Raw genomic sequence first — 57,332 nt, forward strand, 5'->3', positions numbered from 1 at the left:
GCGGGGCGAAATGGTCCTGGGCGATGGCGTGGGCGGTGTCGATGGCCGCCGCCACGGTTTCGCGGGAATGATCGACGAAGCGGGACCGCTCGAACAGCCCATCGAGGTCGAGCAGCTCGAACAGCAGGAAGTCGAGGTCCCGGCGGTTGATCAGGCGGCTGTCCATGATGGTCGGGTCCTTGACGGAAGGCGATGGCGGACGGCGATTCCCTCTCCCCGTTCGGGAAGAGGGAACACAGCGGGTTCGACGCGAGGACGCGGGGGCTTACGCCGCCTCGACCGTCTCGGGCAGAGCGATGAAGCGGTCGAGATGGTGATCGCCGTCACCCAGCCAATGGTCGATCATCACCAGCCGCTTGGCGTAGTGGGACACCGCGGCCTCGTCGGTCATGCCCATGCCGCCGTGAAGCTGGATCGCCTGTTCGGAAATCAGGCGTCCGGCGCGGCCGATCAGCGACTTGGCGGCGGCGACGCGGCGTTCCCGCTCAGGTGCCGGCTGGTCCAGGCTGCACGCGGCGAAGATCGCCATCGAGCGCGCCTGTTCGAGCGCGATCCGCATGTCCACCATACGGTGCTGAAGCACCTGGAAGCGCCCGATCGGCGCGCCGAACTGCTGGCGCGTCTTCAGATAATCCAGGGTCAGATCGCAGGCGACTTCCATGGCGCCGACCGCTTCGGCGCAGAGCGCGACGCTGCCGGTGGCGAGCACCGCTTCCAGCGCGTCCGCCGCCCCGCCCTCGGCGCCCAGACGCTCGCCGACTGCCCCGTTCAGGGTGATGTCGCTGGCGCGCAGGCCGTCGATGGTCGGGTAGTCGCGGCGCTTGACGCCGGGCTGGGCCGGATCGACCAGGAACACCGACAGACCGTCGCGCTCGCCCGCCGCGCCGGAGGTCCGGGCGGTCACCAGCAGCCGGTCGGCGCTGTCGCCGTTCAGCACCACCGCCTTCCGGCCGGTCAGGCGATAGCCGCCGCCGTCCTTCTCCGCCCGCGTCTCGACCCGGAAGGCGTCGTAGCGAGCGTCGGGTTCGGCGTAGGCGAGCGCTAGCGTCCGTTCGCCCGAGATCACCGCCGGTAGGATGGTTTCGCGCTGGGCCGCATCGCCCAGCCGGGCGACCAGCCCGCCGCCCAACACCACCGTCGCCAGATACGGCTCCAGCGTCAGGCCGCGACCGAAGGTTTGATGCAGCAGCATCAATTCCGTCCCGCCGCCGCCGATGCCGCCATCCTCTTCCGGGAAGGGGACCGACAGCAGGCCAAGTTCGGCCATCAGCGCCCAGGTTTCGGCGCTGTAGCCCTTCGGCTCCTTGGCGTTGCGCTGGCGCCGTTCAAAGCCGTAGCGCTCGCGGACCAGCCGCGTGGCGGTGTCTTCGAGCATCCGTTGCTCGTCGTTCAGGGTGAAGTCCATGGCTTGCGGCCCTCCTCACAGGCCAAGGATCATCTTGGCGATGATGTTCTTCTGGATTTCGTTGGAACCGCCATAGATCGACAGCTTGCGGCGGTTGAAGTAATGCGGCGCCGCCGAGGCGGCCTCGACCGATCCTGCCGGTTCGCCGTCCCAACCGGCGTCCATCGCGTCCGGCAGGAAGGGCAGGGCGTAGGGACCGACGGCGCGGCGCATCAGGTCAGTGATGGCCTGCCGGATTTCGCTACCGCGAATCTTCAGGATGGAGCTTTCGGCACCGGGAACCCCGCCGCCCTGAACCGAGGCGACGACGCGCAGGTTGGTCATTTCCAACGCGATCAGGTCGATCTCGACCTCGGCGATCTGGCGGGCGAAGACGCGATCCTCGGTCAGCGGACGGCCGTTGGACATCTGGCGCGACGCCACGTTCTTCAGATGGCGCAGGGCCGCCTTGGCCATGCCGACGCCGGCGATGCCGGTGCGCTCGTAGGTCAGCAGATACTTGGCGCAGGTCCAGCCCTTGTTCTCGACGCCGACGAGGTTCGCGACCGGCACGCGCACGTCGTCGAAGAAGACCTCGTTGACCTCATGCTCGCCGTCCAGCGTGATGATCGGGCGGACGGTGACGCCGGGGGTCTTCATGTCGATCAGCAGGAAGGAGATACCCTCCTGCGGCCTGGCCGCCGGGTCGGTGCGGACCAGACAGAAGATCCAGTCGGCGTGCTGGCCCAGCGTGGTCCAGGTCTTCTGGCCGTTGACCACGTAATGGTCGCCGTCGCGAACCGCGCGGGTCTTGACCGAGGCCAGATCGGAACCGGCTCCCGGCTCCGAATAGCCCTGGCACCACCAGTCGGTGACGTCGAGGATGCGCGGCAGGTAGTGGCGCTTCTGCTCCTCGGTGCCGAACTTGATGATGACGGGTGCCACCATGCTGACGCCGAAGGGGATGATCTGCGGCGCGCCGGCGGCGGCGCATTCGTCCTCGAAGATGTGGCGCTGGATGGCGTCCCAGCCGGTGCCGCCATGCTGGGTCGGCCAATGAATGGCGAGCCAGCCGCGCTCGGACAAAGCGCGCTGCCAGCGGACGTGATCCTCGCGGCTCAGGCGCTTGCCTTCCAGCCCCTTGGCCGCGATGTCGGCGGGAAGCGTATCGGCGAGGAATTGGCGAACCTCGTCGCGGAACGTCCGTTCCTTGGCGGTGTAGGTGATGTCCATGAACCGGCCCCCCTCAGGCGACTTCGAACAGGCCGGCGGCGCCCATGCCGCCGCCGATGCACATGGTGACGACGACGTGTCTGGCCTTGCGGCGCTTGCCCTCGATCAGCGCGTGGCCGGTCAGGCGCGAGCCGGTGACGCCGTAGGGATGGCCGATGGAGATCGACCCGCCATTGACGTTCAGCCGCTCCATCGGGATGCCCAGCGTGTCGCGGCAGTGGAGAACCTGCGAGGCGAAGGCCTCGTTCAGCTCCCACAGATCGATGTCGTCGATGGTCAGGCCGTGGCGCTCCAGCAGGCGCGGTATGGCGAAGACCGGGCCGATGCCCATCTCATCCGGCTCGCAGCCGGCGACCGCCAGTCCACGGAAGATGCCGAGCGGCTGAAGCCCGCGCTTTTCGGCCAGCTTGGCGTCCATCACCACGCAGACCGACGCGCCGTCCGACAATTGGCTGGCGTTTCCGGCGGTGATGAACTGGTCGGGGCCGCGCACCGGCTCCAGCTTGGCGAGGCCGGCAAGTGTGGTGTCGGGGCGGTTGCACTCGTCCCGTGTCAGGGTGACAGCTTCCTCGCGGGTTTCGCCGGTGGCCTTGTCCTGCACCAGCTTGACGGTGGCGAGCGGCACGATCTCGGCGTCGAGCAGTCCCTCGGCCTGGGCGTTGGCGGTCCTCTGTTGGCTGATGAGCGCGTATTCGTCCTGCGCGTCGCGGCTGATGCCGTAGCGCTTGGCGACGATGTCGGCAGTCTCGATCATCGACAGATAGACCTCGGGCTTGTGCTCCTTCAGCCAGGGGTTGATGCCCAGATGTTTGTTGAAATCGTTCTGGATCAGGCTGATCGATTCCAGCCCGCCCGCGACCATCACCGGTACCTTGTCGACGATGATGCGCTGGGCCGCCATGGCGATCGCCTGGAGGCCGGAGCTGCAAAAGCGGTTGATGCTGGTGCCGGACGTGGTGACGGGCAGCCCGCCGCGCAGGGCGCAGAGCCGCGCCATGTTCTTGCCCTGCGGCCCTTCGTGGAAGGTTGCGCCGAGGATGACGTCCTCGACCTCCGCCGGATCGATCCCGGCGCGCTGGATGGCGTGGCGGATGACATGGCCGCCCAGATCGACGCTGTGCGTGTTGTTGAAGGCGCCGCGAAAGGACTTGGCGAGCGGCGTGCGCGCGGTGGAGACGATGACAGCTTCGGTCATGGAATTGTATGCTCCGGGGAGGAAATCTGATGCGGAGTTCGGCTGAGCCTCAGAGGTCGGCGAACCGCTTGCCTTCGGCGACGAGGCGTTCGAGCAGCGGCGATGGTTCCCACTGCGCCCCGCCCAGCGTGGCGTGGAAGCGCTTGACCCCGTCCAGCACGGTGGCCAGCCCGATCTGGTCGGCCCAGAACATCGGACCGCCCCGGAAAGCCGGGAAGCCGTAGCCATGGATCCAGATGATGTCGATGTCGAGCGACCGCACGGCGATTCCTTCCTCCAGGATCTTGGCGCCCTCGTTGACCATGACGTAGAGGCAGCGCTCCAGAATCTCCTGGTCGGAGATGTCGCGGGGCGTGACGCCCTGTTCGGCGCGCTGGGCGGCGATCAGCGCTTCGACCTCGGGGTCGGGCAGGGGCGTGCGGTTGCCCGGCTCGTAACGGTAGATGCCGGCGCCGGTCTTCTGACCGAAGCGGCCCTGCTCGGCCAGACGGTCCACCCAGTTGCGCGCCGGAGCGTCGGGATCGCCGGCCTTGCGGCGTTCCTCGCGGATGCGCCAGCCCACGTCGATTCCGGCGAGATCGCCCATGGCGAACTGGCCCATCGGGAAGCCGAAATCGGTGATGACCGTGTCGACCTGCTGCGGTGAGGCGCCGTCATCGACGAGCGCGATGGCCTCGCGGCCACGCTGGTGCAGCATGCGATTGCCGACGAAGCCGTAGCAGACGCCGACCAGCACCGCGACCTTGCCGATGCGGCGGCCGATGTCCTGGACGGTGGCGAGCACGTCGTCGGCGGTCTTTTCGCCGCGCACATTCTCCAGCAGGCGCATCACGTTGGCTGGGCTGAAGAAATGCATGCCGACCACGTCCTGCGGACGCTTGGTGGCGGTGGCGATCTCGTCGATGTCCAGTGTCGAGGTGTTGGTGGCGAGGATCGCGCCCGGCTTGCACACCTCGTCCAGCGTCGCGAAGATTTCCTTCTTGATCGCCATGTTCTCGAACACCGCCTCGATCACCAGATCGACGTCGCCGAGATCAGCGTAAGCCAGCGTCGGACGGATCAGGCCCATCCGGGTTTCCACCTGCTCGGCGGTCAGCTTGCCCTTCTTGGCGGTGGCCTCGTAGTTGCGGCGGATGGCGGCGACGCCGTTGGTCAGCGCGTCCTCCTTGGCTTCCAGCAGACGGACCGGGATGCCGGCGTTGGCGAAGCACATGGCGATGCCGCCGCCCATGGTGCCGGCACCGATGATGGCGACGCTGGCTATGTTGCGAATCGGCGTGCCGGCGGGAAGGCCGGGGACCTTGGCGACGTCGCGCTCAGAGAAGAAGGCGTGGATCAGCCCACGGCGCTGTGGCGAGTCCATGCAGGACAGGAACAGCTCGCGCTCGCGCTTCATGCCGTCGGCGAAGGGCAGGGTGACGGCGGCCTCCACCGCATCGACGCAGCGGTGCGGCGCGAACAGGTGGCGGGCGCGCTTGGACAGACCAGCGCGGTAGGCGGCGAACAGCGCCGGGTCGGTGCCGACGATGCGGTCGTCGCGCCCGCTCACCGGGCGGATCGGCAGGGACTCGTCGCGAACGCGCTGGGCGAAGCGCAGACCGGCGTCCAGCGCCGAAACGCCGTCATCCACCGCGTCGAGGATCCCCAGCTCCAGACCGGCCGCCGCCGACACCGGCTCGCCGCCGGTGATGAGGTCCAGCGCCTTTTCGGCGCCGATCAGGCGGGGCAGGCGCTGGGTGCCGCCGGAGCCGGGCAGCAGGCCGAGCTTCACCTCGGGCAGACCAAGCTTCGCGCCGCGCAGGGCCACGCGGAAATGGCAGGCCAGAGCGACCTCCAGCCCGCCGCCCAGCGCCGTGCCATGGATGGCGGCGATCAGCGGCTTGGTGCTCGATTCCAGGCAGGCGATCACGTCGGGCAGGACCGGCGGCTGGGACGGCTTGCCGAACTCGCGGATGTCGGCGCCGGCCATGAAGGTGCGACCGGCGGCGGTCACCACCAGGACATCGACCTCGTCATCCGCCAGACCGGCGTCAAGCGCCGCGACCAAACCCTTGCGGACCTCGTGGCCCAGCGCGTTGACGGGGGGATAGTCCACGGTGATGACGCCGGTGCGTCCCGTCCGCGCGTACTGAACGACGTTGCTCATTCTTGTTCTCCGATGATGGTCCGCGCCGCACCGGTGGGATGGAGGGGAAGACGGTCACGCCATCCTTGCCCCTGGGATCCCGCCCCGGCGTCTCCCGTTCTGTCGCGGTCGCGTCGAGCGATGGAGCACTGTAGCAGAAGCTTTTGCGGAATCAAGTTCTGCGGAATTGTATCTCGTCAAGCGGAATTATCAATGGAAACTTTATTTAACTTATTGATATAAAATGAAATTTTCTACGAACCCCGCGATCCATCGGGTGGTTTCGACAAGGGTCTTTCCTTGCGGCGGAAATTTATTTCTCAGATTGTATAGAATGCGGATGTTTGCTCTTGACCGCTCCGCCGCCCTCACCCTAATTTCGCGGAAATAAATTCCACAAAAAGCGGCCATGCCTTTCGGCAGGGGCGTCGGGGGAGGACAACGGCATCGGCCGCCCGTGCGGCCGCTGCCTGAAAACCACGGCGGGGCTGGTTCCGGCGATGCCGGAGCCGATGGCTGTTCGTCGTCTTCTCCAATCCCTTCTCGATCACGATCGTCCCGCCGCCATCGGCGGGACGGGCTGCGCTTGCATGCGACCGTTTGGCTGGCGAGGATTTCCAAGGAGGTTTGTGGTGAGGATCAACAAACGCTTTTCCGCTGCCAAGCGGTCCGGTGGAGGCTGGTCCGTGGTCGGTCTTCTGTGCGGATCGGCGCTGGGTGTGCTGGGGACGCTGGCCGCTCCCGGCACCGCGCGCGCCGAATCCTTCGAGATCGGCGACGGCTGGGAGGTGAAGACCTTGCTCGACCTGTCGGTCGGCGCCGCGATGCGCACGCGCAACCCCGATTCGTCGCTGATTTCGCGCGGCAACGGCGGTGTCGGTGACGGCACCACCACCGATGACGGCAACAAGAACTACAAGGCGGGGGATCTCTACTCCGGCATCGGCAAGGCGCTGGGCGAAGTCGAGCTTTCCAAGAATGGCATCGGCGTCTTCGCGCGCGGCAAGGCGTGGTACGACGCGGTGACCGAGCGCAAGGGCGTGCCGTTCGGCAGCTCGGCCAACGGCTATGTCGCCGGTGCCCGGCTGAACGACGACGACTTCTACTCGCTGTCGAAGTTCAAGGGCGTGGAACTGCTCGACGCCTACGCCTTCGGCGGATTCGACCTCGGCACCGACACCAACGTCGCGGTCAAGGCCGGCAACCACGTGGTGAACTGGGGCGAGAGCCTGTTCGTCTCCGGCATCAACCAGTACAACATCATCGACGCCAGCGCCGCGCGGCGTCCGGGCGCGCAGATCAAGGAAATCCTGCTGCCGCTTCCGCAGGTGTCGGCGAACATCGGCTTCGGCGGCGGTTTCAGCGCCGAGGCGTTCTACCAGTTCGCCTGGAAGTCCTCGGTCTTCGAAGGCTGCGGCACCTATTGGGGGCCGAGCGACACCCTGAACTGCTCCGACCTCGGCGCCAACCTGACCTCGGCGCCCTACGGCGACCGTGCGGGATACTACGGCATTCCGCAATTGGGCGGCCTGAACAACCGGATGTCCAACGCCGGCAAGGACGAGGCGCGCAACAGCGGGCAGTTCGGCGCGGCGCTGCGCTATTTCAGCTCCGATCTCGGCACGGATTTCGGCGCCTATTACGCCCAGTACCATCAGCGCAACCCGATCTTCAGCCTGGTCAAGAGTCCGACCACGATCGCCCGCTCGCTCTACGGCGTGCCCGGCCGCTACTCGCAGTATTTCGAGGATTTCTCGGCCGAGGACATCAAGGTGGTCGGCCTCAGCGCCTCCACAGCGATCGCCGGCTGGAGCGTGGGCGGTGAAATCAGCCGCGCCTTCGGCGTTCCGGCGCAGATCAACACCAGCGATCTGGTCAGCGGCCTGGTCAGCGGCGTCGGCCCGATGGCTCATCTCGCCCGCCTGCCGAACGGCAGCGTCATTCGCGGCTACGACCGCAAGGACAAGACGCAGATCCAGCTTTCCACGATCAAGTCCTTCCCCAACGTCGCCGGCGCCGATTCGCTGAGCTTCCTGGGTGAAGTGGCCTTCCAGCACTGGAGCGGCATCGGCGATCCCAACAGCTCGACCCGCTACGGCCGTTCGCCGCTGTACAGCCGCGCGGCAACCAACACCTCGCCCTGCGGCACCTCGGTCGCCGATTACTGCGCGGCGGAGGGGTACGCCACCAGCAACTCGTGGGGCCTGCGCACCCAGTTCGCCCTGAACTACACCGACGTGTTCGCCGGGGTGAATCTGGTCCCGCGCCTGTCCATCGCCTGGGATGTCAGCGGCTATTCGCCGGACGGCACCTTCATCCAGGACCGGGTGAATGTCGGCTTCGGTGTCCGCGCCAACCTGCTCCAGCAATACTACGCCGATATCAACTACAGCGTGTACAATCATAAGGCGAAGTATGACGCGCAGCGCGACCGCGACTTCGTTTCCCTGGTCGTCGGCATGACGTTCTGATGAGGAAAGCTTCCATGCGACCCAACGCACGCCTCATGGCGCTCGGCGCCGTTTCCGCCATCGCCCTTCTGGCCGGTCCGGCTCAGGCCGAGCTGTCCGCTCAGGATGCCGCCCGGCTCGGCAAGGATCTGACCCCGGTCGGGGCCGAAGCCGCCGGCAACAAGGACGGGTCGATCCCCGCCTGGACCGGTGGCCTGCCCCCCACTCCGGCCGGTCAGGATCCCGGCAACCCCTACGCCGGGGACAAGCCGCTCTACACCGTCACCGCCGCCAACTTTGCCCAATACAAGGACAAGCTGGCCCCCGGCCAGATCGCGATGTTGCAGCGCTACCCGACCTACAGGATGAACGTCTACCCGACGCGCCGGTCGGCGGGGCTGCCTGCCTCGGAATACGAGATCGTCAAGCGCGAGGGCATGGTCGCCCAGCTCGCCGACGGCGGCAACGGCGTCCTGAACGTCGATCTCGGCAGCGTGCCGTTCCCGGTTCCCAAGACCGGCGTCGAGCCGATCTGGAACCACATGATGCGCTATCGCGGCGGCACCTTCATCCGCTACGGCACCGAGTTCCCGGTTCACACCAACGGCAGCTTCACCCCGGTCCGCCGCACGGAATGGTACGCGCGGTCCAGCGCGCTCGGCAGCCCCGAGCCGAACCGCATGTCCTACTACAAGAACATCGTCACCGCGCCGTCGAGCATTGCCGGCGAGGCCATCCTGACCCATGATCCGCTGGATCAGGTGAAGGAGGCCCGTCTCGCCTGGACCTACAACCCCGGCCAGCGCCGCGTGCTGCGTGCGCCGTCGGTGTCCTACGACAGCCCCGGCACCGGCACCGACGGCCTGCGGACGATGGACGATTACGACGGCTTCAACGGCGCGCCCGACCGCTTCGACTGGAAGCTGGTCGGCAAGAAGGAAATGATCATCCCCTACAACAACTTCCGCCTCGGGGACCGGGCGCTGAAGTACAAGGACATCATCAAGGAAGGCCACATCGACCAGGAACTGGTCCGTTACGAACTGCACCGCGTCTGGGTGGTGCAGGCCACGGTCAAGTCCGGCGTCCGCCATCTCTACTCCAAACGCGACTTCTACATCGACGAGGACAGCTGGTCGATCGCCCACAAGGACCAGTATGACGGGCGCGGCGAGCTGTGGCGGATCCACGAGCTGTTCCTCCGGCCCGAACCGGCGGAGCAGATCATGCACTACGCCGGCAACGCCATGTACGACCTCCAGGCCCGCCGCTACATCGTTCACAGCATGAACAATGAGGAAAAGCCGGCCAAATACGGCCTGAAGTACGAGTTGAGCCAGTTCTCGCCGGACTCGCTCCGCCGCATCGGCAACTGACGCGGGACGGAGAACGCTCATGACCGCGCGATGGACGCTGCCGCCGGCACGCCTGCCGCTTGGCCGGCGTGCCGTTCTGGCGGGGCTTGCCGCCTTGCCGGGGCTGGCGCTGGCCGGCCCGGCAACGGCCCGCGACCTGCTCGACATTCCCGCCTTCCGCACGCCCAAGGCGGTGTCGGCCTTGCTGCTCGGCGTCGCCGTCGCCGGGCCGCGGCTGGTCGCCGTGGGGGACCGCGGCGTCGTCATCCATTCCGACGACGAGGGCGGGACATGGCGGCAGGCCGCCGTCCCGGTGTCGGTCACGCTGACCGCCGTGCATTTTCCCATGCCCAGCCATGGCTGGGCGGTGGGGCATGACGGGGTGATCCTGCGCAGCGCCGACGGCGGGACCAGTTGGGTCCGGCAATTCGACGGCAACATGGCGAACGCCTTGGTCGCCGCCGACGTGGCCGGCGCCTCGGAAGCGGCGGTCGAAGATGCGGCGGCGGCAGCCGAGTTCGGGCCGTCGCGCCCGCTGCTCGATGTCTGGTTCCGCAACGCGGAGGAGGGAATCGTGGTCGGATCGTACGGCCAGATCTTCCGTACCCGCGACGGCGGGTCGAGCTGGGCGTCGCTCGGCCCCCGGATGGACAACCCGGACGGGCTGCATTTCAACGCCATCGCCGCCACGCCGTCCGGCGCGCTGCTGATCGCCGGGGAGGGTGGGCGGCTCCACCGCTCCGTCGATGGCGGCGACCGCTGGGAGGCGCTGGAGATCGGCGCGGCGACCAACCTCTACGGCGCGCGCGCCCTGGCGAACGATACGGTGCTGGTCGCCCATGGCTTCGGCGGAAAGATCTTCCGGCGCGAGGCCGATGGTCCCTGGCAGCCGGTCGATTCGCCAACGGTCCGCACGCTGATCGGCTCGGCGCTGCGCGAGGACGAACTGGTTCTGGTGGACGCGGCGGGCGGCTGCATCGTCAGCGCCGACGGGGGCCGCAGCTTCCGCAGCCTGCGTCCGGGCGGTGCCGCGCCGGTGACCGACGTCGCGCTGACCGGCAGCGGCCGGTTGGTCCAGGTCGGTCTCGGCGGCGCCCGCGTCACGCCCCTGGCCGTCTAACCGGGATCGGAATTCCATGAAAAAGCAACAGCGGACTCCCGGCCAAGCCTCTCCCCGTCCGGCCAGGGACGTCGATCTCGATCATCACGAAAAGGTGCGGTCGGTCGAAGCCGTCGCCGAGCGCTGGCTGTTCGGCCACCGCATCCCCGTGCTGATCGCCTTCCTGCTGGTGTCGGTCTTCCTGGCCTTCCACGCCGCGCAACTGCGCCCGATGGCCAGCTTCGAAAAGATGATCCCGGCGCGGCACCCCTACATCGCCAATTACCTCGCCTACGAATCGCAACTGCGCCCGCTGAACAATCTGGTGCGCATCGCGGTGGAGAACACCAAGGGCGACATCTACGACCCGGCCTTTCTGGAAACCTTGAAGGCGGTAACCGACGAGGTCTTCTACATTTCCGGCGTCGATCGCGGAAACCTTCAGTCGCTGTGGACCTCCAACGTGCGCTGGACCGAGGTGACGGAAGACGGCATGCGCAGCGGGTCCATCATCCCACAGGGCTTCGACGGATCGGCGGAATCGCTGGTCGAGGTCCGGCGCAACGTCGTCCGCTCGAATCGCATCGGCAGCCTCGTCGCGTCGGATCACAAATCGGCCGCCGTGCTCGCCCCGCTGCTGGAGGTCGATCCCCAGACCGGCGAGACGCTCGATTACGCGCAGCTCGCGCGGCGCTTGGAAACGCTGGTCCGCGACCGCCACCAAAGCGACGGCATCCACATCCACATCACCGGCTTCGCCAAGATCGTCGGCGACCTGATCGACGGCATCGTCGCCATCGCCGCCTTCTTCGCGCTGACCGTCGCGCTGACAGCGGCGCTGCTCTATTGGTATTCACGCTGCTGGCGCGGCACGCTGTCGACGCTGTTCTGCTGCGGTCTGGCGGTGGTCTGGCAGCTCGGCATCCTCGACCTGCTGGGATTGGGGCTGGATCCCTATTCGGTGCTGGTGCCGTTCCTGACCTTCGCCATTGGCGTCAGCCACGCGGTGCAGAACATCAACACCATGGCGGCCGAGCGCGTCGCCGGTCGGTCGGTGTTCGACGCCGCGCGCGCCACCTTCCGGCTGCTGTTCGTTCCCGGCACCATCGCGCTGGTCTGCGACGCGGTGGGCTTTTCGACCCTGATGGTCATCGACATCGGCGTCATCCGCGAGCTGGCGATGAACGCCAGCATCGGCGTGGCGGTGATCGTCGTGACCAAGATGTTCCTGCTGCCGGTCATCATGTCCTACGCCGGGACCAGCCCGAACGCGCTGGCGCATCACCGGCGCCGCATGCTGCCCGAGAATCAGACGCTGAGCCGAGTCCTCGCCCGCTTCGCCGAGCCGCGCTGGGCGGCGGGCGCGGTGGCCTGCGCGCTGGCGCTGCTGGGCGCGGCTTATGTGGGAAGCCGCGACCTGAAGATTGGCGATCTCGATCCGGGAGCGCCGGAACTGCGGGCGGATTCCCGCTACAACCGCGACGTCCAGTTCTTCCTGTCCCATTACGCGACCAGTCCGGACGTCTTCGCGGTGATCGTCCGTACGCCGCCCGGCGAATGCGGCTCCTACCCGGTCGCCGCCAAGGTGGACCAGTTGCAATGGCGGTTGGAGGCGGTCGAGGGGGTGGAATCCTCCAGTTCGCTGTTCGGGCCGATGAAGCGGATCATCGCCGGAACCAACGGCGGCGACCTGCGCTGGGCGACGATCACCCGCAACCGCTACATCTCCAACGCCGCGCACAAATACGTGCCGCCGGAATTCTCCAACGGCGATTGCTCGATGCTGCCGGTTCTGCTGTTCCTGGCCGACCACAAGGCGGAAACCCTGGCCCGCGTCGTCGCGGCGGTCGAAGCCTTCGCGGCGGAAAACAACAGCGACGGCGTGGATTTCCTGCTCGCCGCCGGCAACGCCGGGATTGAGGCCGCGACCAACACCGTGATCAGCCAAGCGGAAAAGCTGATGCTGGCGCTGGTCTACGGCATCGTGGCGCTGCTGGTCCTGTGGGAGTTCAAGTCCTGGCGGGTGACGCTGGCGATCATGCTGCCGCTCTTCATCACCTCGATGCTGTGCGAGGCGATCATGGCCCAGCTCGGCATCGGCGTGAAGGTGGCGACCCTGCCGGTGGTGGCGCTGGGCGTCGGCATCGGCGTCGATTACGGCATCTACATCTACAACCGGCTCGAACAGTATCTCGAACAAGGGTTGAGCCTGCGCGACGCCTATCAGGAAACGCTGAAGACCACCGGTTCCGCCGTGGCGCTGACCGGCGTCACGCTGGCGCTGGGGGTCGCGACCTGGACCGTCTCCACCATCAAGTTCCAGGCGGACATGGGGCTGCTGCTGACCTTCATGTTCCTATGGAACATGATCGGCGCCATCGTGATGATCCCGGCGCTGATCTCGCTGCTGATGCCCCATCTGCGGCAACCCTCTGCCGCGGCCGCTTCGCCCGGCCCCCGCATTCCCCAGATCGGATAAGCACTATGACCGACATTTTCGACGTGGTCGTCGTCGGCGCCGGCCCGGCCGGTTGCGCCCTGGCGTCTCGGTTGGCGGACGCCCGCCCCGACCTTGCCGTCGCCCTGCTGGAAACCGGTCCCGGAAGCCATCCGGCGGTCGTCCATGCTCCCTTCGGCATCGCCGCGACCGTTCCGCGCGGGTCGGAGCGCAACTTCGCCTTCAAGACGGTTCCACAGGCCGAACTGAACGGGCGTAAGGGCTACCAGCCGCGCGGGCGCGGGGTGGGCGGCAGCAGCCTGATCAACGCCATGGTCTACATCCGCGGCCAGCCCGAGGATTACGACGGCTGGGCGGCGGCCGGCTGCGACGGCTGGGGCTGGGCGGATGTGCTGCCTTACTTCAAGCGGTCCGAGAACAACGAACGCGGCGGCGACGCCCTGCATGGGGCGGACGGTCCGCTGCACGTCGCCGATCCGCGCGACCCCAGCCCGTTTTCCCGGCTGTTCCTCCAGGCGGCGGAAGAAGCCGGTTTCCCGCTCAACCCCGACTTCAACGGGCCGGTGCAGGAGGGCGTCGGGCTGTATCAGGTCTTTCAGAAGAACGGCGAGCGCTGGAACGCCTCACGGGCCTATCTGGAGGGCCGGACGCGCCCCAACCTGACGGTGCTGGCCGAGTGTCCGGCGTTGCGCGTGGTCGTCGAGGCGGGGCGGGCGACCGGGGTCGTCGTGACCGGCCCGTCCGGCGACCGGCTGATCGGCGCCCGGAAGGAGGTGGTGCTGTCGGCGGGCGCCTTCGGTTCGCCGCAACTGCTGATGTGCTCGGGCATCGGCCCGGCGGAGCATCTGCGCGGTCAGGGGATCGAGGTGATCCACGACGCGCCGGAGGTCGGCGGCAATCTTCAGGACCATCTCGACTACACGGTGGCCCGGCTGTCCCCCTCACGCGACCTGATCGGCGTGACGCCCGGCTTCGCCCTCCAGTTCTTCGGCGCCATCCAGCGCTACAAGAAGGAACGGCGCGGGCTGATGACCAGCAACATCTCCGAGGCGGGCGGATTCCTGAAGAGCCGCCCGGATCTCGACCGGCCGGACCTGCAACTGCATTTTTGCATCAGCCTGGTGGATGATCACGGACGCAAGCGCCATTACAATCGGGGCTTCTCGGTGCATGTCTGCGGGCTGCGGCCGGAAAGCCGGGGGACGCTGCGGCTGGCCTCGGCGGACGCGCGGCAGGCTCCGCTGATCGATCCGTGCTTCCTCAGCGCGCCAGCCGACATGGACACGCTGCTGCGCGGCGTGCGGCTGGTCCACCGCATCCTCGCCGCGCCGACGCTCGGCAAGTTGTCGGCCAAGTCGCTCTACGACACCGGCGCGGCGGACGACGAGGCCTTACGGGCGCTGATCCGGTCGCGCGCCGACACGATCTATCACCCGGTCGGTACCTGCCGTATGGGTTCCGATGTCCAGTCGGTGGTGGACACGCGGCTGCGCGTGCGTGGCGTGGAGGGGTTGCGGGTGGCCGATGCGTCGATCATGCCGTCCCTCGTCAGCGGCAACACCCAGGCGCCCTCGGCGATGATCGGCGAAAGGGCCGCCGATATGATCGCCGCCGTGGGTTGACCTTCGGTTGCGGCGCCCTTCTTTTGCAGGGAAGGGCGCTGCATCACGAAAACCTCGTCAGGAATATTGCCCGCCAAAGGCGGCGACCTTGTTGGCCAGATCGACCAGACGCGGCCCCAGATCGTTCTCCAGCCGCTCCGGCGTCAGCACATAGGACGGGCCGCCGCAGTTGAAGGCGAGCGCCGGCAGATCGCCCTGCGGGGAACGGAACGGGACGGCGACCGAATTCACCTGCGGGTACCAGTCGCCGACGTTCATGCAGAAACCACGCGTACGGATCTCGTCGATGGCGCGGCGGATGCCGGCCTCGATCTGTGGCCAGCGCTCCTCGCCGGCGCGGGCGCGCAGCTTGGGCATCAGCGCCTCGCGCTCGTCGTCGCCGATGGCGGCCAGATAGGCGCGGCCCATGCCCGAGCGGGCCAGAGAGATCCGCGACCCGACGTTCAACTGCAACGACAGCATGCCGGCGCTACGGGCACAGCTGACGTAGATCATGCTGAGGTCGTCGCGCCCGCCGAGCGCTGCCAGCACCCCGTCCCCGGCGTGATCGGCCAACTCCTGGAGATAGGGCTGCGCCGTCTCGCGGATCTTCAGGCCGCCGAGGCAAGCGTAGCCGAGCCCCAACACCGGAACGCCCATGCGGTAGCGGCCGCTGTCCTCCATATAGACGAGATAGCCGAGCTTGCTGAGCGTGTAGGTCAGGCGCGACACGGTCGCCTTGGGCAGGCCGCTGCGCTGGGCCAGTTCCTGGTTGCCCAGCGCGTTGTCCCAGGGCTGAAAACAGCGCAGGATCTCCAGCCCACGAAAGAGCGCCACGACGAATTGGCGGTCGCCGGGAAAGGGATCGTCCCCGTCCAGCGTTTCGACGTCGCCCGCCGTGTAGTTCATTCTTTTCTTCAACGTCGAACTCCCAACGGATCCGCAAGGCATACGCGTGCTTTAGAACAACAGATCAGCCTGATCCACCGGAAAACACAGGGCCAGGGCGGCGAAAAAACAGAGACGGCCCTTTATCGTCAACCCAGTTCGAGCTTGGCGATGCTCTCCAGATGGACCTCGTCCGGACCGTCGGCCAGCCGCAGGGTGCGGACCTTGGCGTAGGCGGCGGCGAGAAAGCTGTCCTGTGACAAGCCGGCCGCGCCATGCGCCTGGATGGCGCGATCGATCACGTTGCAACCCATGGTCGGGGCCACAACCTTGATCATGGCGATCTCGCGGCGGGCAACCTTGTTGCCGACGGTGTCCATCATATGGGCAGCCTTCAGCGTCAGCAGGCGGGCCTGTTCGATCTCGATGCGCGACCGGGCGATGTCCTGGCGGATGGTTCCCATGTCGGCCAGCCGCTTGCCGAAGGCGACGCGGCTGCCGGCGCGGGCGACCATGGCTTCCAGCGCCCGCTCGGCCAGCCCGATGGTGCGCATGCAGTGGTGAATGCGCCCCGGCCCCAGGCGCCCTTGGGCGATCTCGAAGCCGCGCCCCTCGCCCAGCAGGATGCTGGCGGCGGGGACGCGGACGTTCTCGTAGGTGATCTCGGCGTGGCCATGCGGTGCGTGCTCGTAGCCGAAGACGCTGAGCGGGCGGACCACGGTGACGCCCGGCGCGTCCATTGGCACCAGGATCATGGATTGCTGGCGATGGCGCTTTTCGTCCGGGTTGGTCTTGCCCATGACGATGGCGAGCTTGCAGGCCGGGTTCATCGCCCCCGACGACCACCATTTGCGGCCATTGACGATGTAGCCGTCGCCGTCGCGTCGGATCGAGCACTCGATGTTGGTGGCGTCGGAGGAAGCCACGTCCGGCTCGGTCATCGAGAAGCAGGAGCGGATCTCGCCGGCCAGCAGCGGCTTCAGCCAGCGGTCCTTCTGTTCCTCGCTGGCGTAGCGGGCGAGAATCTCCATGTTGCCGGTGTCGGGGGCAGAGCAGTTGAAGATCTCCGCCGCCGCCGGGGATCGGCCCATGATCTCGCAGAGATGCGCGTAGTCGAGGTTGCTCAGCCCTGCCCCGAGATCGCTGTCCGGCAGGAACAGGTTCCACAGTCCGGCGGCTTTCGCCTTGGCCTTCAGGTCTTCCAGCAGGGGTGGGGTGCGCCAGCGATCGGCCCCCGACTCATGATCGTGAAAGTTCCGCTCGTTGGGGTAGACATGCTCGTTCATGAAACGGAGCAGGGATTGCCGCAGCTCTTCGGCGCGGGGCGAACACTCGTACATGCTTCCTCCTGGAACATCCGGGAGTGGGCAGGCTTTCTGCCGCCCCTCGGCCGGTCGGGATGTCGGTTTGACCGGAAGTGTGCCACGCGGCTGGCCTTCCGGTCAAACAATGCGGAAATATATTCTGCCTTGTAGAACAATGAGCGGTCAGCCGCCCACCGTCAGCACGATCTTTCCGGTGACTTGCCGATCACGCAGGGCGGTCAAGGCTTCCGCCGCCTGATCGAGCGGCAGTTGCCGGTCCAGACGGGGCCGCAGGGCGCCCGAGGCGTGCCATGCGAAGAGATCGTCGAAGTTGCGGCGCTCTTCCTCCGGCTCGTGGCGGCGGAAGGCGCCCCAGAAGACACCGACAATGTCCGCCCCCTTCAGAAGCGGCAGGTTGGCCGGAGCCTGCGGGATGCGCCCGCTGGCGAAGCCGATCACGAGCAGCCGGCCCTTCCAGGCGAGCGAACGCAGCGCCTCGTCGAACAGGTCGCCGCCGACCGGATCATAGACGACATCGACGCCGCGGCCTTCGGTCAACTCCTTCAGGCGGTTGCGGAGCTTTTCCTTGCTGAGATCGATCAGCGAATCGGCGCCGGCGGCCCGCGCGGCCTCCAGCTTTTCGGGACTGCTGGCGGCCGCGATGACCTTGGCGCCCATCACGCGGCCAAGCTCCACCGCCGCCAGCCCGACGCCGCCGCCGGCACCCAGCACCAACAGGGTTTCGCCCGCCGCCAACCGTCCACGCTGGCGCAACGCGTGCAGCGAGGTGCCGTAGGCCATGGCGAAACCAGCGGCGGTCGCGAAATCCAGGCTGTCGGGGATCGCCACGACACAGGCGGCCTCGGCCTCGACCCATTCTGCGAAGCCGCCATAGCCGAGCACGGCCAACACCCGGTCGCCCACCGCGAAGCCGCTCACGCCCTCGCCCACGGCATCGATGACGCCCGCGACTTCGGAGCCGGGGGAAAAGGGAGGGACAGGGCGAAGCTGGTATTTGCCTTCCACGATCAGCGTGTCGGGAAAGTTCACCCCGGCGGCGTGAACACGGATCCGCAGGTTGCCGGGGCCACAGCCGGGCATGGGGACCTCACGCATGGCCAGCATCTCGGGCGGGCCGAATTGTTCACACATCACAGCTTTCATGATCGGATCTTCTCGTTCTTGCCACTCGGTCAAATTATGCGGAACATAATTCCGCAAATCTCGGCGGACGATATGTGAGGCGGACCATGCGCGTCCATCGTCATCGGCAGGACCTGCGAATTTCCATTTGAAATGCCATGAAGGGCGAATTATGGTGCCCTCAATAAATGTGGAATTAAATTCCGCAACAAGGAGCAGGAAGGAGCGTCCATGCTTGACGCCTACCTCTATGCCGGACTCCGCACGCCGTTCGGCAGACACGCCGGGGGCTTGTCGCGCGTGCGGCCGGACGATCTGCTGGCTCAGGTCATCGCGGCTTTGGTGGAAACCACCGGCATCGATCCGGCGCGGATCGAAGATGTCGTCTGCGGCTGCACCAACCAGGCCGGCGAGGACGCGCGCAACGTCGCCCGCCACGCGGCGTTGCGGGCCGGGCTGCCGGTCGAGGTTGCGGGATTGACGGTGAACCGCCTGTGTGGCAGCGGTCTGGCGGCGCTGTTGGACACGGCCCGCGCCGCGCATTGCGGCCAGGGTGGGTTGTTCCTCGCCGCTGGCGTCGAGAGCATGAGCCGCGCGCCCTTCGTCCTGGCGAAGAGCGAAACCGCTTTCGGCCGCGACATGGCGATCTTCGATTCGACCATCGGCGCGCGCTTTCCCAACCCGTGGGTCGAGCGGCAATTCGGCGGTGACACCATGCCCCGGACCGCCGACACCGTGGGCCGCGAGTTGGGCATCGGCCGGGCCGAGAGCGACGCCTTCGCCGCCGCGTCCCAGGCGAAATACGCCGCGGCGAAAGCTGCGGGCTTCTTCGATGGCGAAATCCGCGTGGTCGAAACCTCCGTCAAGGGCAAGACCATCCTCGTCGCCGAGGATGAGCATCCGCGCCCGGCCAGCACGGCGGAGACGCTGGCGGCCCTGCGCCCGCTGGCGGAAGGTGGGGTGGTCACGGCGGGCAATGCCTCGGGCGTGAATGATGGGGCGGGGGCGTTGCTGGTCGGCACGCGGGTGGCAGGTGAAACCCTTGGGCTGGCGCCGCGCGGGCGCATCCGGTCGGGTGCCGTTGCCGGCGTCGAGCCACGCGTCATGGGGCTGGGGCCGGTCCCGGCCAGCCGCAAGGCACTGGAGCGGGCGGGATTGGGCCTCAAGGACATGGACGTCATCGAAATCAACGAGGCTTTCGCTACCCAAGCGCTCGGCTGCTGCAAGCTGCTGGACATCCCGTTCGACGATTCCCGCGTAAATCCCAACGGCGGTGCCATCGCCGTCGGCCATCCGCTGGGCGCCAGCGGCGTCCGCCTTGCCCTGACGGCGCTGCGCCAGTTGGAACGCACGAGCGGGCGCTTCGCCCTGGTCAGCATGTGCATCGGAGTCGGCCAAGGCATCGCGGCGGTCATCGAGCGCGTCGACGCCTGAAACTTCCCACCGTCTCAAAACGAGAGAGTTCCATCATGAAGATCCTCGTCCCCGTGAAGCGGGTGGTCGATTACAACGTCAAGATCCGCGTGAAGGCGGACGGCAGCGGCATCGAGACAGCCAACGTGAAGATGAGCATGAACCCTTTCGACGAGATCGCCGTCGAGGAGGCCGTCCGCCTCAAGGAAGCCGGCAAGGCGACCGAGATCGTCGCCGTGTCGGTTGGCCCGGTCCAGGCCCAGGAAACCCTGCGCACCGCGCTGGCCATGGGCGCCGACCGCGCCATCCTGGTGCAGACCGACGCCGAGATCGAGCCGCTGGCCGTGGCTAAGGTGCTCAAGGCCCTGGTCGGGAAGGAGGCCCCCGGCCTCGTCATTCTCGGCAAGCAGGCCATCGACGACGATTGCAACCAGACCGGCCAGATGCTCGCCGCCTTGCTGGGCTGGGGCCAAGGCACCTTCGCCTCGAAGGTGGTTCCCGGCGAGGGTTCGGTCGCGGTTACCCGTGAGATCGACGGCGGACTGGAGACGGTGGAACTGAAGCTCCCGGCGGTGGTCACCGCCGACCTGCGCCTGAACGAGCCGCGCTACGCCAGCCTGCCGAACATAATGAAAGCGAAGAAGAAGCCGCTGGAGACTGTCACCCCGGACAGCCTGGGCGTCGATGTCGCTCCGCGCCTGACGACGCTGAAAGTGGTGGAACCGGCCAAGCGCAAGGCCGGCGTCAAGCTGGCCGATGTGGCGGCCCTGGTGGACAAGCTGAAGAACGAAGCGCGGGTCATCTGATTCCTTGGCACCATCATGTCCGGGAGGACGCTCATGGAAGATCCTGCCGCGTGGTCCGGCGCTCCTAATCTTGATCCCAAGGTGGTGGCCGCCATTTCGTCCATTCCGTTAGAACTCACCGATGTCGCGTTGGACCTGCTCAATGCCGTGATCGCGATCTGTGGTCCCCGGAGTCCGGTGATCGGTGAAGCGGCCTTCGTCCTGACCAGCCCGAACTTCCGTCCGGTTCTCGAAGCCGAGGCGCGACTGAAGGGGCTTTTCCCCACAACGTCATCTCTCCAGGCAAGGCAATCATCATGCCCATCCTCATCCTCGCCGAACACGACACCATCGCGCTGAAGCCGGCCACGTTGAACGCCGTAGCCGCCGCCGCCCAGATCGCCAAGGGGTGCGGGGGGGATATCCATATCCTGGTCGCCGGTCACGCCGTACGGGTGGTGGCCGATGCGGCCGCCAAGGTCGCGGGCGCCGCCAAGGTGCTGCTGGCCGATGATGTCATCTATGAGCATGCGCTGGCCGAGCCGCTGGCGGCGTTGCTGGCCGAGATCGGTCGCGGCTACAGCCACATCATCGCCCCGGCGACCTCGCTGGGAAAGAACGTGGCTCCGCGTGTGGCCGCTCTGCTCGACGTGGCGATGATCTCGGAGATCACCGGCGTGGTGTCGGCGGATGTCTTCGAACGTCCGATCTACGCCGGCAACGCGGTCGCCACGGTGCGATCCGCCGACCCGATCAAGGTCGTCACCGTTCGTGGCACAGCCTTCGAAGCGGCCGGACAGGGCGGTTCGGCATCGGTCGAGGCGCTGGCCACCGCCGGAAATCCTGGCGTGTCACGTTTCGTTTCGGCGGACTTGACCAAGTCGGAGCGCCCGGAGCTGACCGCCGCCCGTATCGTGATTTCGGGTGGGCGCGGCATGCAGTCGGGCGAGAATTTCCCGCTGCTGGAGGCCATCGCCGACAAGCTGGGGGCCGCCGTCGGCGCCAGCCGCGCCGCCGTGGATGCCGGCTTCGTGCCCAACGATTATCAGGTCGGTCAGACCGGCAAGATCGTGGCGCCTGACCTCTACATCGCGGTGGGCATCTCCGGCGCGATCCAGCATCTGGCCGGCATGAAGGACAGCAAGGTCATCGTCGCGATCAACAAGGATGAGGATGCGCCGATCTTCCAGGTCGCCGATTACGGCCTCGTCGCCGACCTGTTCAAGGCGGTGCCGGAATTCAATGACTTGATCTGACGCCGTTCGGGGGCGCTGCGCTCCCCGTCGAGAACCGATCGCGCCACCGAGACCGGAGGATTTGGGCCATGAAAGAATGCCTGGAGTTCTACATCGACGGCGCTTGGCGCCAACCGTTTTCCGTCACGTCGCTGCACGAAGCCATCGATCCGGCGACGGAGCGTGTGTCCGGCACCGTGGCGCTTGGTGGCGAGGAGGATGCGCGCCGGGCGGTCGAGGCGGCGCACCGGGCGTTCGACGCGTACGCCCGGACGCCGCTCGGCCAACGTCTGGAGCTTCTGGAGTCGATTTGCGCGCAGTATGAAAAGCGCCTGGGCGAGATGGCCGACGCCATCACCGAGGAGATGGGCGCGCCGCTGCACCGGCTCTCCCGTCCGGCACAGGCCCCCATGGGGCTGGGGCATTTCAAGACCGCGCTCGCGGTCGCCAGGAATTTCCCGTTTGAGCGGGTGCGCGGCACCACGCGCATCCTGCGCGAGCCGGTGGGCGTCTGCGCGCTGATCACGCCATGGAACTGGCCGATGAACCAGATCGCCTGCAAGGTCGCGCCGGCGTTGGTGACCGGTTGCACCATGGTGCTGAAACCCAGCGAGTTCGCTCCCTATTCCGCCTGCCTTTTTGCCGAAATCCTGCACGAGGCGGGGGTGCCGACGGGTGTCTTCAACATGCTGTATGGCGACGGGGGTGTCATCGGCCCGGTGCTGTCCAGCCACCCGCTGGTCGACATGGTGTCGCTGACCGGCTCGACCCGCGCCGGGGCGTCGGTGTCGCACGCGGCGGCGGACGGCATCAAGCGCGTGTCGCTGGAATTGGGCGGAAAATCAGCAAACATCGTGTGCGAAAGCGCCGACTTCGCGCAGGCGGTCGGGCATGGGGTCGCGACAATGATGGCCAACACCGGCCAGAGCTGCAACGCGCCGTCGCGGCTGTACGTGCCCGCGTCGCGTCTGGAACAGGCCGAGCGGATCGCGGCGGCGGTCTGCGCCCGAATGGTGGTCGGCGATCCGCGCGCGCCGGACACCGCCATCGGTCCTATCGCCAACCGGCGGCAGTATGAGCGGGTTGTCGGCATGATCCGCACCGGCATCAAGGAAGGAGCCAAGCTTCTGTGCGGCGGTCCCGACCGGCCTGCCGGGACGCCGGCCGGCTTCTTCGTGCAGCCCACGGTCTTCAGCGGCGTCAAGGACAGCATGACCATCGCGCGGGAGGAGATCTTCGGGCCAGTGCTGTCGATCCTGCCCTACGAGGATCTGGAGGGTGTCATCCGCAGCGCCAACGACTCGCCGTATGGCCTGTCCGGCTATGTCCACGCGGGTTCTCTGGAGGAGGCCGGCGCGGTCGCCCGCCGCCTGCGGACCGGCATGGTGCATCTGAACGGCGCGTCCGTCGATCTTACCGCGCCGTTCGGCGGTTATAAGCAGTCGGGCATCGGCCGCGAATGGGGGGAGGCGGGGTTTGAGGAGTTTCTGGAAACCAAGGCACTGATGGGAGCGGAGCCGGCCCCGGCCGGCTGAGCGCGTCGGAAAGCCGCGTGGGTCTTGTCGGGTGGAGTCCGGGCGTTGCGGACATGCCACCTGATTGGGAAGGGGCGGCTCTTCCTGAAGTTGGATGGGATCAACGTCACCGGCTCCATCAGATCAAGCCGCCGATGGTCATGATCAACGATCTGAAGCGCCGCAACCCGCTCGACCCCGGTCGCTCCACCGTTGTCGAATTCTCGGCGGGCAACCTCGCCATCGTGCTGGTGCAGGTCCGTGCCATGCGTGGCTAAGCCTTCACCCGCCGGAATTCCTCCGAGACAAGCGCTTGGGCGACATGGCACCGGGACACAGGTGGTTGGGAGCAAGGACGGCCACGATTTCCATCTCGTCACCGCGTGGTGGTCCCTAGGGCATCCAGGTTCGGCCGATCAAGGCGGCCATTGGCATTCACCCACGTCCACGTTCCCGGCGTTCGGTGGGGAACCGGGCGTGGACGGTGATGCGCAGGGAAGGCCTGCCGCTGATCCATGCACCTCCGGCACAGGCAAGATCCGGGATGAGTCGCGCCTTGCGGAATTTTAATCCGCAATATTGACGGCATCGATGAACGATGTAATCGTATGTCTAGCAAACAAATCGGGGAGGGCCATCCATGGCGCGAACTTTCGTCGGAGCCTCGTGACGTCGGCATCAAACTCCTATGCCCGAGACGTTTGCTCGTGCCGATTCGTTCGGCATGAACGCTTTCTCTTGCTTCGAAGAAGCGACCTATGCTCCGCAAAAACACCTTCGGGAAAAACGATCCGCCCAACGCTGTTCCGCTGAACCGTCTTGTGGCGAACAGCCGAATTTCGACGAGAATATTTGTTGGCTTCCTGTCTGTGCTGGTTCTCCTCGGCGCGGTAGGAACAGCCGGTGTGGTCGGATTCGAGAGGACACGGGGCCATTTCGGCGTCTACCGCGATGTGGCCGGCGTCGCCATTGCCGCCGTCGAGATGCAGACCGACATAGGCATCCTGATCCGCACGGCACAGGAATACGCGGTTTCCAGCCGTGACATCGAGCAGGAAACCACCGAGACCATCAGCCAACGGTTGGACGCCAACATCGCCGGGATGCGGGAACGCACCGAACTGGCAGCCCTCACCATCGCGCTGGAGGAGCTGAGCGGCGCCCGCCGGGAGTTCGACGGGAAATTCGTAAAGCTGGTCGTTGTTAAGAAGCGCCGCCACCACCTGTTGACGGAGGAACTGGTTCCCTCTCTCACCGAGGGCGAGGAACTGATTGCGCGGCTTGCCGAGGCGGCGCGCGGTAGCGCGCAAGCGGGCGCCACCGCCATCGTCGATGTGGTGCGGGGACGCCTCGCACGCGTTCCCCCACGGCTTGACCGCTACGAGTCCGGCCCCTTGGAGGAGGACATGGCGGACATCCGCAAGAATCTGACCGACATGGGATCCATCGTGAAGGGCCTGTCCGCCAACCCGGCGACCGCAGCGGCGGCGGCGGAACTCGTTCGATGGCTGGACACGGTGCGGGGACGCTTCGATGCCGTGGTCGCGACCAGCGACGAGGCTGACGGAATCATCGACGGCCTGCTGCGGGTGACAGGACGCAAGTTGGGCGCGGGCGGACAGGCCGTGCGCGAGGTGGCGACCAGCAATCTGACCCAGCTCGAAGGCGAGAATCAGAAGGCCATGATCCACTTGGAAGCGATCCTGATCATCTTGGCGACAGCGGGCGAATTGGTGGGACTGCTGCTTGCCTGGGGGATCGCCCGCAGCATCATCCGTCCCTTGCGCGGCATCACGCGCACCATGGAGACGCTGGCCGCCGGTGACAAGGGCGTGGCGATCCCGGCGCTTACCGCCCGTGACGAGATCGGCGCCATGGCGCGGGCGGTTCAGGTGTTCAAGGACAACGCCGTCGCCATGGACCGCATCCAAGCCGAGCGGGAACGGGCGGAACAGGCCGCCGAACGTGCCAAGGAGCAGGCGATGGCGGAACTCGCCGACGGCTTTGAAAGCAGCGTGCAGCGGGTGGTGGATGCCGTGTCTGCTTCGGCGGATGAACTCCACGCCGCCGCCAGCGGCATGGCCTGTACGTCGGAGGCCGCGACGCAACGGCTGGATTCCTTCTCTTCCATCTCGTGCCACATGGTGGACAACGTTCAACGGGTCGCGGTGGCGGCAGAGCAGTTGTCGGCTTCGGTCGATGAGATCGGTCGGCAGGTCGCGCAGTCCACCACGATGGCCGGGCGGGCCGTGGACGAGGCAAACCGCACCAACGACCGGGTGATTGCCTTGTCCATTTCGGCGCAAACCATTGGCAAGGTGGTGGATCTGATCAACCGCATCGCGCATCAGACCAATCTCTTGGCTTTGAACGCGACCATCGAGGCGGCGCGGGCGGGCGAGGCGGGCAAGGGCTTCGCCGTGGTGGCGTCGGAGGTGAAAGCCCTCGCCGGCCAGACAGCCCACGCCACCGGCGAGATCGCCCAGCAGATCGCCGCGATTCAACAGGCCACGACCGGCACGGTGGACGCCATCATTGCTATCGCCGCCATGGTGTCCGATATCGACCGGGTTGCGGGGGCGATTGCCATCTCGGTCGAGCAGCAGGGCGCCGCCACGCGGGACATCGCGCGCAACATCCAGGAAGCGGCGTCGGGCGCTGGCAGCCTGTCGTCGCACAGCGCGATCCTGACTGACGCGGTGAGCGAAACTGGCAGCGCCGCCGGCCGCGTTCTGCATGCCGCCGACGAACTGTCGGCGCAATCGAATCATCTGCGCCGAGAGGTCGTCCGCTTTCTCGACGAGATCCGCTCGGACAAGCTCATTGCATGAAACAGCGTGATGGGATGGACGCGCCCCGCATCTGGTGATGCTCAATTCCGCCAAGGCCGTGATTCCCATGTAAAGAACAATAAACATAGGCTTGTCCGGATAAGATGAGGGGGTTCTATCCAATTATTACGGTGGTTTATGCCACGAGCTTGGGAATTTTAGCCTCGACTAATCGCAAGAATCGTTGGTTGCGTGCCCCCGCAACCATCTTATCCTTGTATTCGGATGCAACCGGAAGTTTAAGATCACTTCTGGTCCCCTCCACCATCTTAACCTGCCAAGTTTGGGCAAGGTCTTGAAAGCCGCTCCTTGTGAGCGGTTTTTCCTTATTTGCGGCAGATTTCTTATTCGCGAACGCAAGAATACCGGCAAGATCGCCCAGCAGATCGACGGTCAATGCTGTCCGCATGCCGTTGGGGGTCAGAACGATCTTGTCTATCAGGCTGCGCATCAGTTCCGCCGCTTCGATCCGCTGATCCCCGCCATTCAGACACTCAATCAGATTTTGGATCTCATCCCTGTAGTGCTGCGCCATGCTCGGATGCAGCAGGGTAGGGGCTTCATTGGTGCTCTCGACCATGACCGCCAGTTCAGCCCGCCGGGCTTCCAGAACGTGCATGCGGTCTTTGACACGGCTGGCCGGTACGCCCGCCACGATGGCGTCGATCAGCTTATCAAGCTCGCGCGTCGCGCTTTCCAGCTCCCGCTTATAGCTGCCCAAAGCGGCGTTGTGTTCCATCCGCAGACGGTTGACATGACGGGTGTATTCCTCGCAGAAGATGGCGCAGAGATTGGGGTCCATCAGATGATCCCGGAGAGCGCCGAGAACGGCTTCCTCCAGCTTTACCCGCCCGATGGTCAGACGGTTGCCGCAGGTGCCCTTGTTTCGGGCCGATGAGCAGCCGAGGTGGGTATGCGAAACCATCGAGAAGCCGCCGCCGCACTCGCCGCATTTCAGCAGGTAGGAAAGCAGGTTCTTAGGACGGGCTTTCTGATGGAACGGCACCTTGACGGCTTCGTTGAGGTCGCCTTGCCGGGCCTTCACCTGTTCCCAAAGCTCTTGATCGATGATCCGCTGTTCGGGAACCTCGGTGATGATCCATTCCGATTCGGGGTTCAGCCGCGACACCCGCTTGCCGGTATCCGGGTCTTTCATATAGCGGAGACGGTTCCAGACCAGCTTGCCGATATACAGCTCGTTGTTCAGGATGCCGGTGCCGCGACGGCGATTGCCGTAGATCGTGGACGGTCCCCAGCCTTCACCGGCTGGCCCGGCGATCTTCTCGCGATTGAGCGTGGCGGCGATGGCCTTGGGCGAGACGCCTCGCGCGAACTCCCGGAAGATGCGTTCGACAATCCGCGCCTGATCGGTGTTGATGGTGCGGTCGCCCCGGATCGGTTCGCCGCGGGCGTCGAATTTCTGCACCACGTCATAGCCGTAGGAATTGCCGCCGCCGGACTTTCCGGCCTCGACGCGCCCCCTCTGGCCCCGGTGGGTCTTCTGGGCCAAATCCTTCAGGAAGCGAGCGGACATCGTGCCTTTCAGGCCGATATGGAGATCGGAGATATTGCCGTCGGCAAGGGTGACGATCCGGGCATCCGCGAACTGGATACGTTTGTAGATACCTGCGATGTCCTCCTGGTCGCGTGAGATGCGGTCGAGGTCTTCCGCCAGCAGGATATCGAACTTCCCTACGGCGGCATCCTGCATGAGCTGCTGGATACCCGACCGCATCATGGACGCGCCGGAAATGGCGTAGTCGGTATAGACGTTGGTGATGGTCCAGCCTTGCCGCGTCGCGTAGTCGCGGCAGACGCGGATTTGATCTTCAATCGACGCCTCGCGCTGATTGTCCGATGAATATCGGGCATAGATGACAGTCTTATTCATAATCCTTTCTTTCCTTCCTGCGAAAACGTTGTCCCGCACATCAAGAGTTTCTTGTAATCCCGTTCAGCAGCACTGCGGGCGATAATACGAACCAGAGCAACCAAGCGGGGGTCATGGCTCGTTGACGAAGATACTGCCTTCTTTTTTTTGATTGAACACTTTATCTTTACTCATAACAAGTTTCCTTTCCTGCCCTTCGGCAAAGTTAATGTGGAATATTACAGAACGAGAGAAGAACAAACAAGGAATATAATCCTATCATCCACCGTTATGGTTGTGTTCTTCTCTTGTCTGGAATTTGCGTTTACGGGTTCGACGGACTGTTGATGAGCCGGTAGCGGATGCCGTCATCGGGCGGCACCGGCTGGTCGCTGGTTGGGAAGAAGCGCAGCGTCGGGCAGGGCGGCGGGGTGCGGACAACGCCGTTCCAGCCAAAATAGGAACAGGCGTTGTTGCCCTCGCTGAAGGTCACATGCGGCGTGCCCCACACAGCCGAGACGATGAGCAGGGCAACCCAGCCAACCATCCACAGCGGCGGCACCAAGGTCAGGGAATGGGCGCGGCGCACGCGAAGCAGCCGGTTAAAGTGATCGACCATATCCATGGTGCTGCCATAGGCAAGGACGGCACCGATGATCGTGGCGACCAGCGAGTCGGGAACGAGCGTCACGATCCGCCACGCCATCGCCATTACAAACAGGGTGAAGAAGATGGAGGACGTTTCTTCGGAGCGGGTTTCCATGTCGGTGTCTCCGTCAGTCGAGGGAAGGGCGCTTGCCGAGCGGCACGGCGCCGGGCTGGTTGGCGGCACGGGTCAGGGTGCCCGCCCCGCTGGTGCTGCGGGCGTGGGTGTCGAGTTCGTGGAGCTGGCGCACGATGTCCCGCGCCTGATCCTCGAAGGCGATTTCAGCCAGGCGGACGCGGGCCAAACCGTGATCGAGGAAAACCTCGAACGAGCGCCGGAAATAGTCCGGCTGCTGGCCGTAGCCGAAGGCGCGCGCCTGCTCTTCCGCCCGCGCTTCCTCGATCCGCTCGCTGTGCTCGCGCATGGAGAACTGGTGCGGCTCGGTCGCGTCGAGCGTGAGCCATTCGCCATTGACCAGCAGGCGGATACGCCCCGGCTCGAACATGCCGGTGAGCTTGCGGAAACCCCTGAAGTGCCGGGTATAGCCGCCGAGGACGCGGAGGCAGAGCATCATCGCCCCCTTGCCGACGATGGCCGCGCCACCGAAGCCGAAGATGGCGAGGACGACGCGCTTGCCCAAGGGCATGAGCCACGGGTCAGCCCACAGCAGGAACCACCACGGCCCCAGCAGCAGAGCGAACAGCGCCACTTGGGCAATCGGCTGAAGATCGGCCAGCACATAGAGCGATTGCGGCGAGGTGTAGCGGCAATCAAGAACGCGCATGCGGGCCGAGGCGTTAGCGTTCGGCATGGAACTTCCCCTTGAAGAATTCGTGGGTGTCGTAGTTGACGCGCTGGAGGATGATGGGATCGTCCCCGGCCCGGATGACCAGTTGGCGGCCAAGGTGATCGTCACGGGCGAAGAAGCGGCTGACCTCTTCGAGCGTCATAAGGTCTTGCACTTCGAGCGACCAGCTTTCGCCGTTGACGCCCTGCCGCTCGCGGCTGTCCGCCGACACTTCGGAACGGCGGGTCACAATCAGCGAGGTTTTGCCGAGCCGCTTCGAAATCCACTCCAAGGTAAAAGCGTCATTGTTGCCGAAGAATTGAATGACGCCCGCATTGCCGAGGAATGTCTCCCACCTTTCCCGATAGAGGGCCTTCAACTGCGTCAGGTCTTGCAGGATCGGCCACAGGCGAACCCCGAACCCGGCAATCTGCCCGGCGGCGTCTTCCACCGTCTTCATATGCCCCATCACCGCGAACTCATCGAGGCACATGAGAACCGGCGGCGTCGGCTTGACGGGCACGCGCTCCATGGCGGCAAGCGCCAGATTGACGAAGAGGCGGAACCAGCGGGCGCAGGTGCCGATCCGCATCGCCGGCAGGCACAGATAGAGCGTGAGCTTCTGGCGCTTCAGATCCTCAAGGTCGAAGTCGTGGGCGCTGACAACCCGCTGGATCGCCTGATAGGAGAGGAATTTGGCGTGCCGCCGGGCCGTCGAGAGCACCGACCCGCGCTCTTCCTTCGGCTTGTCGAAGAAATCCGCCGCCCCTTCCTGCACCGTGCCGAAGGCCGCGTCATTGCCGAGCATTTCCGCCGCCAGCGCGTCATAGCTCGACGCGCCATCGGCCACGGCTCCGCGCATCAGGAGCCGGTGCATGGTCACGAGGTTCCGTTCGCCCTCATAGGCGTCGTGCGTGGCGACGTGCAGGATGAGGGTTTCGAGCCAGTTCCGGGCGCTGTCATCCCAATGCGAGTCGCCGCCGCTCGGAATGACGAGCGCGTCGGCGATCAACCCGGCATCCTCGATCAAGGTCGGGCTGCCCGGCTTCAGGATCGTCATGGGGTTGAAGCTGCCCCTGTAGGCGGCAACGTGGGGGCCGGAAATCCCGAACGGGTCGAGGCCGACCACCCGTTGCCCCAGCCCCTTGGCCCGGCGTTTGGCGGTGACGTTGAACAGCTCGGCTTTGGGGTCGGTCGCAAGGACGCTGCCCTCATAGTCGAGCAGCGTCGGGATGATGACGCACCGGCCCTTGCCGCCACGACTTCCGGCGACGGTGGCGGCATGGCGATCATCACCGAGGCCGACGCCGTGCCCGCCCATGACGTGCCGCTCAACCCGGCCATCGGGCAGCTTGACGGTTTCGACCCTGCCGCCGATCACGCCCAGATGCAGCTTGTGACCGGAACGCTTGAAGGTGTCGGAGCGAATGATGGTCGCAGGGTCGCGGAACTGAGCGCGGGGCGAAATGTGGTCATCGAGCCGGGTTTCGATCCCCCCGCGACGCGGCGCACCGCGCGGGATATCGCCCAGCAGATCGGCAGGCAACATGACGGCTTCCTCCATTCCAAGCGCGGATCACGGGAGGGATTCCCGCTTTCCGCACTTGGCCGGTTCCGTTTGCCGGTGATTGGGAGGAGGCTGAAAAAGAGGATGGCTGACCGGGCAAGCGCCGTAAAGCGGCTGGCTGAGTCATCTAATCAGTTTTGGAAGATGGTTGTGGACAAGCCATTGGGTTCTAATATTCTTTCAGGGCAAGAGCTGAAAGGCCGTCCCTTGAACGATCGCATGCGCGCCCTGTTAGACCGGCCCCTGCGCCCGAATGGGAAGATCACCATTCAGCAGGGCGTGCGATTATCGTACAACTTCGCCCTCGGCCTGCCGCTGGCGAGCAGCGCCGAGGCCACCGGCCTGTCCCGGAAATCCGTGCGGGAAATGTCGGTCGAGTTCCGCGAGCACCTGACACAGCCCGCCTTCAACGAATGGCACCGGAGCAACGTCCTGCTGGTCGGCATCACCGACCCCGAACAGGAAGCCCTGATCCGGACGACCTTCTTTGACGTGCTGGGGGAATGCCACGGCAACGAGACGTGCTATCGCAATTACCGGCTCGGCAACCGAAAAGCCCGCCTGTGCCGGAAATGCCCGCTTCCGGCCAAGCTGAAGCACGCCGAAACCGTGACCGCTGCGACCGAGGCCATCGACCTGATACACCGCTTCTATGAAGGGCTGGGCTGGCGAGGCGAGGGCGGGCGCGACCCGGTGCAGCTCTTCCGCCGCCGGTTCATCCACACATCGGCCATCGCCACCGCCAGAGCCAATACCCGCATGCTGCCGAACGGGGCTGCCGATCCACGAGACAGCGGCTTCCTGTCCGTCAACACGTTGGCAAGAAAGTTAGTCAATGCATTTTGTGAAGGTGAATAAGGCGTCTTGCCTTGCGAGTCGCAAAAATTCTTCTACCCGATACATTAATCTCTATATTGTTTGTAATAATTATCCCCGCTTGAAGATTGAGTTAAAACTATTTACCACTACACATTTACCCTGTCAGTATTCTGCACGTCATATATGTGATCATTACTAAATGGTGATATAAGCCTATGATCCAGAAGAGATACAAATATATCCTTGCAGGTTTCAGCGCAAGGAATGATCTTTCCATCATTATCAAAATTAATCTTCAAGCCAAATCTCTCATGGTGGTTTTTTAAGTTATCCATGAACAAAGCATTTTTATAATGGCCCTTTTGCCTTATAGCAGAAACTCTACGTAAATGCATTTTATTAGCCCCTACGTAAGTAACTATTTCTGACATATCGGAAAATATAGAAGAAAACTCTCTTTCACTCTGTAATGAAGAAAAATCTTCAATATGGGCTTTTTTGTAATTAAGTACGGATTCAAAATTTTGTTTGTTGGTAATTAAAACTATTCCTTCTATAATAAAAAAATCAACGTATTTCGATAAGCTGAAAGATCGATCTTCAGACAGCCCAATTTGATCATCGCTGAAAAAAATAGATATAGCATTTTTTTCCTTTTTCGTTTTCCATGTGTAGTCAGTCTTTTTGACCGAATACAATACCTTTCCTCCCGAAACAAATTTTACAGCATAAAAATCTGTGTTTTGGAGATTCTTTACCTTCTTCACTTTTTTAGAATCAATTTCATCTGCGGCCTGAGATAGTATTAACTCTGAATTTGTTTCTATAGAGGAAATAGTTAAAGCGCTTGTCTCATTATTTTGAGCTAGTAATCCGTATTCATGCGTCTCAGTTATCCGATCACGTTCAAGGCGCACAGCATCCTTTAAGGCATTATCGACCTCATCAGTTGCTTCAACCCAATATCCAGTAAAGGTAGGTAGAGTTTGGCCAGATTTTTGAGACTTTTTAAAAGTCCACAATGTAACAGAAGCATTTTCTAGTGAAAAACTGTTCAGATGATCAAGCGGTCTGGTTAATAATTCCTCAGGCATGACTTTGATTCCCCTTTCTGTGTTTGACAACAATCACATCTTGGACGGATTGTTGTCTATATGTCTCTCTTGGCACCAGATCTACTCTAGACAAAGCAAAGCCAGTTAAAATTGTTGTGCTTGATATGAAGGAATATTTTATCTCATAAAGCTTCCATCCAAATGCTATGAGTACCGGATTAAATATTACTCTTCCTGACATATAGCTAATCCAAAATATCCATATTATAAATATGGCGAACCCTATAAATTTGTTCTTCTCACTATAATCTAAACTCATAAATGACACTACATAAGGAAGGACATAATTCATTAAATCAGCCGGTATATGCTTGGACTCTATTATTGTTATTTCTCTTTTTGGTTTTAGGGAATGCAACACAACAAAAGTGGTTATAAGGCAAGAGAAGCATAAAGTAAAAAACAGAATGGCAAACCAAGGATTCTTGAAGGGTATTTTACATTCCGAGAAAAAATTTAGCCAGTCTGCGCAAATACCCTCTGATATAAGGTCGTAATTAAAATCCTGAGATAGCAATATTAAGCTCAAAGGAAGGTATGAGCCCATAAAAATTAGCGCAGCAAAGATTATGCGAAGCTGCATAATTCTATACCAAACGTCGATGTTTTTTGAAATGCACTCATTTTATCTCTCAAGATAGCACTCCAATGGTTCCATTAAGATTATAAACCAAAAGCTTCCATGTCAAATACGTTTCAAGAGCAACCTCTGCGCATACGTCCTCCTTTCAGGTGAGCATAAAGTATGTCAAAATCGTCACCGCCGCGACCGAGGCCATCGACCTGATTCACCGCTTCTATGAAGGGCTGGGCTGGCGTGGAGAGGGCGGGCGCGACCCGGTGCAGCTCTTCCGCCGCCGGTTCATCCACACATCGGCCATCGCCATCGCCACCGCCAATACCTGCATGCTGCCGAACGGTGCCGCCGATCCACGAGACAGCGGCTTCCTGTCGGTCAACACACTGGCAAGGAAACTGCTGGAAGCTGTCGCCTCTTGAGACGGGAATGGTATGTACTACACAGCCTGCCACCCCGAAAAATCATGTAATACGAAGTGATTTCCGCTGCGCGCAAGATGTGTGTTGTACTACGTCCAACACGCATCTTGGCAAGGGGGGCGTCCCGCCCCCCGTTGCATCCCCCCTGGGCATCCCTAAGCATTCCGGCCATGGAAACCATGACCGCAACGCCAACGGATGCTGTGGCCTTCCCCCGGCATCGAGCCGGGTGAAGGCCATTGAACCGTATCGCCGGTTCATCACTCGCACCGCCCGCCCGGTGCATCAGCGATCAGAGGAACCGCCCTTGCTCCCCCGACACCTCCATGGCAAGGGGGCGCGTGTCATCGCCCCCTTCGATCCCCTTAACCAAGGGACTGCCTGCCCTTGGAACCCCGACCGAGTGGGAGACGCCGTTTTCCCGCCCTGACCCCATCCATCGGCCAACCCTGCGTGGGTTGGATGCGCCAGCGTCCCGCCGCTGGACTATGGCCGGAGAGATGCGGCCTTTCCCCTAGCCCCCTGAGAGTCAGGGGCGATATCGTTCAGACGGATGCTATCCATGCGTGGACCCGATGGTGTTCTTACACAAGACCGATGTCAGAAAGCCGCTGATTGCAGCCCTCTGAACTGGGCGGGCCGTCATCAACGACGGCGTTCGGCCGTCGATCACCAGAGCATGGTCGCCCGACCGAAACCGCAACGTTCCGTTCAGATTCGCCAGACCGATGAATAGCGGGCGGAAACCCCGGCCCCGGTCTGAATTAGCTCCGAACCGGGAAACGCCATCGGTAAGCGTCAGCCGTAGCGCTTCTCCATGGTCGTTCAAGCTCAAATAGTCCGTGCCGCTGCGCAGACTGTTCAGAACGCCGATCCCCAGATCGCTAACCACAAACTCGAATTGAGCAGGACTTGATCGGAACGCCACAATCCCTGTGTCAGATGCATTCGAATGTTCGTAGACATTGCTATGGAGTTCGCCCAGGGCAGCGGCAAGCTGCGCGGCAACACGACGGTGAAATCCAGCTGCAATGGCCGCCTGCTGCGCCATCAGGCAAAAGGCGGTCCACTCGGATTCGTCGTTCGGAAGAAGTGCTCTGGTACGCAAGAAACCGGAGAGGCGGGATTCAGGGCAATGCCACCGTTCCTTGCCGTCGATCAACGCTTGCACCATGGGGCTGAACCCATTGAGGGCGAGCCATGGGGCATTCGACGGGTTCGGGAGCAGCCCGGAAGCTGCGAACTGAGCAAGTTCCAGAACGGGTCCGAGTTGATGCGCTATAAGGCGCGGTACTGGCCGACCGTTTAGCCTTCCGCGCTCGGCAGCAAACGCTAAGCCGTCAAGTGCCGTGAAGTCGAGAGGCGACGCTCTATGAGTATCCATATTTATGGATGCGCTCCATAAGAAAAAACCGCCAAATCTCCAGCCCAAGCTTCCTTTGCTCGGAAGTTATCTTCAAACAAATCATCAATTGGCGCTCCGCGCTCCGTTGGAGCAGAGGCCCATCCAAGCGCGCTGTTGCTTTTCGGGAAAGCGCGCTGGCGCATGATTGTTTTCATATAGATGGACGTATCAAGCAGGGTCACGCTGGCAAACTTGCCTGCAAGGACAGGCAAAGCCTTCAGCCCGCCACGCACCACAAGATGAAGTGGACGGTTGACCGTGGTTGCTAGTTCGGCCAGCCACTTTGCATGCCGTTCCGGTCGGCGTGCGGTGCCTGTGGTGAACTCGTAGGCTACATGCGTGATTTCCGGCCGACTGGCGACGTAGTCCGTCCAGCGCCTGAAATCCATATCAGTTCGCCCATTCACATGCAGGGCAGCCGGCAACCCCTCATTCAGAAACTCGGAATGAATGGTGGCGATCCGTTTCATAGCGTGGAGATCATCCCAACGCGGACGGTCAAGGAAAAGGCTGAAATTCGGAGTTGTCACCAGCCCGATACCTGCGGCTTTCATTGACTGAATGATCGGTTGCCGCCTCGCTGCGCCCAACTCCCACCATCGTTCCAGCGGCGCATCCTCATCGGTGCCGGTTAGGACGAGGGTAGAGCCGGGCCTCACCACGAACGCCTCACAAAGGGCCGCATGCGAGGTGTGACGAGGCATACCGGATCGCCGGTCAAACATTGAGTAGAGAGGCAGCGCCACAGCATCAAGCGGCAAGGGTTGCCGCCGGCTGGTCCGGTCATAGATGATCGGGACTATGCGGGGCAAGGCGGGAGCGGTCAGCACGGGCGCGTGTGGCACGGTATCGAGGTCGAATGTCCCGACCTCTCGGACCCGATCCGCGAATTCGGGATGGTTCCGGCATACGCGGTCGCACTCATCGGGTTTTCCGCAGCAGAACTGAAGACAGTCAAAGAATGCGGTTCTAAGCTTCAATCCACCGCAGACACGAAAATCAGGACAAGCGGCGCAGCCCAATGAACCAATTGCGATCTCCGGTTCGTGCCATAGTTTCCGCTCGCGTCGGACATTCCGTTTGGCATTTTGCTGTTTCTTATGTCCGCTCTTGGTTTTGGTATTTTGCTCTGCGCCGGTTAGCATAGAGAAATCTCCGCAACGCCTGCGATGGTATAAACTTGCTCGACAGTGCCCTTGGCGATACCGCAAGAGGCCACGACCGCGTTTAGAAGTTCGGGAGCAGGATTGGTGAAGCGGGCTACGCTGCTGTTACCTCGTCTTGCGATAAGGTCGCCGTTTTGAGCCTCGACCGTCAGTCGCTCACCCACTTCGAGATTTGCATCACCGAGAATGTCAGCTGCCGCTGTCCGCACGGTGCAGTTAGGTGTTCTTGTGAATAGATCAGCCGTTGCCAAAGATAGTCTTGCGCGGTCCCAACTCTTTCGAAAGGTCGGAGCCGCCTTTTCGATGAAGTCCGCGCCCATGGCTTAGGTTCCTTCGAACAGGGGACGATAGCGTTTCGAACGTCCTTGGCTCTGTTCTATGATCAAACCGAGCGCAGCCAAGGATGCCAGCCGGTTGTTCCACGCCGTGGTGTGTTTCACACCTTCACTTTCGCCGAAGTCACGCATCAATGCGCCAGCATCAGTCTCGCCACGCTCGTGCACCAGATCGAACGTCAACCGTTGCTTCGGATCAAGCTCGCCCAGGGGCATCGCCGCACCTACTGTACCATCTTCAGTAAGGATGCATGTCATCAATACGTCTCCACGCGGCTTCAGGATTTCAAGTAATTCATCCTGAACGATGGGATCGGCATTGGCTACGAGCGGGTAGTATTGGGATCGCCGCCCACGCACGATATTCCGGAACGCAAGTATGCTTTCCCGCAGAAAGCTCGCCGTTGCGACCTCAATCCCGGAGAAGTCCAGAAAGATCGGTATCGGTTTCGCCGCTTCTGCGGACGTGGCATCGAGCAGGCGATTGAGCATGGCTCTGCCATTCAACGCGCCGGCCAAAACGCTGCTACCGCCAAGCTCTTTGATGTCGATCTTCATTGAATCATATATCTCACGCGAGTGATGTGAGGTATATGGCTGTCCCTGCGTGCCTTGTCAAGGGCAGCTAACGTTTTCTAATTGGCGTATCCCGGAACTGGATGCGATCCCGGTCGCTCTGTCATCGGTCTCCAGTGACAGAGTTTGCCTCAGTCTGTGTTAGTGGGGGCTTCGCCCTTGCCGGGGGCAAGGCTTCCTCGCTTAGCGGCGCGGGGCCTTCCCCCGGCATCGAGCCGGGAGAAGACCATTGAACCGTATCGCCAGTTCATCACTCGCACCGCCCGCCCGGTGCATCAGCGGTTAAAAGGCGTGTGGCAAAATTGTATGAACGTGAACAAAATCTCATATTTTGAGCTTATTCGGCTTGCTATACAACCAACTTAAAAGGACACTTTTTATTGTATATGGCCCAAAGAGTGGGGATTGCAAATGGACTCTTCTTTTCCAAGAGATCGGCGGCATTTGATAAAATTTCGATCGTTTTCGGTATTGAACAGCCATCTGGCTGAGGGGGATCCCAAACAGGCGCTCGGCCTTGATTCCAATTGTTTAGAATTTCAGCATCCCTCCTAACAGCCTTAGCTATTCCAGATTCTTTTGTTGTGTAAAAATTAAACACATATGAAAGAAAACCCATGTCGACAGAACTCTCCTCTGCAATTTCTGCTATAGCGAATATTCTATATACTTTGGTTGCAATTTGTCAAGTTATTGTAACTTTTAAAATTGCTAAGAGCATTGAATCATCTTCTAAAAAGACTAGAGAAGTTGATATTGCAAAGAATTTGAACGAACAATGGCAAAGATTTAATTTGCTTACAGCAACGGACGAAAATTTCCGAGAATCTTGGCTAAAATTAGGTGTTGAAGAGGATGGTGATTATAGTGCTGAGGCAATTATATTTTATATTGTTAATATATTTTATGATGGATGGCATGCTGAGCTAAACGGTCAGATAGAGTCGAAATTCTTTGAGGTTATGCTAAAAGACCATGCAAATTTCCTTCTCCCTATAAGTGATAGAGTAATAAATATTCTTAAATCAAATAGAGGGTACGATCCGAGGTTTGTAAAAATGATGGGAGAAAAATTTCAAGAAGCAGCTAAAAAGAAAATTAAGATATGATAAAATAAAAATATTGAACTTCTATGTGTCTATACTATATCCAATAATATGAAATTAAATCTCTAAATCCTATCTTAGCATATTAATAGATTGAAGTGCTCTGTGCAGAGTTGTTCTGCTAACCCCAAGGTGCCGGGCCACGGCAGTTTTTGTCCGTCCTGGCTGTTCAAGGAGCTGCCGGGCCTGTTCAGCCTGTTGCGGCAGCAGCTTGCGCCGCCGCCCGACTGGCTCACCCCGCGCCTTGCGGGCTTGCATCCCGGCGCGGGTGCGTTCCGATACCAACTCGCGCTCGAACTCCGCAAAGGCGGCGAGGACGTGCAGCATGAGCCGTCCGCCGGGTGAGGTCGTGTCGATGTTGTCGTTGAGGGACAGGAAGCCGATGTCTCGTTCGCCGAGCGACTTGATCGTTTCGACCAGATGAATGAGTGACCGGCCGAGCCGATCAAGCTTCCACACCACCAGCACGTCACCGGGGTTGAGCGCGGTGAGCGCACGGTCGAGGTTAGGGCGGCGTACCGCCGCGCCGGATACACCGTGATCCTCGAACACGGTTTCGCAGCCTGCGCCCAGCAGGGCGCGGCGCTGTAAGTCCAAGCTCTGGTTTTCGGTCGAAACGCGGGCGTACCCGATCCTCATACGCTGACACTCCATAATTGCCACATGCATGCCAACGAGTAACCTTGCTGGATACAGGGCTACCGGATATAGTGAGTTCATGTGATCGAAACGGTTCCTTTTTGAACGCTTCGGCGCACGTCCTGAACTCCACTTACGATTATATGCATAAGTCTGGTTAATGCTTTGCTAGCACTTAACCACAGGCAGTCTTGTTTAGCTGTCCGGGGGTTGCCACATCATCCTGCTCCGGTGTCCGAAAGGGAACCCTTAAGCACAGCGCAGGTTGGGCTTTGGGGATCTTGCCGCCCGGTTGTTGAACCGACAAGCGCTATCCTGCGCCCTCGCTGGCGTGGTGACGCTCGGCCTTGCCGGTGGTGTGGCCCATGCTGACCAGAGTGAAGTTCAGCAACCCAGCTTTATCGGGCAGGTGGTCGCCGCTATCGCCCGGCATTTTCAGGAAACGGACGGCGCGACGGTTCGCTCGAACTGCGTCAATCGCTGGTACGGCGAAGACCCGGCGGCGGGTAATGCCGCCATCTTCCGCAACGCGGCCAAATTCCCCGATGAGGACCCCGCCCGCATCGTCATGGCGATGATGGAAAAGCGCTGTGGGCGCGACAAGGACGAGGGGATGAAACTCCTTCGTGAACGGGTGGCGAAGAAGGCCGAGGTGCTGGACGAAGCGACCCGACGCGCCAAGGAGCAGGCAGGGCACGAGCAGTCCAGCGCCGACGCCAATCTCAAGGCCGTGCAGGCGCGGGCATGGCGGCTCCCCGACGGTCGGCGGATTTACGAAGCGCAAGACGGAAGCGGCTGGCGGTTCGAGGACGGAAGTGCCGTCCCTGCCGGGCTGGCTGCGAAGCGCGTTCCGCCTCAATAGTCCGCCCCATCCGCTCAACCGACTTCCAGTTAATCCAGCCTCACCGGAGCTATCGGCAAAATGAAGATGATCGAGCGCATTCGCCGCCTGAAGCCTGCCGTGCTGGTTCAGCCGGGCAGCGTGACCCGCCTCATGAGTGGTCTGTTTTGTCTGGGGCTGGCGGGCTGTGGTGAAGGGTTGTCGGACTCGGATATCGAGGGGGCCGTCAATGACCATCTTATTTCCCAGAAGAGCGTCGAGCATTGCCTGACACAGGCAAAGATCAAGCAAACGAACAAGCCGGACAGGTTCGTGCTGGCCGAAGACGCCTTCATCGACTGGCAGGATATAGACGGCCTCATCATCGGAATTCTGATGAGTGACGGGTATCTGAATGTCCACACGGGCGGTTATCCCGGCGAGAGCGCCTTCAGGTTTTCGAAGCCCGGAATACCGGGCGCGCTCTATCAACCCAAATCTTCTGACGAGGTCTGGAATGCGCTGAAAGGCATCCGCTATGACGGCGCTGTGGCCGAGCTGACGGACAAGGCGAAGAGCGCGGGCGTGTGGCAGAACGGAACCGCCTGCCTGAAAGGGCGCTGGGTGTTTGGCAAGGTTTTGAACCGTACCGATCCGGCGGTGGACAAGGACGGCAAAATCGTTTCGCACATCAGCGTGAGGATCAAACTCAACTTCACGATGACGGCGAACAGCCCGGTCGAAAACAGACACGCGCTGGAGCTTTTCCGGGAAAAAGAGCTGAAAGCCGAGAAATATTCAGACGGCTGGCACTTCTACGAGCTGAAAAAAGGCTAGCAAGCCTTGCCACAGAACCTATGAGACGAGCGAGACATTCGCTCTTTGGCACTCATCCTCAATCATTCATCTATCGGGGGCTAATCATGATGAAGAGGGAGTTTGACTATGTTCCGGTAACGATTCACCGGCCTGACCCGTTCACGACGTGCCAGTATGAAACCAGATATGTTTGGGTTACGAGATATTATTACGAGGCGGACGGGAAGACAGAAACATATGTCATTGGTGGAGGTGGAGGCGACGAAAGCGGAGGCGGAATGGTGCTATTGTTAGGAGGGGTAGCACTTATAATCTATTTTATAGTCCAAGGAGATTTCTTTAACCCAAAGCCCGCCACGGCAGACACATGGCAAACCTTTTGGGAGGCGGTTTCTTTTTGTTACAGACATTCATTACATATTTTTCTCATATCGCTGAAGTTTGCGATATGGGATGTGAACGTCATGGTATGGAATGCTCTGATGCATGCTTCCCTGTCAGTTCATGACGTGTTTATGGATAGAAGTCGTAATTCAGTCTTCTCTTTTGAAACCATAGGCGGGGTGGCTTTTTTCCTGTATTTGACGGGAATTCCAATTGGCGTTGCCTTCGCAGCAAAATACATGGAAGAAAAATACCCTAAAGCGTTCGAGTGGGTTGTTGTCACGATTGTTGCTGCGATCCCGGTTGGTTTCCTGATCTTTCCCGGCCTTGCCGGGCTTTGCGGTTGGCTCGGTGTGCTTGCCTACCAGTCTTGGTAATGCCCCGATGACACCCGCCCGCCCGAGCGCCCCCACATGGCTGGCGAAGGGAGGGGCGGGTTTCTGCGCAGACTCTTCCTGTTCCTCTCCGTGGTCGGAGCTGATGAAGGCTTCGCCTCTGTCTCCTTGAGTAGGAGAGGGGCTGCGCCCCTGCCGGTGTAAAGCCTTCCCCACCACGCAGGCGGACAGCCAGGTATCCCCAACCTTCCTTCCTGTGGTCGTGCAGGCGGGCGATTCTCCTCCCGGCTATCCGGGCTTGACCCCGGACTCCCCGCTCCCCGGCGCGGGCCTCGCTTCGGGTTGCATGTGCAACCCGAACATGAGGAAAAGGGGAAAGAAAATGTCCAACACTGAAAGAGCCGATGCCTATACCCGCATCACCAACCGCATCATAGCCGATCTTGAGCAGGGGGTTCGGCCTTGGTTCAAACCTTGGAGTGCGGAGCATGCCGCCGGGCGGATCGTCAGGCCGCTCAGGCACAACGGCACGCCGTACCGTGGAATCAACACGCTCATGCTGTGGAGCGATGCCACGGAGAAGGGCTTTACCTGCCCGACATGGATGACATACCAGCAGGCCCAGCAACTCGGCGGACAGGTCCGGAAGGGCGAAGCTGGTTCGCTGGTCGTGTTCGCCGACCGCTTCACCCGTACCGAAACCACGGAAGCAGGGGACGAGATCGAGCGGGAAATCCCCTTCATGAAAGGTTATACCGTCTTCAACGGCGAGCAGATCGACGGCTTGCCCGAACAGTACCGGGCCATTGCGTCGCCGGTGCTTGATCCGGTGAAGCGGATCGAGCAGGCGGAACGTTTCTTCGCCGGAACCGGGGCCGACATCCGCCATGGCGGCAACCGAGCTTATTATGCCGCCCAGCCCGACTATGTGCAGATGCCGGAGTTCGTCACCTTCCGGGATGCCGAGAGCTATTACGCCACACTTGCCCATGAAACGACCCATTGGACGAAACACCCATCCCGGCTGAACCGCGATCTTGGCCGCAAGCGCTGGGGTGATGAAGGCTACGCAGCCGAAGAACTGGTTGCCGAGCTTGGTTCGGCCTTTCTATCCGCTGACCTCGGCCTTGCACCGGATGTGCGGGACGATCACGCTGCCTACATCGCATCATGGCTCAAGGTGCTGAAGGATGATAAGCGGGCGATCTTCACCGCTGCCGCACAGGCTCAACGGGCAGTCGATTACCTGCACGGGCTGCAATAGGCGATGGCTTGATGAGCAGCCCGACAAGCCGGGCTGTTTATCGAGAGCGAGCCCCAACCCTTTGCCCTATTCCCTGCTGTGGATAATCGGCCTGCCTACGCCGCCATGTGAGGGCACTTCGGCAGGCCGATTACCCACAGCCCGTTCACCGTCTGGACAAAATATATCATTTTTGATATGATGGTATCATGTGGACGGTAGAGACTCTCAATACGGTCGTTGATGCGGAGATTGCGGCGCTTCCGGCAGACCTGCGGGCGCGGCTGGTGCGAACCGCCAATCTTATTGAAGCGGTTGGTTTGCAGAACCTGCCGCACGACACGGTAAAGCATCTTGAGGGTAAGCTCTGGGAAATCCGCGTTAAAGCACCAAGTGGAATATCCCGTGCGATCTATGTTACCGCCACAGAAAAACGCGTCGTTATTGTTCGGGTGTTTGTAAAGAAGACACAGAAAACGCCGCGCCATGAATTGGAACTGGCCCGTGAGCGGGCGAAGGAGGTCACATGACCAGTATGAAAGACTTGCATGCGAACTTCATGAAGGATGCCGCCTATCGCGAGGCGTATGAAGCTCTTGAGGAGGAATTCACCCTCGCTCAAGCGATCATCGAAGCCCGGACGAATGCAGGGCTGACGCAGGAACAGCTTGCCGAGCGGATGGAAACGTCCCAGAGCGCCATTGCCCGGCTGGAAAGCGGCAAGGTCATTCCCTCGGCGCGGACGCTCACCCGCTTCGCCAGAGCGACAGGAACGCGCCTGCGGATCACCTTCGAGACGGAAAAGGGAGACAAGGGAGCAGGAACAGCAACGGGGGGCATTCCCTCACAGCTGTGACATATCATTTAGGTTCTCGCCGCCTGCCGCGCCCTTCGCTGCGGGTATTCTCGATGGCGCGGTCAGAACTAAGTTGAATAGGCGGCTTTTCTTTTTCGGCAGTGGTTCGGGATTGCTCTTGAACCGGCTTCTGCTGCTGGCCCTGCGTCTGGGTAAGCTGCGCCACATTCCGGTACAGCTCTTTCATGTTCTGGTCGTAAGCGCTCTTGGCTTCCCGGATGTCACGCTGAAGGGTGCGGCGGTCGGCCAATTGCTTGGCGATCAACGATTCCTTTTCCGCTTGGTCGCGCAAGCGGGCTTGCTGCGCCTGCTGTTCGTTCTCTTTTCTGATCTTGCCATAGCGCCCGGTGAATTTCTGCCACAGCCCCCACAGCCCCGTGGACAGCCGCGCCGCCCGTTCCTTGGTATCCCGCACCCGGCGTTGTTCGTGCTGTTCCTTGAGCTTTTGCCGTTCGGCCCGCTGCTGGCTGACCATCTCCCGGCGCTGGAGCGCCAGCCCGCCGCTTTGCTCGGCGAAGGCGCGTTCAGCGGTGCGGATGTCCTCGCGGATCGCCTCGGTCATCTTCTGGGCGATGGTCGCCTTGACCTGTTCGACCGAAGGCAGCTTGGCCGAGTCGCCCAGCCGGGCATTGACCGTCTTGGTCGGCGTGCCGACCGTGCGGGCAACGCTGTAGACCTCGCCCCGGAAATCGACCGCGACGAAGCCGCGCCGGTCGCCCTGCGCCAGCCAGAAGCCTTTCTCTTCCAGCGCTCGCGAGAAGGACACCAGCGAATCGGACGCCGCCCAGCTTTGCTGAAACAGGCTCTTGATCGTCTTCGGATCGAGGCCCGCCCGTTTCGCCTGCTGCCATTGCTCGCGGGTGAAGTTGAGCGGCGAGCGGTCGCGCTGGTCAACCAGCCCGTCAGGCATCCGCCAGTCATGCTTGACATAGAGGGCGCGGGAGATATCCCGCAGCTTCATCTTGAAGTGCGGCAGATTCACCGCCGTCATGGTGTTGGCCTTGATCCGCGACCAGACGCAGTGTGCATGCCGCCGCCCTTCCTTCTCATGGAAGACAATGACGCGAGGCTGGCCGGTCAGGCCGAGTTCCTTTTCCACCGTGCGGATAGCGTCCCTGAACGCCTTCTCAGGCACGTTTGCCGTTTGCGGCGGGTTGAGGCTCAGCGAGAACAGGAATTGACGGCAACGTGTCCCTTTGCTCAGGGCATAGGCTTCCCGAAACGCGCCGCGCAGATCGTCGGCGACGAAGCCGCGCAGCTCATGGACTTCGACATGCTCATTCTGATCGAGGCGCAGCAGGTGGCGAGCAAGCTCACCACCGCCACCCCGCTGGCTGGCCTTAAGGATCATCGCGCTTCCGCTGGCATCCCAAGAGCGCGAAGCAGTTCCACCCGCATGTGCTGGACATCGGCGCAGGCGTCACGGATGGCCTGTTCCGAGTCGGGCGTCACCTCCAGCGTGCCGGTGTTCACCGCCTTGGCAAGCTGGTTCAGATTGCTCGCCAGCTTGGATTGCCCCAGCGCCCCCAGCACCCGGCCCAAGGCTTCATGATCCTGCACAGGTGCCCGCCGATGACGCCGCGCATAGGCCACGTCGTCACCGAGAATGCGCCTGCGGATATAGCATCCGAGCGGTTCCGTCCCGGCAGCCGCCGCCAGTGCCGCCCGTTCCTCGAACGTCAGGCGCAGCGAGAACGGGGCAGGGGCTTTGCCGCGTTGCTTCCGCTTTGCCCCGACCTGTTCAGAGGCGGGGGCGTCGCCAAGGCTGGCGATGGAGTTGAAGGCATCTTTCACGGGCATGGCGGCACCAGCCGGTCAGACGCCTTGCGATGCTTCGCCCCCACTGCCGAGCGAGGCTTTTTCTCAGGTGGACAGGGAGCAGGGTTTTGGTGCTTCGTGACCCCCGTTCTATTGAAAAGCAAGGGGTTAGCAGAGCCGGTTATGTCCATTGCCTGCCACAGCAGGTTAAGGGGGTTGTCTGCCCCCGCAACCAAATCCAAGCCCCTGAAAACGAACAGTTTTCAGGGGCTTTCTGCATCCGGAGTCTGCCCTCTTCAGACCGCTTCCGGAATCAAACCGGAATCATTTGGATGGAAATGTCTGCGCAGAATAGCGTAGCACGCTGGGCAGGGTTGCGCGTATGGACGAGGAAAAGGACAACGAAGATCAAGCTGTAGCGCGCCGGATGGTTTGACGTGATCCGCCACATGGTTTGACGTTGTCCATCACGCTGGCGACGGGTAGGACGCGCCCGCCCGCGCCGCCTGGATCGCGGCCGGAGTGCCCGCCGCGCTGATGGCCTCGTTGATGCGCTCCCGCTCTCCCTCAATCTGCCTTCCCACAGTCTCCCAGGCGGCAGTCACGGCCTCCCACTCGCCGAGTACCTCAACGACGGTTACGGCACGCAGCTCGGCGCGGTCGCCTGCCCACGGGTAGGTGGCGGCGGTCGCATCAGCCGAGCGGCCGGCGGCGATCCAGCGCCCCACCTCCGCCTGCTTGGCGGCGTAGGTGGTTTCCTGCCCCGTGCCCGGCGTCAGGTAGCGCTCGCGCGCCTTGCCAGCCGCCGCGTTGTTGGCGGCGATGGCGGCGTCGCGAAGGATCGAGAGGTCGGGCGGAATGGTCGACCACGCCCGCGTCACCGCGCCGGTCCCCACCGTCACCACCGGGCCGGCCAACGCCTCACCAGGGCCGGGATCGGGCCGCGTGTCGATGACCGGCAGCCATCGCAAGCCCTTCGCTACCGCGAGAGCAGGGGGGGCGGCGTCAAAGTCCTGATACCGATCCATGCCATGATCGTTGCGGGCAATGGCACCCTCGGCAGTCACAAGCACGTACAACATCACAGCACCCTCATAGGACTGGGAACGGGCCGGTGGTCAAGGCATTGGGGATCGTCGCCCCGGTGTAACCGCGATTGTGCCGCGTCATCCGCATGGCGGCGACACGGCCCCGGAAAGGCGCCTGGAGAGCACTGGAGTTCAAGGCTCCGAAAATGGGTGGGACGGCAGCAGTGCCGCCCATGCGGGTCGGCGTGTCGGTGGTGGAGGCGACCAAGGCCCCGTTGACATACGTCCGGAACGACGTGGCGTCCTTAACCACCGCGCAGGCATACAGGTTGTTTGCCGCGATTGTTCCGGCGGGGCTATCGCTGGATTTGGTGCCCTCGGCGAAGGCGATCCCGTAGTTGAACGCTCGATGGCTACCGTCCGCGTTAATCACATCCAGATAGGAGTAATCGCTTGTGGAGTCCTGGTATTTTGAGAAGGTCGCCAAACCGCCGGTCAGGTCACCAACAAACCCGACCCACTCCATGCAATAGTTCGACCCATCGTAGATGAAGTCGGCGGACGGGTCGGAGTAGACGGCATAGGCAACGTTGCCGGGCATCACCAAGCTCTTGTAGCCCGGCCAGGGTGACGCGCCGAACTCCAAGGCGCCATTGGTGTAAACCGCGCGCTTGGCCGGGCCGTCGTCAATCGGCACAAGGTCGCTCGCCTGCGGCTGCACCAGCCACGTCACGTACGCGCGATACGGATCCTGTCCATTAGACGCCCGATCCGTCGAGCCGCCATACCCCACGCTTTCACACATCAGCATCGCCGGGCCTCACGCATCGACTGAAGCGTTGACGCTGTAGAGGACGCGCACCTCCAACAGCGACGACGAAACCGCCAACGTGTCGGAGGCATGGGCGGCGTCCCGGTAGACTTGCAGCAACAGGGTGCATCCACTGCCCGAGGTGCCAGCCGGCGTCACCACGCCGCTGACCGCCGAGATGTGGCGCTTACCGGCGGCCAGAAGCGTGTCGGTGACGGTGACTGCCACTCCCCAGGCTGCGTCAAGCGTGTCACCATCCCGCTGCCACTGAGCCTGCACCGCCATGACGATGGACCCGGAGCCACTGGCGGCCGTCCAGACATACTGGATCATGATGCCGGCGGCGAGGTTGGCCGACACCGGCATCGGGATTGCGACCTGACCATACTGCGGCGAAGCCGCATCGAACATCAGTACCGGCTGCAACACCTTGTAGGTGGCGGTCTCCGACACGCTGACAACGGCACCGGAGGTCAGGCGCGGCTTGATGGCGGCGGCGGGCAGCGGGATCGTATGCCACCCTTGGCCGACTGCGCCGACCATGGCCGCCGTGTAGTCCCCCGCTGCCGGTGCGACCGCATTCCGGCGACCGGCAAAGCTACGAACCCCGCCGACACCAGCGGCCAAGCGCCAGTGCCCGGCCGATGCGACATAGGTCGCCGTAGCGACCATATCGGCAGAGAGGATACCGGCGACCAAAGCCGCACCCAGGGCATCGCGCAACGGCTTGACGGGCGCTGTCCCCACCACCAGCGTCACCGCGTCGGTGTTGGCGGCTGGGACCGCCCATCGCACCGTCAGGCCGTCATACAGGCCCGTGACGGGCACGGCCGGCGTCACCACCAGACCGTTGGCGGTGCCGCCCGCCAGCCCGCCCCAGATCGTATCGCCCGCGCCCGCCGTGGCAAGGGCAGCAGCGGTTTCGGCCGCCTGACGGTCGGCCTCCACCTGTTCGGCCAGCACCTCAGCCGATCCGATCTGTTCTCCAACCCACTGTGTCATCAGCCCGACCGCCTGGACGGCGGCGGGGAAGTTGTCGACGTGGCCAGCGACGGTACCGTCCTCGCTCTCATCCAGCCCGCCGGGGTTGGTCGGCGAGACGGGGTCACTGTTCCAATAGCCGGCGGCGGCGCGGTCGATTTCGGTGGTCGGGCGGCTCGTCATCCAATGATCTCCAAAAGCACAAGTTCGACAGTCCAGAGGTCGCCCTCGGTCTGTGTCACGCTGACCCCGCCCTTTTCGAGCGTCGCCAGCCATGTCCGGCGCCACAGATGCACAGTCCGGGTGATGTCCTCGATCATCAGCACCGGACCGCCGCTGCCCAGCCGCTGGCCGAGGTCCAAGACGCGCATGGCCTCGTCCTCGGCCAGATCGGCGAAGCGCACCGTCTTGCGCCTCGGCGCCGGCCGCTCGTCCACTATGCGGCGCCCGCCCGGCGTGGTGTCGACGACGGAAGCGGGCACGGTCTCGATGGTCAGCCCCCAGTCGTGCGGCCAGTCAGGACGGAAGGCGCGCGTGACGAACAGATGCCCCAGATCGAGCGACTGACCGCGATTGTCGATCTCGACCCGCAGGGCGCGGCAGCGGGGTGAACGAGGCGGCCGGACGATCAACTGGCGCGTCTTGCCGGCGAGATCCCGCTCGGACGGCGCCAGCCGCCACCAGTTCCGCTGGTAGTAGGGTGTGGCAGAGGCACGGCCAGAACGCGGAAAGACCGGAAGCACCGGCGTCGACGGACCGCCGGCCAGGATCGCGCCGGGCGAACGGTCGACCGGGTCGCTGTACCACGTCAGACGATAGCCGGCCGCCCGCGCCAGGGTACCACCAGCCAGGACAAGCGTGTCCCAGCGTTCGCGCGACGGGAAGACGACGTCAAACCATGCGTCGGCGATGTCGCCCGACGCACACCGCGCCGTCACCTCGCGCACGGTCGGGTCGAGCAGGTTGTCCAATGGGCGGACCCAGGTGCCACCCGACAGGGTGGCAGTCAGCGCGAGGTTTTCATCTAGGATCGCGGCGTTGCCCGTCATCCGAACAGCCTCATGGTCATCAGGTGGCGACGGGGGCTGGCGAGCTTGCAGCCGACATAGACCAGCGGGTCGGCCATTCCCTCCGGCGGGTAGTCGAGCAGGATCGTCTTGCCCAGCGGCAGCGCGAGGCGCGCGGCGGTCGCCTCGACCGCGATCCACAGGCTCCGGCGGGGCGTGTTGTCAGCGCGCGGGCCGAGCACCGACAGCAGCCGCGCGGCCAGGGCCTCCATGTCGGTCTGGCTGGTCAAGGCCGTCTCGATCTCGATGGGGCGGGCGTCGGGCCAGCGGGCCTGCGTCGACGGGGCCGAGGCGACGGCCTGACGCCATTCGTCAGTCAGCCACCGTCCCCGGTCCGTGTCCCGCACCGAGGTCGCCTGTGAGGAGCGGGTCAGCGTCCGGTGGTTGCGCCGGCCCTTGATGGTCACTTTCCACGCCGGCACGGCGAGGGACGGATCGTCGACGCCGATGTCGAGCACCTGCCCCTCCGTGATGGTCATCGCCGGCGCGCCGGGCACGTCGATCACCACGGCCTGCCACGCCCCCAGCGCGTCGGGCACGGCCACCCCGCCGGCCGACCGCTGCATCAGGTCGATGACCTCGCGGTATCGCACCTCGCCCGGCCACCACGCACCGATGGGCGCGGCGTTGGCCCACGCCGTCAGGGTGGCGCCGATGGTGCCGGCGCCGCGCTTGCCGAGCGCCCAGCGGATGGCGTGCGGAGCGGTGGCGATGTAGGTGCCGCCGGCGTCGCGCCGGCCGCGCGGGGTGAAGGTGATCTCATTGCCCAACGTGCCGCCGAGCCGGATCAGGCCGCGCGGGGTATCGACGGCGTACTGGGTCGCCGAGAGGGTCGCCGTGTCGAAGCCGGCGCCGGACGACGTCGCGACGAAGCCCATGCCGGCCGCCGCCCCGCCGTCCCAGAACGCCGTCATGCCATCCGCCGGCCCGGCATCCCACTGGAAGGCGCGGCTGATGGAATTGACCAAGATGGCCGAAACGTTGGGCGGTTCACCGAGGCACAGCGGCACCGTGTTGCCCTTGCCGGCCTCCGGGGTGCCATCGTACCCGACCGCGCCGGCGTTGGTGCCGCCGTAGGTCCGCGTCTCGACGGCATCGTCCAGCGCCGCCCGCAGGTCGTAGATGTCGATCGTGGTGCGGCGGGCCTGCTGCCGTGACAGTGCCGGCTGGGCCGTCTCGCCACGCCCCCGCATCACCGGATCCCAGTCCCGCCACCACAGGCCGTCCCGCCCGCGCCGCACCTCAATCGCCCCGATCGCGCAGCCGGCGAGGTAGCTCAAGGCACCGTCGCCGTTGAGCAGCCGGAGCTGGCCGGCGCCGACGTCGGCCGCCAGCGTCGACAGGTCGGCCGACACGCCGGTGGCGTAGGAGGGCGGGCCGTCGAGCCGCTGGCGGATCGCCATGTTGGGATGGTCGGGATCGTCGTGCGGCAACGGCAGCACCGCGCCGTCGCCGAGGAACAGCGTCTCGGCGGTCCCGTTCGGACGGGTCAGGTCGATCTTGGCGGCCCAGACGTCGCTCATTGGACGGCAAGCCTCCGCACCTGCACGGCGAGCTGCCCGTGGGAACGGGACAGATCGGCGATGGCCTCGGCCATGTCGGTGACGCGGGACGACAGGTCCGATATCAGCCGGCCGATGTCCATGACGGCGCTGGTGACGCCGCCGACCGCGGTCACCACCGGCGCCATGTCCACCGTCACGCTGTAGGAGCGCGGCGCCAGCATGTCGCGGGTCTGGTCGGCCGTCCAGTAGCGGGCCGGCCCGGTCACCTCCAGCTCCGCACCGCGCTCGCCGACGATGCGCGGACCGCCGGCGTGGAAACCGCCCATGGCGAAACCGGGGATGCCCTTGTCACGGGCCAGCCCCGCGAACCAGTCGGCCGTCCCCGCGCCGTTGGCGCTGGCGCGGGCGGCGTCCACCACGGCCCGCCACACCGCCGGGTCGGCCGACAGCGCGTTCGCCTGCGCGACCTTCTCGTTCCACAGCGCCAGACCGCTGGCGTTGACCTGATCGGCCGACAGCCGGCCGGAGGCTTGGTCGCCGAGCAGGGTGTTGTACCGGCCGAACCAATCGGCCATCCACAGGCCGGCGCGGTCGGCGGCGGTCTGCGTCGGTGTCTGGCCGGCGGACAGCGCCGCGACGATGCGCTCCAGCAGCGCGGCGTTGGTCGCGCCGGTGCCCGACATGGTGTCGTTGAGCCGCGACAGCCAGTCGAGCTGACGGTCGAGGCCCTGCGCCCGGCTGGTCTCCGACGACGCGAGTGAGCGGGACATGTCGCGGGTGGCGCCCCACAGCGCTTCGACCTGATCGAGCCGGCGGTCGTACTCGACGGCGCCGAGGCCGTAGGCCCGCGCCTCCTCCAGATACCGCTGACCGAGCGCGTCCAGCTTGCCGGCGGCGTCGACGGCGGCCTGCCGCTCGTCCTCGGTCGGGGTGACGCCGCGCAGGAGCTTGGCCTGATAGTCCTGTACGGTGTGGGCGGCGTCCAGAAACTGCCGCTCCGTCGTGTCGAGCATCGCCTGTGCGCCGAGATTGGACAGGTCCTTGTTGACCAGCAGTCCATCCAGCGCCGCCTGCATGCTATCGCCGACCCGCGTCCAGTCCACCGCCGCCTGACGGGAGGCATTGGCCGCCGTCTGCCATGCGCTGGTGACCTGCTGTGTGGCGCGCGTGACGGCGTTGCTCCACCCCTGATCGACCGCCTGCACGAGCCGGTCACGCGTCTGCGTCACGGCGTCGGCCGCCGTTTGGGCGGCACTGGCGCTGTCCTGCCACGCCGCCGTGAGCACCGACACCGCCGCGCCATGCTGCCCAACCGTGATCGTTCCAGCGCGGAGCTGGGCGTCCAGCGCCGCCTGCGCCGCCCGCATCTGGCCGGCAGTGACGGCGCCGGACGACGCCGCATCCAGCACCGACTGAAACGCCGGCCGCAACGCCTCGATCGCGCCGCCGGACAGCCCGGCCTCGGACAGCTGGGCGTCAAGGTTGGCCCGCCACGTCGGGTCGAGCGCGCTCTCGATCGACACGATCCCCTGCCGCAGGGCAGAGGCCGACTGGGCCGCCGCCGCCGCCGCTGCCGACTGGGCCTCCAAACCCTGCGTCAATTTGAGCGTCGCCAGATAGGCCGCGTCGTTGCCCTCCTTGACCGCCTGGGCATAGACGCGCTGCTGGGACAGCCTCAGCTCAAGGGCGTCGGCCTCCTCCGTGCGGCCCTGGGCCCTGAGCGTGCGCACGGTCAGATCCTCGGTGGCGGTCGCCTGCGCCGCGTCGCGCATCGTTTCGGCGAGCACGCCGACGCTGCCGCCCAACGTGCGGGTCACATCGGCCAGAGCCGCGAGGCTCAGCCCGGACAGCGTGTTGCTCAGTTGCGCGGTGATGAGCGTGTCCGCCCGGCCGGCGGCATCGTCCGCGCCGACCGCCGCGAGATTGCGGCGGACGGTGTCGCGGGTGGCGTCCAGCCCCGTCAGGGTCGTCAGATAGTCGCGCCCCTGCGCCTGATAGAGCGAGGCGGTGTACTCGGCAAGCACCTGATTGCGCCGTTGCTCGGCCTGTGCGGCGGCGTTGGCGCGGATCTCGGTTTCCGACAGGCTGAGGCCCCAGCGCCGGACCGCTTCCACAAGCGCGTCCGTCTGCGCGGCGGCCTGCGCCTCCTGAATTTCGATGGCCGTAAAGGACTGCCCGGCCGAGACGAAGGTGGAGCGGATTTGCCCTTCCAGAACCGCGCGGTACTCATCGCCCAACCCCATCTCGCCAGCCTTGGCCAGCGAGGCGTCGACGGTGGCATAAGTCTCCGCCGCCGCCGCCTTGGCTTTCGCGGCGACGCCGGCCAGGGTGGCGTCCAGATCGGCCAATCCGGCCGTCGCCTGCTCGATCGCCTGGGCGATCTGGAGATAGCCGGCGACATCCTCGACGCTGGTCAACGACCGGACCTTGTCCGACGACAGCGCCCGACCGACCAGCCCATCGCCGGTGACGCCGCGAGCGACGACCGCCTGCACCAGCTCCTCGACGGTGCGGTAGCCGATGCCGTCGACCTTCTCCCCGCCGGCAAACAGGCCGAAATTTTGGCCGGTCGAGCGCAAGCCGAAAGAATCCATCAGCGTGTTGAGCTGTGCCGCGAGCTGCGCCGTGGCCTGGGCAACCTGTGTCGGATCTCCATCGTTGTCCGCGTAGCTCGGCCCGGCCGCAAAGCGTCCATCCTGCACGACGACATGGCCCTGCGAGTTCGGGCCGACGCTCGGGTTCGGGCCAATGAGGCCGCCCAACGCAGTGCCGAGGAACGAGCCGACGATGGCGCCGACCGGCCCGGCCGCTGAGCCGAGCAATGCTCCCAGGGCGGTCGAGCCGACCGCACCGCCGGCGACCGAACCGAGCGTACCGCCGATCATCCCGCCGACGCCGCCCTTGCCACCCAGGCCGAGCAGGTTGGCGCCGAGGCCGCCGATGATGCCCCAGGGCGCCGCCTGGATGCCCAGCCCCAACCCCTGCGCGACGCCGGCCGAACCGGTCACGTCAAAGGCAAACTCTGAGACGGTCGAGACGATGTCCTGCCCGATGCCGACACCACCGGTGCCCGACAGCAGGTTGCCGAGGCCGAGGGCGTCGCCGATGCCCAATCCGCCGATGCCGCCCTGGGCAGCGGATTGCCCCCCAGCGACTGGCGAGGTGATGCCGAACAGGGACGGCGCGCTCCCCACCACCTGCATCATGACCGGCAAGACGAATTGATTTTCCAGGAGCCCGAGGAGCAGGCGCTTGCCGATGGTCCGCCCGACGTCCCGCCAGTCGGAGGCGGGATCGAGCAGGGCTTCGGTAACGTCGCGCGACATTTCCTTCGCCGTGTTCTCCACCTCCTTCTGGAACTCGACCAGCGCACGGGCGTCGGCGATCTGCTCCTGCCACGCCAGCCACTGACGGGCGCCGTCCTCGCCCAGCTCGGCGACTTTGCGGGCGGCCTCCTGCTGATTGCGCAGGGTGGTGAGGGCGCGCGACCGCACGCCCTCGGCCTGCCCCATCAGGTCGATCTCGCGCTGCGCCAGGGCAAGATTGTCGTTGGCGGTCTGGCGCTCCTGCGCCAAGCGGTTGTTGTCGTTGGCGGCGCGGTTGCTGCGGTACGCCGCCATCGCGTCGTTGAGGGCCTGTTGGGCCTTGGTGCCGGCGACGGTGGCGTCGCTGCCGAGCTTGCGGATGAGGTTGAGCCGGTACTCCTCCTCCTGCGCGACCCGCACCGCCTCGCCACCAGCGACCATCGCCTCGGTCAGGCGGTTGGTGTTGGCGGTTTCCAGTTCCAGGCCGCGCACCGTCTCGTTGCGGATCGTCAGGATCGCCGCCGCCTCTTCCTGCGCGTTGGCGGCGCGGATCGCCGACAAGGCGATGTTGCCCTTCAGGCTGGCCTCGGCCTCCTTGTTGGCGTAGGTGGCGGCACGCTGGGCCGCCTCGCCGGCGCCGGCCGCCATGGCCAGACGCATGGTCGCCGTTGTGGCGGCCGACAACTCGGTGGCCGCAGCACCGGCGGCACCGGACACCCCGAGCAACGCCAGTTCGGTTTCCTTCGTCAGGAGGGCCGCCTTCTCCTCGACCGGGAAGCCGTTCGCGACGGCCTCGGCCACCTTCTTCTTCGCGGTGGCCCGTGCGATCTCCACTGCGTTGCCGCTGGCGACGGCCTGCTGATACTCCCGCTCCGCCTTGACCTGCTCGCCGAGCAGGCGGATCTGATCGTCCGCCTCGGCCTTGGTCAGCCGGCGCAGGTTGATCGCAGCAACCTCCTTGCTCGCCTGAAAACGCTGGTAGGGATCGTCCTGGGCCACGCCATGCCGGTCGCTGTAGCCGGTCATTCCCTCCGGTGCGGCGGGCGCCGTCCCGACCAGCTCTTCCAGGCGGCGCGGCAGGCCGGGCAGAGCGCGCAACGCCCGCGCTTTCTCGGTGACGTCCGCCAGCTTGGTGCCCAACTCCCCCAGCTTGTTGGCGAAGCGGGTGGGATACGCGCTCGCCGCCTCGGTCGCCGCCGCCACGCCGTTCAGGGCGTCGCGGTACTTCTTCGCGTCCGCCTCGGCCGCCTTGTAGGCGTCGACCGTGCGCAGCATGTCGAGGATGTAGGCGGTGACCGCCTTGTCGTCCTCGTGCCGCTTGGCCACGGCGGCGAGCGCCTCGGCGTAACCTTCTGCGCTGAACTCGGCACCGGCGAACTGGCGGCCGACCGCCTCGATCTCGTTCGACGCCTCCCGGCCGATCGCCAGCCAGCGGCCGAGCAGGCCGGTCGAACTGTTGGCGGTGCCCAAAGAGGCGCGGGTGGCGGCCATGTTCTCCTCGGCCTGGGCCAGCTTCGCCTTCGCCTGAAGCTTCTCGACGTTGGTCAGGGCGCCGGCGGCCTTGGTCAGCTTCAGCTCCAGCGCCTCGGCCGAGGAGGCGACCAGACGCAGGGCGTCGGCGTGGTCGTGGGCGGCCTTCTCGGCGGCCGTCTGGCGGGTGGCGAAATAGGTGACGGCGCCGGCGGTCGCCAGGAACGCCGCGCCGAGCGGACCGCCGACCAACCCCAGAAGCGTCGAGCCGGCGGTGCGCAAGGCACCCCAGGCGGCGCCGAGAACGGAGGCGCGCTGCCCCAGGGCAACCGAAGCAGCGTCCAGCCCCTCGCTGGCGTAGGTCAGATAATTGTTGGCCACCGCCGCCGCGGTCGCCGCCCCGGCGGCCTCGGCCTGGGCCAGCCGCAGGCGGGCGAGCGACGCCGCCTTGAGATCGTCCGCCCGGATCGACGCCTCCCGCGCGGCGGTGGCGGCGGCCTGGGCGGCGGCTTCGGCCCGCATGGCGTCGCCGGTGACATAGACGTTGTTGGTCAACGCCATCTTGGCCTTGGCGCGGGTGATGTCGGTTTCCGCCGCCGCGAGGTTGGCCGCTGCGGAGCGCTGCGCGGCGAAGGTCGCGGCGTAGTCCGCCTCGGCCGCCTTTAGGACAGAAGCGGTGAGAGCCTGTCTGTCCTTGGCCGCGTTGAGCGCCTGACCGGCCGCCTCTTTCTCCGCCGTCGCCGCCTTGACCGTCGCGACGGCCTTGGCGTAGAGCGCGACCTTCTGATCGTCGATCAGGCGGGTCAGCGCCTGCATGCCGCTGGGAATCATCCGCGCCGCGCCGATGGCGGTCAGCCCGAGCGCCACCTGACCGGCTACGCCGACGACGCCGTCGAGGTTGCGGGCCAGCGTGTCGATGCTGCCGGCGAGCGCGCGGGTGGCGCCGATCGACTGGTCGGCCTCGCCGACGTACTTCTGCACCGCGTTCTGCAACGTGACGAAGGCCGACGCGACGGTCGGCGTGACCTGGGCGAACTCCCGATCCAGCGCGGCGCCCTGGCTCAGCAGCGCCTTGAACACGACGTCGGCGGTCAGTTTGCCCTGCTCGGCGAGCTGGCGCAGCTCGCCGATGGTCCTGCCCATCCCGGCCGCGATGGCCTCGGCGACGCGCGGCGTCTGCTCCATGACGCTGTTCAGCTCTTCGCCGCGCAGCACACCGGAGGCCATGGCCTGCCCAAGTTGGAACAGCGCCGCCTCGGCACTGGCCGCCGGGCCGCCGGAAATGGCGACCGCTTTGTTGATGCTCTCGGTGACGCGCAACAGGTCGGCGCCGCTGACATGCAGCGTCTGAGTGGCGCGGGCGAACCGTGCATAGGTGTCGGTCGTCGCTTCGAAGGACAGCCGCGTCCGCTGCGCCACTTCGAACAGACGTTGTTGCGCCGCATGCAGCTCATCCGCGCCGTTCGTCACCAACCGCAGGCGGCTGGCCGTCGACGACCACGCATCGGCGTATTCGACCAGCTTGGCGGTGGACAGGCTGGCGGTCAGTGCCAGGGCAGCGCTGGTCAGCATGCCCATGGTGCGGGCAACGCCGGACTGGGCCTCCTGCACGGCGCGCGACCGCGCCGACAGGGCGTCCATTTCGCCGCCCAACCGTGCGACCGCCCGGCCGTGGGCGCCCAGCGCCGTGTCGGTGGCGCCGGCCGCCGTCCCCAGCCGGGTGATCTCGTCGCGCGCGAGGCGGACGTCGCCGACGAAGGCCGACCCGTCCGCGACAAGGCGGATCGCGATCCTCAGATTATCGCCCACGTCGGCTCATCCCTTCACCCCGGCGTCGTCTTCGGCGGGTTCTTCCGCTTCCATTCGGCGGTCCAGATCCTTGCCGCCTCGGTTTCCATCGCCTGCAT

At 64.0% G+C, this 57,332-nt stretch carries 48 protein-coding genes (2 of these 48 running past the window's edge); 21 read left to right on the plus strand and 27 right to left on the minus strand.

The window, feature by feature from the left end; genetic code table 11:
- The 5 genes from JN22_RS33260 to JN22_RS33280 form a co-directional block, all read right to left on the minus strand.
- A protein-coding gene (locus JN22_RS33260; protein WP_179166344.1) for an acyl-CoA dehydrogenase crosses the window boundary here: on the minus strand, positions 1–166 show its start. It extends 1,640 nt beyond the left edge of the window; the window shows 166 of its 1,806 coding nt (coding positions 1–166); the start codon lies at positions 164–166; its stop codon lies beyond the left edge, outside the window.
- A gap of 99 nt (positions 167–265) precedes the next feature.
- Entirely contained in the window at positions 266–1,405 is a 1,140-nt protein-coding gene (locus JN22_RS33265; protein WP_085558177.1) for an acyl-CoA dehydrogenase family protein, read from the minus strand.
- 15 nt (positions 1,406–1,420) lie between these two features.
- Complete coding sequence (locus tag JN22_RS33270) at positions 1,421–2,617, minus strand: acyl-CoA dehydrogenase family protein (RefSeq protein WP_085558178.1); 1,197 nt, start codon at positions 2,615–2,617, stop codon at positions 1,421–1,423.
- Positions 2,618–2,630: 13 nt separating this feature from the next.
- Positions 2,631–3,812: an acetyl-CoA C-acyltransferase gene (locus tag JN22_RS33275; protein WP_085558179.1), complete on the minus strand. Its 1,182-nt coding sequence runs from the start codon at positions 3,810–3,812 to the stop codon at positions 2,631–2,633.
- A 49-nt stretch (positions 3,813–3,861) separates the two neighbouring features.
- The gene (locus tag JN22_RS33280) at positions 3,862–5,958 is read right to left on the minus strand and encodes a 3-hydroxyacyl-CoA dehydrogenase NAD-binding domain-containing protein (RefSeq protein WP_085558180.1); all 2,097 of its coding nucleotides are present in this window, start codon (positions 5,956–5,958) and stop codon (positions 3,862–3,864) included.
- A 665-nt stretch (positions 5,959–6,623) separates the two neighbouring features.
- Between JN22_RS33280 and JN22_RS33285 the strand changes: the two genes are divergently transcribed.
- Genes JN22_RS33285 through JN22_RS33305 form a run of 5 tightly spaced genes read left to right on the plus strand, consistent with a single transcriptional unit; the run spans position 6,624 to position 14,921 of the window.
- A complete protein-coding gene (locus JN22_RS33285; protein ID WP_211099746.1) occupies positions 6,624–8,408 on the plus strand; it encodes a DUF1302 domain-containing protein in 1,785 nt (594 codons plus the stop codon).
- 14 nt (positions 8,409–8,422) lie between these two features.
- Positions 8,423–9,763 carry a DUF1329 domain-containing protein gene (locus JN22_RS33290; protein WP_085558182.1) on the plus strand — a complete coding sequence of 447 codons (1,341 nt, stop codon included), beginning with the start codon at positions 8,423–8,425 and terminating at the stop codon, positions 9,761–9,763.
- A gap of 19 nt (positions 9,764–9,782) precedes the next feature.
- Positions 9,783–10,862 carry a WD40/YVTN/BNR-like repeat-containing protein gene (locus JN22_RS33295; RefSeq protein WP_085558183.1) on the plus strand — a complete coding sequence of 360 codons (1,080 nt, stop codon included), beginning with the start codon at positions 9,783–9,785 and terminating at the stop codon, positions 10,860–10,862.
- Between the two features lie 16 nt (positions 10,863–10,878).
- Positions 10,879–13,320 carry an efflux RND transporter permease subunit gene (locus tag JN22_RS33300; protein ID WP_085558184.1) on the plus strand — a complete coding sequence of 814 codons (2,442 nt, stop codon included), beginning with the start codon at positions 10,879–10,881 and terminating at the stop codon, positions 13,318–13,320.
- A gap of 5 nt (positions 13,321–13,325) precedes the next feature.
- Positions 13,326–14,921: a GMC family oxidoreductase gene (locus JN22_RS33305; RefSeq protein WP_085558185.1), complete on the plus strand. Its 1,596-nt coding sequence runs from the start codon at positions 13,326–13,328 to the stop codon at positions 14,919–14,921.
- A gap of 57 nt (positions 14,922–14,978) precedes the next feature.
- Here JN22_RS33305 and JN22_RS33310 read toward each other — a convergent pair whose 3' ends face one another.
- The 3 genes from JN22_RS33310 to JN22_RS33320 all read right to left on the minus strand — a co-directional run bounded on the left by JN22_RS33310 (position 14,979) and on the right by JN22_RS33320 (position 18,289).
- On the minus strand, positions 14,979–15,809 hold the full coding sequence (locus JN22_RS33310; RefSeq protein WP_085558186.1) for an IclR family transcriptional regulator: 831 nt from the start codon (positions 15,807–15,809) through the stop codon (positions 14,979–14,981).
- Between the two features lie 128 nt (positions 15,810–15,937).
- Positions 15,938–17,128 (minus strand): acyl-CoA dehydrogenase family protein, encoded by a 1,191-nt coding sequence (locus JN22_RS33315; protein WP_085558187.1) that lies wholly within the window; start codon positions 17,126–17,128, stop codon positions 15,938–15,940.
- A 147-nt stretch (positions 17,129–17,275) separates the two neighbouring features.
- Positions 17,276–18,289: an NADPH:quinone oxidoreductase family protein gene (locus JN22_RS33320; protein WP_317852945.1), complete on the minus strand. Its 1,014-nt coding sequence runs from the start codon at positions 18,287–18,289 to the stop codon at positions 17,276–17,278.
- Positions 18,290–18,466: 177 nt separating this feature from the next.
- On the opposite strand from JN22_RS33320, the gene JN22_RS33325 reads away from it, so the two are divergent.
- From JN22_RS33325 to JN22_RS33350, 7 genes are all read left to right on the plus strand, one after another.
- Positions 18,467–19,669 (plus strand): 3-oxoadipyl-CoA thiolase, encoded by a 1,203-nt coding sequence (locus tag JN22_RS33325; RefSeq protein WP_085558189.1) that lies wholly within the window; start codon positions 18,467–18,469, stop codon positions 19,667–19,669.
- 35 nt (positions 19,670–19,704) lie between these two features.
- The gene (locus tag JN22_RS33330; RefSeq protein ID WP_085558190.1) at positions 19,705–20,454 is read left to right on the plus strand and encodes an electron transfer flavoprotein subunit beta/FixA family protein; all 750 of its coding nucleotides are present in this window, start codon (positions 19,705–19,707) and stop codon (positions 20,452–20,454) included.
- Between the two features lie 33 nt (positions 20,455–20,487).
- Positions 20,488–20,793 carry a hypothetical protein gene (locus JN22_RS33335; protein WP_143269020.1) on the plus strand — a complete coding sequence of 102 codons (306 nt, stop codon included), beginning with the start codon at positions 20,488–20,490 and terminating at the stop codon, positions 20,791–20,793.
- Entirely contained in the window at positions 20,751–21,689 is a 939-nt protein-coding gene (locus JN22_RS33340) for an electron transfer flavoprotein subunit alpha/FixB family protein (protein ID WP_085558191.1), read from the plus strand. Before JN22_RS33335 ends, JN22_RS33340 begins: the two co-directional genes overlap by 43 nt.
- 68 nt (positions 21,690–21,757) lie before the next feature.
- Complete coding sequence (locus tag JN22_RS33345) at positions 21,758–23,203, plus strand: aldehyde dehydrogenase family protein (protein ID WP_085558192.1); 1,446 nt, start codon at positions 21,758–21,760, stop codon at positions 23,201–23,203.
- Between the two features lie 134 nt (positions 23,204–23,337).
- A complete protein-coding gene (locus JN22_RS35095; protein ID WP_263301248.1) occupies positions 23,338–23,460 on the plus strand; it encodes a hypothetical protein in 123 nt (40 codons plus the stop codon).
- 480 nt (positions 23,461–23,940) lie between these two features.
- Entirely contained in the window at positions 23,941–26,013 is a 2,073-nt protein-coding gene (locus JN22_RS33350) for a methyl-accepting chemotaxis protein (protein ID WP_085558193.1), read from the plus strand.
- A 136-nt stretch (positions 26,014–26,149) separates the two neighbouring features.
- Here the strand turns inward: JN22_RS33350 and JN22_RS33355 are convergent, their stop codons facing one another.
- The 4 genes from JN22_RS33355 to JN22_RS33370 form a co-directional block, all read right to left on the minus strand.
- Positions 26,150–27,904, minus strand: coding sequence for a recombinase family protein (locus JN22_RS33355; protein ID WP_085558194.1), 1,755 nt, complete (start codon positions 27,902–27,904; stop codon positions 26,150–26,152).
- Positions 27,905–28,208: 304 nt separating this feature from the next.
- On the minus strand, positions 28,209–28,646 hold the full coding sequence (locus JN22_RS33360; RefSeq protein ID WP_085558195.1) for a hypothetical protein: 438 nt from the start codon (positions 28,644–28,646) through the stop codon (positions 28,209–28,211).
- Between the two features lie 13 nt (positions 28,647–28,659).
- Positions 28,660–29,340, minus strand: a complete 681-nt coding sequence (locus tag JN22_RS33365; RefSeq protein ID WP_143269021.1) for a hypothetical protein — start codon at positions 29,338–29,340, stop codon at positions 28,660–28,662.
- Positions 29,327–30,865: a type IV secretory system conjugative DNA transfer family protein gene (locus JN22_RS33370; RefSeq protein ID WP_223678026.1), complete on the minus strand. Its 1,539-nt coding sequence runs from the start codon at positions 30,863–30,865 to the stop codon at positions 29,327–29,329. Before JN22_RS33370 ends, JN22_RS33365 begins: the two co-directional genes overlap by 14 nt.
- Positions 30,866–30,967: 102 nt before the next feature.
- Between JN22_RS33370 and JN22_RS33375 the strand changes: the two genes are divergently transcribed.
- A complete protein-coding gene (locus JN22_RS33375; protein ID WP_143269022.1) occupies positions 30,968–31,741 on the plus strand; it encodes a hypothetical protein in 774 nt (257 codons plus the stop codon).
- Between the two features lie 107 nt (positions 31,742–31,848).
- Here the strand turns inward: JN22_RS33375 and JN22_RS33380 are convergent, their stop codons facing one another.
- Positions 31,849–32,796 (minus strand): Kiwa anti-phage protein KwaB-like domain-containing protein, encoded by a 948-nt coding sequence (locus JN22_RS33380; protein ID WP_085558199.1) that lies wholly within the window; start codon positions 32,794–32,796, stop codon positions 31,849–31,851.
- A 753-nt stretch (positions 32,797–33,549) separates the two neighbouring features.
- Here JN22_RS33380 and JN22_RS33385 point away from each other — a divergent pair.
- The gene (locus JN22_RS33385) at positions 33,550–33,816 is read left to right on the plus strand and encodes a hypothetical protein (protein ID WP_085558200.1); all 267 of its coding nucleotides are present in this window, start codon (positions 33,550–33,552) and stop codon (positions 33,814–33,816) included.
- Positions 33,817–34,372: 556 nt separating this feature from the next.
- Here JN22_RS33385 and JN22_RS33390 read toward each other — a convergent pair.
- The 4 genes from JN22_RS33390 to JN22_RS33405 all read right to left on the minus strand — a co-directional run bounded on the left by JN22_RS33390 (position 34,373) and on the right by JN22_RS33405 (position 37,280).
- The gene (locus JN22_RS33390; RefSeq protein ID WP_211099747.1) at positions 34,373–34,990 is read right to left on the minus strand and encodes a hypothetical protein; all 618 of its coding nucleotides are present in this window, start codon (positions 34,988–34,990) and stop codon (positions 34,373–34,375) included.
- A gap of 212 nt (positions 34,991–35,202) precedes the next feature.
- Positions 35,203–36,366 carry a DUF4417 domain-containing protein gene (locus tag JN22_RS33395; RefSeq protein ID WP_143269024.1) on the minus strand — a complete coding sequence of 388 codons (1,164 nt, stop codon included), beginning with the start codon at positions 36,364–36,366 and terminating at the stop codon, positions 35,203–35,205.
- Positions 36,360–36,707: a hypothetical protein gene (locus JN22_RS33400; RefSeq protein ID WP_143269025.1), complete on the minus strand. Its 348-nt coding sequence runs from the start codon at positions 36,705–36,707 to the stop codon at positions 36,360–36,362. The genes JN22_RS33395 and JN22_RS33400 overlap by 7 nt, the downstream gene beginning before the upstream one ends.
- 3 nt (positions 36,708–36,710) lie before the next feature.
- Positions 36,711–37,280, minus strand: coding sequence for a hypothetical protein (locus JN22_RS33405; RefSeq protein WP_143269026.1), 570 nt, complete (start codon positions 37,278–37,280; stop codon positions 36,711–36,713).
- A 635-nt stretch (positions 37,281–37,915) separates the two neighbouring features.
- On the opposite strand from JN22_RS33405, the gene JN22_RS33410 reads away from it, so the two are divergent.
- Positions 37,916–38,407 carry a hypothetical protein gene (locus JN22_RS33410; RefSeq protein ID WP_143269027.1) on the plus strand — a complete coding sequence of 164 codons (492 nt, stop codon included), beginning with the start codon at positions 37,916–37,918 and terminating at the stop codon, positions 38,405–38,407.
- Between the two features lie 69 nt (positions 38,408–38,476).
- On the opposite strand, the gene JN22_RS33415 is transcribed toward JN22_RS33410, so the two are convergent.
- Complete coding sequence (locus tag JN22_RS33415; protein ID WP_085558427.1) at positions 38,477–39,043, minus strand: recombinase family protein; 567 nt, start codon at positions 39,041–39,043, stop codon at positions 38,477–38,479.
- A 331-nt stretch (positions 39,044–39,374) separates the two neighbouring features.
- On the opposite strand from JN22_RS33415, the gene JN22_RS33420 reads away from it, so the two are divergent.
- From JN22_RS33420 to JN22_RS33445, 6 genes are all read left to right on the plus strand, one after another.
- Positions 39,375–39,905, plus strand: a complete 531-nt coding sequence (locus tag JN22_RS33420) for a hypothetical protein (protein ID WP_085558202.1) — start codon at positions 39,375–39,377, stop codon at positions 39,903–39,905.
- 60 nt (positions 39,906–39,965) lie between these two features.
- Positions 39,966–40,700: a hypothetical protein gene (locus JN22_RS33425; RefSeq protein WP_085558203.1), complete on the plus strand. Its 735-nt coding sequence runs from the start codon at positions 39,966–39,968 to the stop codon at positions 40,698–40,700.
- Between the two features lie 86 nt (positions 40,701–40,786).
- Positions 40,787–41,443, plus strand: coding sequence for a hypothetical protein (locus JN22_RS33430; protein ID WP_143269028.1), 657 nt, complete (start codon positions 40,787–40,789; stop codon positions 41,441–41,443).
- Between the two features lie 340 nt (positions 41,444–41,783).
- The gene (locus tag JN22_RS33435; protein WP_085558204.1) at positions 41,784–42,665 is read left to right on the plus strand and encodes an ArdC family protein; all 882 of its coding nucleotides are present in this window, start codon (positions 41,784–41,786) and stop codon (positions 42,663–42,665) included.
- A 188-nt stretch (positions 42,666–42,853) separates the two neighbouring features.
- Positions 42,854–43,174, plus strand: a complete 321-nt coding sequence (locus JN22_RS33440) for a type II toxin-antitoxin system RelE/ParE family toxin (protein WP_223678027.1) — start codon at positions 42,854–42,856, stop codon at positions 43,172–43,174.
- Positions 43,171–43,500, plus strand: a complete 330-nt coding sequence (locus JN22_RS33445; RefSeq protein WP_085558206.1) for a helix-turn-helix domain-containing protein — start codon at positions 43,171–43,173, stop codon at positions 43,498–43,500. The genes JN22_RS33440 and JN22_RS33445 overlap by 4 nt, the downstream gene beginning before the upstream one ends.
- 4 nt (positions 43,501–43,504) lie before the next feature.
- Here JN22_RS33445 and JN22_RS33450 read toward each other — a convergent pair whose 3' ends face one another.
- The 9 genes from JN22_RS33450 to JN22_RS35435 form a co-directional block, all read right to left on the minus strand.
- Positions 43,505–44,851: a relaxase/mobilization nuclease domain-containing protein gene (locus JN22_RS33450; protein WP_143269029.1), complete on the minus strand. Its 1,347-nt coding sequence runs from the start codon at positions 44,849–44,851 to the stop codon at positions 43,505–43,507.
- The gene (locus JN22_RS33455; protein ID WP_223678028.1) at positions 44,848–45,300 is read right to left on the minus strand and encodes a hypothetical protein; all 453 of its coding nucleotides are present in this window, start codon (positions 45,298–45,300) and stop codon (positions 44,848–44,850) included. Before JN22_RS33455 ends, JN22_RS33450 begins: the two co-directional genes overlap by 4 nt.
- A 425-nt stretch (positions 45,301–45,725) precedes the next feature.
- Positions 45,726–46,340: a hypothetical protein gene (locus JN22_RS33460; RefSeq protein WP_085558207.1), complete on the minus strand. Its 615-nt coding sequence runs from the start codon at positions 46,338–46,340 to the stop codon at positions 45,726–45,728.
- A gap of 10 nt (positions 46,341–46,350) precedes the next feature.
- Positions 46,351–47,097 carry a LamG-like jellyroll fold domain-containing protein gene (locus JN22_RS33465; RefSeq protein WP_085558208.1) on the minus strand — a complete coding sequence of 249 codons (747 nt, stop codon included), beginning with the start codon at positions 47,095–47,097 and terminating at the stop codon, positions 46,351–46,353.
- Positions 47,098–47,106: 9 nt separating this feature from the next.
- Positions 47,107–48,261 carry a hypothetical protein gene (locus JN22_RS33470; RefSeq protein WP_085558209.1) on the minus strand — a complete coding sequence of 385 codons (1,155 nt, stop codon included), beginning with the start codon at positions 48,259–48,261 and terminating at the stop codon, positions 47,107–47,109.
- Positions 48,258–49,127, minus strand: coding sequence for a hypothetical protein (locus tag JN22_RS33475; RefSeq protein ID WP_085558210.1), 870 nt, complete (start codon positions 49,125–49,127; stop codon positions 48,258–48,260). Before JN22_RS33475 ends, JN22_RS33470 begins: the two co-directional genes overlap by 4 nt.
- Entirely contained in the window at positions 49,124–50,668 is a 1,545-nt protein-coding gene (locus JN22_RS33480) for a hypothetical protein (protein ID WP_085558211.1), read from the minus strand. The genes JN22_RS33475 and JN22_RS33480 overlap by 4 nt, the downstream gene beginning before the upstream one ends.
- Positions 50,665–57,234, minus strand: a complete 6,570-nt coding sequence (locus JN22_RS33485; RefSeq protein ID WP_085558212.1) for a tape measure protein — start codon at positions 57,232–57,234, stop codon at positions 50,665–50,667. Before JN22_RS33485 ends, JN22_RS33480 begins: the two co-directional genes overlap by 4 nt.
- A 14-nt stretch (positions 57,235–57,248) precedes the next feature.
- A protein-coding gene (locus JN22_RS35435) for a DUF1799 domain-containing protein (protein ID WP_179166348.1) crosses the window boundary here: on the minus strand, positions 57,249–57,332 show its 3' portion. The gene runs 141 nt beyond the window's last position; 84 of the gene's 225 nt are visible here — the last part of the coding sequence; its start codon lies beyond the right edge, outside the window — the gene reads right to left on this strand; it ends in the stop codon at positions 57,249–57,251.

Source organism: Azospirillum agricola (assembly GCF_020005195.1).
Lineage (GTDB): Bacteria > Pseudomonadota > Alphaproteobacteria > Azospirillales > Azospirillaceae > Azospirillum > Azospirillum agricola.

What these genes read in the sequence shown, in the direction of transcription:
- JN22_RS33265 (WP_085558177.1), bottom strand. Translation starts at nt 1,405, where the DNA reads ATGGACTTCACCCTGAACGACGAGCAACGGATGCTCGAAGACACCGCC.
- JN22_RS33270 (WP_085558178.1), bottom strand. Translation starts at nt 2,617, where the DNA reads ATGGACATCACCTACACCGCCAAGGAACGGACGTTCCGCGACGAGGTT.
- JN22_RS33275 (WP_085558179.1), bottom strand. Translation starts at nt 3,812, where the DNA reads ATGACCGAAGCTGTCATCGTCTCCACCGCGCGCACGCCGCTCGCCAAG.
- JN22_RS33280 (WP_085558180.1), bottom strand. Translation starts at nt 5,958, where the DNA reads ATGAGCAACGTCGTTCAGTACGCGCGGACGGGACGCACCGGCGTCATC.
- JN22_RS33290 (WP_085558182.1), top strand. Translation starts at nt 8,423, where the DNA reads ATGCGACCCAACGCACGCCTCATGGCGCTCGGCGCCGTTTCCGCCATC.
- JN22_RS33295 (WP_085558183.1), top strand. Translation starts at nt 9,783, where the DNA reads ATGACCGCGCGATGGACGCTGCCGCCGGCACGCCTGCCGCTTGGCCGG.
- JN22_RS33300 (WP_085558184.1), top strand. Translation starts at nt 10,879, where the DNA reads ATGAAAAAGCAACAGCGGACTCCCGGCCAAGCCTCTCCCCGTCCGGCC.
- JN22_RS33305 (WP_085558185.1), top strand. Translation starts at nt 13,326, where the DNA reads ATGACCGACATTTTCGACGTGGTCGTCGTCGGCGCCGGCCCGGCCGGT.
- JN22_RS33310 (WP_085558186.1), bottom strand. Translation starts at nt 15,809, where the DNA reads ATGAACTACACGGCGGGCGACGTCGAAACGCTGGACGGGGACGATCCC.
- JN22_RS33315 (WP_085558187.1), bottom strand. Translation starts at nt 17,128, where the DNA reads ATGTACGAGTGTTCGCCCCGCGCCGAAGAGCTGCGGCAATCCCTGCTC.
- JN22_RS33325 (WP_085558189.1), top strand. Translation starts at nt 18,467, where the DNA reads ATGCTTGACGCCTACCTCTATGCCGGACTCCGCACGCCGTTCGGCAGA.
- JN22_RS33330 (WP_085558190.1), top strand. Translation starts at nt 19,705, where the DNA reads ATGAAGATCCTCGTCCCCGTGAAGCGGGTGGTCGATTACAACGTCAAG.
- JN22_RS33335 (WP_143269020.1), top strand. Translation starts at nt 20,488, where the DNA reads ATGGAAGATCCTGCCGCGTGGTCCGGCGCTCCTAATCTTGATCCCAAG.
- JN22_RS33340 (WP_085558191.1), top strand. Translation starts at nt 20,751, where the DNA reads ATGCCCATCCTCATCCTCGCCGAACACGACACCATCGCGCTGAAGCCG.
- JN22_RS33345 (WP_085558192.1), top strand. Translation starts at nt 21,758, where the DNA reads ATGAAAGAATGCCTGGAGTTCTACATCGACGGCGCTTGGCGCCAACCG.
- JN22_RS35095 (WP_263301248.1), top strand. Translation starts at nt 23,338, where the DNA reads ATGGTCATGATCAACGATCTGAAGCGCCGCAACCCGCTCGACCCCGGT.
- JN22_RS33350 (WP_085558193.1), top strand. Translation starts at nt 23,941, where the DNA reads ATGCTCCGCAAAAACACCTTCGGGAAAAACGATCCGCCCAACGCTGTT.
- JN22_RS33355 (WP_085558194.1), bottom strand. Translation starts at nt 27,904, where the DNA reads ATGAATAAGACTGTCATCTATGCCCGATATTCATCGGACAATCAGCGC.
- JN22_RS33360 (WP_085558195.1), bottom strand. Translation starts at nt 28,646, where the DNA reads ATGGAAACCCGCTCCGAAGAAACGTCCTCCATCTTCTTCACCCTGTTT.
- JN22_RS33365 (WP_143269021.1), bottom strand. Translation starts at nt 29,340, where the DNA reads ATGCCGAACGCTAACGCCTCGGCCCGCATGCGCGTTCTTGATTGCCGC.
- JN22_RS33370 (WP_223678026.1), bottom strand. Translation starts at nt 30,865, where the DNA reads ATGTTGCCTGCCGATCTGCTGGGCGATATCCCGCGCGGTGCGCCGCGT.
- JN22_RS33375 (WP_143269022.1), top strand. Translation starts at nt 30,968, where the DNA reads ATGGCTGACCGGGCAAGCGCCGTAAAGCGGCTGGCTGAGTCATCTAAT.
- JN22_RS33380 (WP_085558199.1), bottom strand. Translation starts at nt 32,796, where the DNA reads ATGCCTGAGGAATTATTAACCAGACCGCTTGATCATCTGAACAGTTTT.
- JN22_RS33390 (WP_211099747.1), bottom strand. Translation starts at nt 34,990, where the DNA reads ATGGTGCAAGCGTTGATCGACGGCAAGGAACGGTGGCATTGCCCTGAA.
- JN22_RS33395 (WP_143269024.1), bottom strand. Translation starts at nt 36,366, where the DNA reads ATGCTAACCGGCGCAGAGCAAAATACCAAAACCAAGAGCGGACATAAG.
- JN22_RS33400 (WP_143269025.1), bottom strand. Translation starts at nt 36,707, where the DNA reads ATGGGCGCGGACTTCATCGAAAAGGCGGCTCCGACCTTTCGAAAGAGT.
- JN22_RS33405 (WP_143269026.1), bottom strand. Translation starts at nt 37,280, where the DNA reads ATGAAGATCGACATCAAAGAGCTTGGCGGTAGCAGCGTTTTGGCCGGC.
- JN22_RS33410 (WP_143269027.1), top strand. Translation starts at nt 37,916, where the DNA reads ATGTCGACAGAACTCTCCTCTGCAATTTCTGCTATAGCGAATATTCTA.
- JN22_RS33415 (WP_085558427.1), bottom strand. Translation starts at nt 39,043, where the DNA reads ATGAGGATCGGGTACGCCCGCGTTTCGACCGAAAACCAGAGCTTGGAC.
- JN22_RS33425 (WP_085558203.1), top strand. Translation starts at nt 39,966, where the DNA reads ATGAAGATGATCGAGCGCATTCGCCGCCTGAAGCCTGCCGTGCTGGTT.
- JN22_RS33430 (WP_143269028.1), top strand. Translation starts at nt 40,787, where the DNA reads ATGATGAAGAGGGAGTTTGACTATGTTCCGGTAACGATTCACCGGCCT.
- JN22_RS33435 (WP_085558204.1), top strand. Translation starts at nt 41,784, where the DNA reads ATGTCCAACACTGAAAGAGCCGATGCCTATACCCGCATCACCAACCGC.
- JN22_RS33440 (WP_223678027.1), top strand. Translation starts at nt 42,854, where the DNA reads ATGTGGACGGTAGAGACTCTCAATACGGTCGTTGATGCGGAGATTGCG.
- JN22_RS33445 (WP_085558206.1), top strand. Translation starts at nt 43,171, where the DNA reads ATGACCAGTATGAAAGACTTGCATGCGAACTTCATGAAGGATGCCGCC.
- JN22_RS33450 (WP_143269029.1), bottom strand. Translation starts at nt 44,851, where the DNA reads ATGATCCTTAAGGCCAGCCAGCGGGGTGGCGGTGGTGAGCTTGCTCGC.
- JN22_RS33455 (WP_223678028.1), bottom strand. Translation starts at nt 45,300, where the DNA reads ATGCCCGTGAAAGATGCCTTCAACTCCATCGCCAGCCTTGGCGACGCC.
- JN22_RS33460 (WP_085558207.1), bottom strand. Translation starts at nt 46,340, where the DNA reads ATGTTGTACGTGCTTGTGACTGCCGAGGGTGCCATTGCCCGCAACGAT.
- JN22_RS33465 (WP_085558208.1), bottom strand. Translation starts at nt 47,097, where the DNA reads ATGCTGATGTGTGAAAGCGTGGGGTATGGCGGCTCGACGGATCGGGCG.
- JN22_RS33470 (WP_085558209.1), bottom strand. Translation starts at nt 48,261, where the DNA reads ATGACGAGCCGCCCGACCACCGAAATCGACCGCGCCGCCGCCGGCTAT.
- JN22_RS33475 (WP_085558210.1), bottom strand. Translation starts at nt 49,127, where the DNA reads ATGACGGGCAACGCCGCGATCCTAGATGAAAACCTCGCGCTGACTGCC.
- JN22_RS33480 (WP_085558211.1), bottom strand. Translation starts at nt 50,668, where the DNA reads ATGAGCGACGTCTGGGCCGCCAAGATCGACCTGACCCGTCCGAACGGG.